Origin of the sequence: Burkholderia sp. Bp8991, from assembly GCF_003853795.1 — a bacterium.
Lineage (GTDB): Bacteria > Pseudomonadota > Gammaproteobacteria > Burkholderiales > Burkholderiaceae > Burkholderia.
The window spans coordinates 1-55429 of sequence record NZ_QTQJ01000041.1 but is presented as its reverse complement, the minus strand read 5'-3'; the positions used below and the strand labels follow the sequence as shown (position 1 = coordinate 55429).

Below are 55429 nucleotides of genomic sequence, written 5' to 3'. Positions count from 1 at the left end.
ACACTTCCGACATGTAGAACGCGCCGCCGCCGACGGTGAACTTCGGCGTCACGTCGTAGTTCGACCACATCGTCAGGCTGTGCTTCGGCGTATTCGGGAAGCGGTTGCCGTCGTTCGCTGCATCCTTGCCGTTGTCGCGCAGCTCGCTCTTCATGTACGTATAGCCGCCGAACACCTGCCACTGCTTCGTGATCTGCCCGGCGACGCCGAGTTCGAGACCCTGCACGCGCTTGTTGCCGACCATCGCGTACTGGTTGTTCGGCAGCGTCACGCGCGCATTCGTCGTGTCGATCTGGAACAGCGCGGCGGTCAGCGACAGCTTGTCGTTCAGCACGTTCCACTTGGTGCCGAGTTCGATGCTGCGGTTCTTCTCGGGGGCCATTTGATCGGCGTTCGGGCCGACGCCGCCGCGGCCCGGCGTGAGCGACTGCGTTTCGCTGCCTTCGCCGAGCAGCATGCCGGCCGGCGTCGACGACGTCGCATACGACGCGTAGATGCTGCCGTTCCGCGCGGGCTTGAACACGAGGCCGGCCTGCCAGTTGAAGAGCGTGTCGTCGCGCGTGTAGGTCTTGCTGCCGTTGGCCTTGGTGTCGGTGAAGCGGGTCGAGTAATCGTCGACGCGCACGCCGGCGTTCACCTGCCAGCGCGGCGTGAGCTCGATCGTGTCGAAGCCGTAGATCGACTTGGTCGTGGTGCGTGCATGCGCATAGTCGTTGTTGCGCGTGACGGAGCCGGCCCACGGATCGTTCGGATCAGGCGACCACAGGCTCGTGCAGTTGTAGCCGGACGGCGCGCCGATGCCCTTCTGGCAGATGGTGCCCTTGTCGGTCGCGACCGTGTACGAATCGCGCTTGCCCCATTCGCGCGTCAGCTCGATGCCGGTCGTGAAGCTGTGCTTGAACGGGCCGGTGCGGAATTCGCCGAACAGTTCGGTCAGGTTCGCGAGGCTGTTGATCGAGCTGTCGCGATTGTTGTTGCGGCGCCAGACACGGCCGTTGACCACGTTGCCCTGGCTGTCGTCGGGCTGCGTCCAGATGTAGTCCTGCGTCGATTCCGTGTAGCGCGTGGTGTTGCGCACCGTCAGATTCGACGTGATGTCGTGCTCGATCTTGATCGTGCTGATGTCCGAGGTGGTCTTGCGGAAGTCGCGGTCGATCAGGCCGTAGAAGTTGTGGCGGTCGACCGGCGCCGGATAGATCGTGTCGACGTTCGCGGGCTTGTTCGACGTCGTGTAGAAGTACGGAATGCCGCCGTCGGGCATGTCGTCGGTCGACAGGTGGTAGTAGCTCGCGGTCACGCGCGTCGGCGTGCCGAGGCCGAACGCGATCGACGGCGCGACGCCCCAGCGCTCGTTGTTGACGGCGTCGCGGCCGGCGACGTCGTTGTTGTGGCTCATCAGGTTCAGGCGGAACGCGGCGTGATCGGCGAACTGCCAGTTGCCGTCGGCGGTGAAGCGGCGGTAGCGGTCGGTGCCGAGGCCCGCGCTCGCGGCGGCCGTCGTGCCGAGGTGCGGCGCCTTCGTGATCAGGTTGATGCTGCCGCCCGCGCCGCCGCGGCCGCCGTACGCGCCGTCGGAGCCCTTGGTGATCTCGACGCGTTCCGTGTTGAAGATCTCGCGCGTGGTCGCGCCCGTGTCGCGCATCCCGTCGACGAACATGCTGCCCTGCGTGTCGTAGCCGCGGATGAACGGGCGGTCGCCGAGCGGGTTGCCGCCTTCGCCGGCGCCGAACGTGATGCCGGGCACGGTGCGCAGCGCTTCGGTCAGCGTCGCCGCGCCGCTGTTCCGGATCAGTTCCTGCGGGATCACGGTCACCGACTTCGGCGTGTCGACGAGCGGCGCGGTGAATTTCGCGGATGCGGAAAAGTCGGCCTTGTAGCTGTGCTCGGCCTTGCCCTGGACCTCGATCGGCGCGAGATGGCCTTCGGTGCTGACCGGGGCGGATGGCGGCGTGCCGTCGGCGAACGCCGGGCTCGCGGCGAGTACGCTGCACAGGGTGGTGAATTTGCCGAGCTTCTGCTCGTCAGGACGGGACTTCATGGTGCGCTTCGACCTCGCAGTATGGCCCCGGGAACGACGCGCTACGGAAATGTACATGCCGCCCGGAATTATTACGATTTGTTTTCAGGCGGCATTCTATGTAATTTCTTTTTAAATGAGAAGCGTTCTTGTTCGCATTTGTGAGGAGAATGTTGACGAATGTGGCGGAGGGCTGCCGAGCGCGTGGGGGCCGCGGCGATGGCCGAATGGCCGAGTGGGAAAGGCGTGTCGGGCGATTTACAGTGATCGGGTCTTCACTCGTCCAAAATGACAGCAAGGTGATAATATGACTGCATTGAAAGCAAATGTAGTGAGGCGCATCATGCCTGTGATCACTGTTAGAAACCTGCCCGACGAGGTGCATCGCGCGCTTCGAATCCGTGCTGCACAACATGGCCGCAGTACCGAGGCCGAGGTGCGCGATATCCTCGAGCAGGCCGTTCGGCCCGGCGGACGTCCCAGGCTGGGAACGCTGCTGGCGGAGATCGGGAGAGAGGCCGGCGGCATCGATTTCGAGGTTCAGCGCGATCGATCGCCAACCGATCCGATGAGCTTCGAATGATTCTGGTCGATACCAACGTCATTTCGGAGCCGCTGCGACGCGAACCGAGCGCGGCCGTGATCGAATGGCTCGACGCGCAAAACGTCGAGACGCTGTTTCTTGCCGCGATCAGTCTGGCCGAGATGCGATTCGGCGTGGCCGCGTTGCCGGAGGGGCGCAGGCGAGACTGGCTGCACCAAAACATCGAGCAACGCGTCGTGCCGTTGTTTCGCGGGCGGATTCTGCCGTTCGACGATGCGGCCAGTGACGCATATGCGAGCCTACGCGCGAAGGCGCGCGCCCTGGGGCACACGATGGCGCCTGCCGATGGCTTCGTCGCTGCCACCGCCGCAGCCAACGGGTTGATCGTGGCTACGCGCGACGTCGCACCGTTCGAAGCAGCGGGCCTGCGCGTGATCGATCCGTGGGCTCGCTAACTTCCGGCCGGTCGCCTCGATATCACCCGCGCCGAAAATGAAAACGCGCTGTGCAAGGCGGCGCGTCGTGCGTTGCTTCGGCGCGCGGCGCTCGATCTTCAGCAATCTCGAGTCTGGCCGCGCGACACTGGATGCGGGTCAATCGATTCCGTGAAACACCGCATCCTCCGGCCCGAGGTACGCCGGCGGGCGCCATGTCGCATCGCGCATCGAATGCTGGACGAGATTCTCGACGCCGAGCAGCACCGCGAAGATCGCCATCCGCACCGGAATGCCGTTGTCGGTCTGCCGGAAGATCGCGAGTCGCGGATCGCGGTTCAAGTCGACCGACAGGTCGTTCGCGCCGGGCCGGCTGTCGCGCGGCAGCGGGTGCATGATCAGCGTGTCAGGCTTGCAGACGGAGTCGACGAGCGCCTGGTTGATCTGGAAATCCGGCGTATAGCCCTCGAACGACTCGTCGGTGAAGCGCTCCTTCTGGATCCGCGTCGCATAGACGACGTCCGCACCGCGCAGCCCGCCCGCGAGGTCGTTCGTCTGCTCGATCACGTGGCCGTTCGTCGCAATCTGGTCGATGATGTACGCGGGCATTTCGAGCGTCGGCGGCGACACGAGCGTGAACTTCAGCCCGCGGTACAGCGCGAGCAGCTTGACGAGCGAATGCACGGTACGGCCGTATTTCAGGTCGCCGACGAGCGCGATATGCGCGCCGTCGACGATTTTGCCGAGCCGCGAGAACTCGCGCTGGATCGTATAGAGATCGAGGAGTGCCTGGCTCGGGTGCTCGCCCGGGCCGTCGCCGCCGTTGATCACCGGCAGGTTGGTCGCGCGCGCGAATTCGGCTACCGAGCCTTTCTCCGGGTGGCGGATCACGAGTGCGTCGACGTAGCCGGCCATCACGCGGCTCGTGTCGTAGATCGATTCGCCCTTGGCCATCGACGAGAACGTGAAACCGGTCGTGTCGCACACCGAGCCGCCGAGCCGGCAGAAGGCCGCGCCGAACGACACGCGCGTGCGCGTGCTGGCTTCGAAGAACAGGTTGCCGAGCACCGCGCCCTCGAGCACGCGCGAGATCTTGTGGCGGCGCGCGATCGGCTGCATCACGTCGGCGACGCGGAACAGCGCCTCGACCGAGTCGCGCGAGAACTGGTCCACCGAGATCAACTGCGGCTTGCCTTCGAACAGGAATTGCTTTGCGAGCTCCTGTTTGTCTACGCTTTGCGTATAGTCTCCGCCGTCCGGTGCCGAGCGCTCGACGATTTCCGACACGAAGCGTTCGACGATCTCGGGCATCCCGCGCGATTCCTGCGAGTCGTCGGGCAACAGCCACGTGTCGAGCGCGCGGCGGCTCACGCCGATGCGGTTCGCGAACGCTTCGCGGGTCATGTTGAGGCGGCGCATCGCGTCGCGCAGGAAGGCTTGCTGGGGAACGGTCATCGGCGGCACCTGATGGGAATATACGCGGTGCGTATATTAGTTCGCGCGCCGACGAAGTCAAGGAAAATCTGTGCGACCGGCCGTGTCGTGCGCGGGCACTGGCGCGGTCGGCACTGGCGCACGGCGGCCGTCTCCGTATAATCAGGTCAGGCCCCGTGTCCTGCACGCCGCAGGGCACCACGCCGCATACGATTCGCCCGGTCGGGCATGTTGACTCGAAGGAGAATGAGCATGACGCGTACGATTGCTGCAGTGCTGCTGGTGGTGACCGCCGCGCTCGCCGGTTGCAATACCGTTGCAGGCATGGGGCAGGACATTTCGAAGGGTGGCCAGGCAATCAGCGATACGGCTGAGAAGGCCAAATAAGCTGCCGGGTTCCGGAATGCAGAAGGCGCCGGGCCGTCCCGCGATTGCGGGGCGGCCCGGCGCCTTTTTCACGGTGCGTGGTGCGCGGTGTGCGGTATCAGGCGGTTTCCACGAACGCGTAACGGCCCTCGACTTTGCGCGGCGTGAACCAGCCGAAGTCGGGGAACAGCCGGTTGCGGACGAACCAGACGTAGCCGACCAGGATGACCGTCACCCCGAGGGTCGGCAGCGCGGCCGACGGATCGCGGCCGAGATCGGCGATGGTCTTCGGTACCTGCAGCAGCGACAGAATGATGAACGCGTGATATGCGCCGACGCGATGGGTCGCGAAGCCCCAGATGAACAGCAGCGACAGCGGCACCGTCAGTGCGAGGAACAGCGCCGCGGCGCCGACGCTGAGTGTGTCCACCAGGATGAGATAGGCGAGTGCGACGCTGATCACCAACTGCGCGATGCCGAGCCCGATCAGGACCCGCGTATGCACCTTGTTCTTCCTGCACAGCTCGGGGTCGGGGCGCGACGCGATCAGGCGCGCGAGCACGCGATCCTTGAGGCCCTGTCCGGCCAGCTCGGCCAGCACGTCGGCTTTCCTCGCACCCGCGGACAGCAGCGCCGCGATTCTTGTCTTGGCTTCCTTCTTGTTCATGATGATGCGAATTATTGTTCGGTGGTTGTCAGATGGCCCGGCCACGCGAATATTGCATCTTGTGCGACGGTGCGCAACGATTTTGCCGCGGGCGGACACATTCCTACAGTCGCCGCGCACGCGGATCAATCGGTAGCAGTCGACGTGGATGCCGCTGGCCGCGCTGGCGACCTCGACCGTGCGCCCGTTGCGCGTGCCGGCGGCTCGCGCCGCCGCGTCGCGCCCACCAGCATTCCCGCGACGACGAGCGCGATGCCGAGGAGTCGCGTGCCGCCCAGGGTCTCGCCGAACAGCGCGACCGCGAACAGCACGGCCGAGACCGGCGCAACCGCCGTGAACAGCGCGGCTTCGGTGCCGCTCGTGCGCGCCGAACCCGCATACCAGCACAGATAGCCGAGCACGGTCGGCACCAGCGCGTAGTACACGATCGCCGACACCGCGCCGACGTTCCAGTTTGTCGCCAGCGCGTGCCATTCGAACGCGGCCGGCACCAGTGCGAGCACGAAGCCGAGGCCCGACATCGCCGTCGACAGCGTGAGCGGCGGCAACGGCGCCGACAGCCGCCGGTTGAGCAGGATGAACACGGCCTCGCATGCGACGGCGGCCAGCACCAGCGCGTCGCCGGCGAGCGTCCGGAGCGACGGCATGGCCTGGCCGGGCGCGAACGTGACCAACACCACGCCGGCGGTGGCGAGCGCGGCCGCGCTCCAGTCGCGCCGCGTCTGCCGCTCGCGCAGCACGACCGCCGCGATCAGCGTCGACATCGCCGGCAGCGTGCCGAGCATCACGCCCGCATCGACCGGCGACGACAGCTTCGTGCCGCTGATCAGCAGCACCGTATAGCCGACCCCGCCCGCCGCAGCCTGCACGACCAGCAGCACGGCGTCGCATGCGGAGAGCCGCGGCCATCGCAGCCGCTGCGCCCGCATCAGCGCGAACAGCAGCGGGGTTGCGATCAGGAAGCGCAGCGCGGTGGCGGCGAACGGCGGCAGGCCTCCGGCCGCGAGGCGGCTCGCGATGACGGTGCTGCCGACGCCCGCCATCGCGGCGGCGAGATAGAGATAGCCGATCAGTCGTGTTTTCATGTGCCGCATGGTCGCGTGCGGCGGCGCGGGCGTCTTGAACGAAATTGCAGCGGCGCCGGCGAGCGGAGCGGGTGAACGGAAGGGTATTGCGCTCGGTGTCACCGGATGACCGGTGGCGCCGCCATCAAGCGCCATCGTTGGTGCTGAACGGCGGCGATCGGCGACGTCGCGCCACGGCGGCGGCCGTGCCGGGACCGCGACGTCAGTCAGCCGGCCTGCGTGAATCGGCCCGGCGTGATCCCGAACTGGCGTGCGAACGCGCGCGTCAGATGGCTCTGGTCGGCAAAACCGGCTTCGGCCGCGGCATCCGCGATTGGCCGGCCGCTCGCGAGCAGTGCCCGCGCCAGCCGTGTGCGCGACTGCACCAGATACGCGTGCGGCGTGATGCCGAGTTCGCGCGCGAACCCGCGCAGCAACTGGAAGCGGCTCACGCCGCTCAGGCCGGCGAGCTCGGCCAGCGAGACGGGTGCGGCGGGCGCCGCATCGAGCCGCTCGCGGGCCACGCGGATCGCCGGCGCGACGCCGGCGGCCGGCAGCGCCCGGTTCGAATGCCGCGCAAGCAGCCCGGCGACCAGTGTCACGAGCGCCTCGTCGCGGGCGAGCGGCACGGTATCTCCTGCGACGATTCGAGCATGCAACCGGCCGAACGCGGCCGCGAGCCGCGCGTCGCGCACGGCCGGATGCGCGAGCTCGACGCCGCCGACGCCTTCTTCTGCCGCGACGCCCGCGACCAGCGCCGGCGCGAGGTACAGCATCCGCCAGCGCCGGGCCGTGCCCGTCCCGATCGGCATGCCGTCGTGCATCTCGCCCGGATTGACCATGATCGCGTCGCCGGCCAGCGCATCGACCTGCCCGCGGCCGCTCCAGGACCGGTGCGCGCCGCTGACGATCACGCCGACCCCGAATTCGTCGTGCGCGTGCCGCGGAAACGTGCGGTCGGACTCGAGGCTGATCGCCTCGATGCCTTCATCGGTCCGTCGGTAATGGGTGACACGGTGCATGGCGGCTCCTCGCGCCGGCCGCGGCGCGGATCACGTGCACTGTAGCGCGTTCCGGTGCCGCGCGCCCTTCATCCTTTTGGCCGATACCGTGCGGCGCGTGCAGCCCGCACCATGTGCACATGAGCAGCGTACACGGCCCGCCGGGCCTGAAGCTGCGCGGGAGACGGCAGATGGAACGACAGGATCCGGTATTCATTCAGGTTGGCGCGCTCGCGGACGGCTTTGCGCCGGACGCGAACATCCTCACGCCCGTGAACGCGCTCGTCGGGCGGTCCCTGGCCCTTGGCGACGCAACGGGCGCATGGCGCGTCTATACGTTCGAGGCGGGTGCGCTGCAATGGCGCGATGCGGCGACCGACACGGGCGGCCGTGCGCCGTGCCGCGTCACGCGGCTGCGCGACGACCTGTACTTCGTCGACTATATCGATCCGGTGGCGCGCGCGACGTCTGTCAGCCTCGTGATCGACGTCGGCCGCGGCGCGTGGACGTCGGTGATCGGCACGCTGCCGACCGAGGCCGACACGCATGTCGACGCGTTCACGCGCGTTTCGCGCGGGTTGCCGCTGACTGGCGTCGACGCGGCATTCCGGCACGGCACGCTCGGCGGCCATGCGCAGCCGGGCCCGCTGCATGGGCCCACGCGCGAACTGATCGGCAAGCGGACGATGTATCGCTACAGCCCGACCGAATGCTACGAGCACATCTACCTGAACGAGAACTTCTACGCATGGCAGTGCCTGCAGGGCGTAGAAGGCGGGCTGGCGGACGTGGATCGCTGCCATTACTTCAGGATTGCCGATGAACTGTATCTGTTCGTGTGGCGCGAAAAGGTGGTGCCGACGCTCGGCGTCGTGCTGATCGATCTCGCGCAACGCAAGACGGACGGCAAGATCTTCGGCTATCAGGGCGGCGACTTCGGCACGTTGTCGAACTTCCCGATCGGCGCGCATGCGCAGGTGCTGAACGAAACCGTACATCCGCTCGGCGGCGAGGCGCAATGATGAGCGCCGTGCCGGGCAGCGCCCGCCTGCGTGCGGATTTCAGCGGACGCGTCGTGCTGGTCACGGGCGCCGCGCAGGGGATCGGCGCGGCAATCGCGCGCCGTTTCGCGGAATCCGATGCGTTCGTCGCGCTCGCCGATCTCAACGGCGATGCCGCCGCCGCGCAGGTGGACGCCCTTGCCAGTGCGGGCGGCGACGCGCGCGCATATCGCGTCGACGCCGCGAGCCGCGACGAACTCGGCGCGCTCGTCGCGACGGTCGAGCGCGACGGCGGCCGGCTCGACGTCGTCGTTCACAACGCCGCGTACTTCCCGCTGACCCCGTTTGCGCAGATCGACGAGCCGATGCTCGAGCGCACGCTGTCGGTCAACCTGTCGGCGCTGTTCTGGCTCGCGCAGGCCGCGCTGCCGGCGTTCGAGCGTGCGGGAGCGGGGCGGCTGCTCGTCACGTCGTCGGTGACCGGGCCGCGCGTCGTCTATCCGGGGCTCGCGCACTACGCGGCGTCGAAGGCCGGCGTGAACGGCTTCATCCGCGCGGCGGCGCTCGAACTCGCGCGTCGCAACGTGACGGTCAACGGCGTCGAGCCGGGGATGATCCGCACGCCGGCCGCCGGCAATCTCGGCGACGCGTCGGTCGCCGCGCAGATCGCGCGCGACATTCCGCTCGCGCGGATGGGCGAGCCGGAGGACATCGCGAACGCGATGCTGTTTCTCGCGTCGGCCGATGCGGCGTACATCACCGGGCAGACGATCGTCGTCGACGGCGGCGCGACGCTGCCGGAGAGCGGGGCCGTGCTGGGCGACGGGTAAGCGGAGCGTGCGCGATCGTGCGATCGCGGCCGTCGAATGTGCCGGCCGCGGTGTCGTCGGCCAAGCCGCGCACCGTCGCGCCTACAGCCAGCCGTTGCGGATGAACTCCACGATCGAGTATCGGCGGGGTTCGAGTTCGTGCTGCCGGACGGTCTCGACGATCCGCGACACGCCGTCCGCGTAAGGCGACGCGCCGTACACGCGCGATTCGAACTGCAGGCTGCATGCGCCATCCTCGATGCGGATCCGGTGGAACGCATGGCGGCCGAGTTGATCGTCGGGAATCTGCAGGGCGTCGCGCTGTTCGTCGGGGTCGCGCACGGAGCGGATGTCCGGCGCCGGCACGCCGAGCGACTGACCGATGCCGACCGCGGTGCCCGGCACGGACGTCTTGCTGGCCTGGTGCGACTCCGTCACGCTGATGCGGCAGTCGCGAAACAGATGACCGCTGGTTTCCAGCATGCTCATGAACTTCAGCATCAGGATGTTCGTATTCGGACAAAGCACGACGGGAAAGTCGTGCGATCCGGTTTCGAGCTCGGAGCCGGTGGACAGCTCGACGAGCGGCGAGCCCGTTGCGCGGCAGAATTCGATCGCGGCAGGCAGCTCGCGGCCGGATCCGGCGTGCACGACGATCGAACGCGTCTCGGTGCGTGCGGGGTCCGACCAGGCCGTCACGCGACAGGTTGCGGGGTCGAGCCGGTGCGAGCCGAGCAGTTCGGTTGCCAGCTTGCCGGTGCCAACGACGAGTACTTGCATGGGATAGACGGGTTGAGGTTCGGGTTTCGTTACGGAAACGACGCGGGCCGTTCAAGGGCCCGGCGCGATCACGGGGCACCGCGCGGCGCACCGTGTTCGCGCATTATGCCCGGCCGTCCGCTGTCCGCCGTCCACCGTCCACCGCCCACCGTCCACCGTCCACCGTCCACCGCCTAACGCCTACCTCCTGCCGTCCACCGTCATGCGCGGTGCGCGCCTTCACGGCTGCGGATCAACCGAGCGGCTGCGTTGGCGGTGACGCATTTATCGCCGTGCGCACGCGGCATGAACGGCGCTACGCTGTCGAAACGGTGGCCACGCGCGTCCGTGTCGGTACCGGCATCGCCCCGAACCACGTATCATCCAACCCCCTCGACCCAGGAGAGCACATCGATGGAACACGACCTGAAAGGCAAGGCAGTCGCGATCACCGGCGGATTCGGCCATCTCGGCGTCGCCACGGCCGCCTGGCTCGGCCAGCGCGGCGCGCGCGTCGCGCTGATCGGCCGCGGCGCGGCGCCGGACGCGCAGGCGTTGCCCGGCGTGCCGGCCGATGCGCTGCGCATCGGCGGCATCGACCTCGTCGATCCGCAGGCGGCTGCGCGCGCCCTTGAAGCGGTGAATCGCGAATTCGGCCGGGTCGACGCGCTGCTGAACATCGCGGGCGCGTTCGTCTGGCAGACGATCGCCGACGGCGACGCGGCCACGTGGGACCGCATGTACGAACTGAACGTGAAGACGGCATTGAACGCGTCGAAGGCCGCGCTGCCGTATCTGGTGACGAGCCCGGCTGGCCGCATCGTCAACATCGGCGCGGGCGCGGCGTTCAAGGCGGGCGCCGGGATGGGCGCCTATGCAGCCGCGAAGGCGGGCGTCGCGCGGCTCACCGAGGCGCTGGCGGCGGAACTGCTCGATCGCGGCGTGACCGTGAACGCGCTGCTGCCGAGCATCATCGACACGCCGCCGAACCGTGCGGACATGCCGGATGCGGATTTCACGCGCTGGGTCCGGCCCGAACAGCTGGCGGCGACGATCGGGTTCCTGCTGTCGCCCGACGCGCAGGCGATCACCGGCGCATCGATTCCGGTGAGCGGTCGCGTGGCGTAGTCGCGAGCGGGTTATCGCATTCGAGTGCGGCGTCGGGGCATGCGAAATCGCGCACGCGAGATTTCCGCGATCGTCGCGATTTCGATCAGATCCGGCCGTCGCCCTGGACCCCGGCCATCGAGAGGGCGCCGAATGGCGCCCGGCGTTCCGGCGGATTCACGGCTTCGGCCGTGGCGCGACTCCTGTCCGTGAGGTGGATGCGCGGTTGCGCCCGGTGCGTGCCTGCATGCCGCCGACCATCACCGTATACTGGGCGTTCCACACCATATGACTGAAGCCGTGATCAAGCCTGCCTCCGCGGATACGCTCGCCGACGATCCGCGTCCGACCCCGCCCGAACAACCCGAACTGGAAGACTGCTGCAACAGCGGCTGCTCGCCGTGCGTGTTCGACCTGTACGACGAAGCGCTGGCGCGCTATCGCGTCGAGCTGGCCGAATGGGAAGCACGGCACGCGCAATTCAAGCATCACCAGTGAGCCCGCCGCCGGCAAGCGGGCGCGCATGCTGCGATTCGCTGCCGGGGCGGGCTTCCCTGGCCGGCGTCGTCACGCGATGGTGCGCCCCCGCCGATGCAGCGGCCCCAATGCGGCCGACAACGCGACGCACGCCAGCAGCACGGCCGCCAGCGCCCACATCGCCGTCCTGAACCCCTGCACGTAGTCGAGCGCACGCGGCTGCACGCCGAGCCGCGCGAAGAACAGCCCGCCCAGCGTCGCGGCGCCGACGGCCGCGCCGATCTGCAGCATCGCGGTGACCATGCCGGATGCGACCCCGGCGCGCGCCGCGTCGACTTCCGCGAGCACGATCCGCACGACCGACGGCAGCACGAGGCCTTGCCCGATGCCGATCGCCGCGATGCCTGCGTAAAAGCCCGGGCCGGGCGCATGATCGCCGGCCAGCGCGGCGGCGGTCGCGACACCGGCCGCGAGCATCGCGAAGCCGAGCGTGAGCACGCGATAGCCGCCGAACCGCGCGACGAGACGCGGCATCAGCAGCGGGCTCGCGAGGAAGCCGATGCCGAGCGGCAGGATCGCGAGCCCCGACGCGAGCGGCGACCAGTTCAGGCAGCCCTGCAGATAGATGCCGTAGCTCAGGAAGAACGCGCTCAGCATGTAGAACAGGAATGCGAGCGTGAGCCCGAGCGCGACGACCGGATTGCGCAGCAGGCGCACGTCGAGCAGCGGGTCGCGGCCGCCGGCGAGCCGGCGCGCTTCGACCGCCAGCAGCGCGCCGAGCATCGGCAGCGCACCGACGACGCACGCGATCATCCACAGCGGCCAGCCCGCCTCGCGTCCGTGCGTGAGCGGATAGACGAGCATCAGCAGGAACAGCGACAGCAGCACCGTGCCGGGCACGTCGATGCGCTGGCCGCGCGGCGGCCGGCTTTCCGGGATGAAGCGCCAGCTGCCGAGCAGCGCGAGGATGCCGATCGGCACGTTGACCAGGAAGATCGCGCGCCAGCCGAGCCCGAACGGATGCAGGTCGATCAGCGCGCCGCCGCCGAGCTGGCCGATCACGGCCGCGAGGCCGAACACGAAACCGTAGAAGCCCATCACGCGCACCTGCTCCTGCGGGCTGAACACGCTGCGGATCGTCGCGAGCACCTGCGGCGCGAGGATCGCGGCGAACAGGCCCTGCAGCACGCGGCCGCCGACCAGCACCGCGCCGCTGCCGGCGAGCCCGCACAGCGCCGACGCGACGACGAATCCGGCCATCCCGATCATGAACATCCGCTTGCGGCCGTACAGGTCGCCGAGACGCCCGCCGGTGATCTGCACGACCGCGTTCGCGCACGCGTAGGCCGACACGACGAGCTGCAGCTCGGCCGGCCGCGCGCCGATGCCGTCGCGGATGGCCGGCAGCGCGAGATTCACGATGAAGTAGTCGAGCGGCGGCAGAATGGCGCCGACCAGCAGGACCACGAGCGCCCAGCCGTGATGGCTGCGCGGCGGTGCCGCGGCAGCCGCGCCGGCCGGCGCGCAACGGGCGAGGGTGTTGTCGGTCATGAAAGGAAATCCGGAAGAATGGTGGCCGCAACGCATGCCGAATCCCGTGGAAACGGGTTCGGCGGGACGTTGAACCGATATTCTGCGGACCGCCGATGAATCGGAAAAGCGGGAATTGGTGGTAGCATCCATCGGGTTATTCGATGGATGGAGGGTGCGATGCGCGGTTTCGACCTGGATCAGTTACGCACGTTCGCGGCGGTGGCGGATGCGGGCAGCCTTACGGCGGCCGCGCCGCTGCTGCATCTGTCACAGTCGACGGTCAGCGAGCAGGTGCGCAAGCTCGAGTCGCGCGCCGGCGTGCCGCTGTTCGTGCGCAGCAAGCGCGGCGTCGAGCCGACGCCGGCCGGCGCGCGCCTGCTGCAGCATGCGCGGCGCATCGTCGCGCTGAACGAGGCCGCGTTCGACGAAGTGCGCGGACAGGCGATCAAGGGCGAATTGCGCGTCGCGATCACCGACTACTACCGGACGCATGAAGTCGCGGGCCTGCTCGCGCGGTTGCGGGAGTGCTACCCGCAACTGAGCCTGCACGTGAGCGCGATGAAGAGCGCGGAGATCGAAGCTGCCCATGCGCGCGGGCAGATCGATCTTGGCGTCGTGATGAACCTGTCGAGCGGCCCGTTCCGGCCCGCGTCGGCCGATACGCGCTGGATGCTGCGGCGCGAGCCGCTGTCGTGGGTCACGTCGCCCGCGCTCGCCGAGCAGTTGCCCGAGCCGTTGCCGCTCGTGCTGCTGCCGGACGACTGCATGATGCATCAGATCGCGGTGCGCTCGCTCGACGAGCAGCACGCGCCGTACGTGCTCGTGCACAGCGCGTCGGGCGTCGCGGGGCTGCAGTCGATGCTGGCGGCGGGGCTCGGCGTCGGCTGCCTGTGCGCGTCGGCGATCGGCGAGGGCCTCGTGCGGCTCGGCGCGAAATACCGGCTGCCGACGCTGCCCGACGCGGTGTTCTCGCTGACGCCGCCGATGCCGGGCGAGCGCGAGACGGTCACGCAGGCGCGCGAGGTGCTGTCGCGGCAGTTGCTGATGTAAAGCGTGAAGCACGCATGCGCGTCGGCGCAGCGGCACGTATTCGACGGGAGTCGGTACCGATGAAAATATCGAGAGATTTCGGGATCGTCGTTCGACGCGCGGCGCTGGTCGAGAAAGACGTCGACCTGTCCGCGCTCATGCGCGAATTCAATTTCGCCGACTGTTTCGACGAGTCGGACCGGCTGGTGTCGCTCGGCCCGTTCTTCGGCGGCGACGCCGCCGATGCGTGCATGAGGTCGCTCGAACGGCGCGGGCTGGTCTACTTCGACGATTTCTTCATCGTCGAGCAAACGTATCCCGGCTGGTGCGAGCTGGAAGCGTTCTGAACGTTGCGTAGCAGGGGGCGATACGCATGAACGACGAACTGAAAAGCGAGATGGCCGCGCGGTTGGCGCACGCGCTCGAGCGGGTGATCGACGAGCGCTCGCTGATCCGTTTCCTGCGCGTGCTCGGCCATGACTGGCACAAGGAGCGCCAGCTCGAGGCCGACTTGCCGCCGGCGCCGTATGCGGCCGCCGCGCTCGGCTGGGAAAACCGCTCGATCGGCGAGTACCTGGAGGCGATGGTCGACTGGGCCGAGGCGTCCGAGGAGGGGCTGCGCTGCTACGACCTGCCCGACAACCCGTGGCGGCGCATGGCCGACATCCTGTTCGCCGGCAAGATCCACGAATAGCGCGCGCCGCGGCGATTCGCGCGTGCGGCGGGCGGGAACGGCCTAGTCGGCCGTCCCTTCGGCATACGCACGCAGCCCGTTCGCCAGCGCATCGAACACGGCCCGGCAACGCGGGCTCGTCCGCAGATCCTCGTGCATGACCATCCAGGTTTCCAGTTTCGTCGCGGGCCCGTCCGGCAGCACGCGCACGAGCCGCGCATCGCGCTGCGCGAGCCGGTTCTGGCAGAAGCCGATCCCGTAGCCCGCGCGAATCATCGCGAGCTGCGCGAGATTGCTGTCGGTGCGCAGCGCGAACGCATCGCGGTTCCACAGCGGCATCCCGCGCCCCGCCGCGCGGATGAACGGCGTGACCGTATCGAAGCCGATCAGCGCGTGATGGGCGAGTTCGTCCGTCGATGACGGCGTACCGTTGCGCGCCAGGTAGTCGTCGCGCGCATGCAGCCCGACTTCCAGCGCGCCGATGCGCCGCGCGACGAGCGCCTCCTGCGCGGGCGGCGCCATCCGCACCGCGATGTCGGCCTCGCGATTCAGCACGTCCTGGATGCGGTCGGTCGGCACCAGTTCGATCACGAGCCCCGGATGGTCGCGCCGCAACTGCGCGAGCATCGGCGGCAGCACCTCCACCGCGATCACGTCGCTGGCCGAGATCCGCACGGTGCCGCGCACGCCCGCGCCGTGGCTCGCGGCCGCGCGCTCGAACGCGGCCGCCGCGCTGCGCAGCGCCTCGGCATGGCCGCGCAGCGCCAGGGCCGCCTCGGTCGGCAGCAGCCCCGACGGCGAGCGCGTGAATAGCGTCTGGCCGAACGCGGCTTCGAGCGCCGCGACGTGGCGGCCGGCCGTCGGCTGCGTGATGCCGAGCGCGCGCGCCGCGCCCGACAGCGAGCCTTCCGTCAGCACGGCGAGGAAGGTGCGGTAGCGTTCCCAGTTCAGATCGATGGCCATGCATAAATGTATAGACGATGCATCGGGTTAGGCAATTCCTTGTTAGGCTGCCTCGCGCCAGAATGGGTGCTGACAACGGTTCATTCACGGAGAACGGCAATGACGGCGAACGCAGGCGGGACGCAACGACAGGCACTCGTGCTCGGCGCGAGCGGAGGTATCGGCGGCGAGGTCGCGCGTCAGTTGCGCGATGCCGGCTGGCAGGTGCGCGCGCTCAAGCGCGGGCTCGACGCCGAGACGGTGGAGCGCGACGGGATCGCGTGGCTGCGCGGCGACGCGCTCGACCGCGAGGCGGTGGTTCGCGCGGCGCGCGGCTGCAGCGTGATCGTGCATGCGGTGAATCCGCCCGGCTACCGGAACTGGTCGACGCAGGTGCTGCCGATGCTCGACAACACGATCGCGGCGGCGACGCTGGCGCAGGCGACCGTCGTGCTGCCGGGGACGGTCTACAACTATGGCCCCGACGCGTTTCCGGTGCTGCGCGAAGAGGCGCCGCAGCATCCGGTGACGCGCAAGGGCGCGATCCGCGTCGAGATGGAGCGGCGGTTGCAGGCGGCGACCGCGCAGGGCGTCCGGACGATCATCGTGCGGGCCGGCGATTTCTTCGGGGCGCACGCGGGCAACAACTGGTTCGGGCAGGCGCTCGTCAAGGCCGGGCGGCCCGTCGCGGCCATCAGCGTGCCGGGCCGGCCGGGCGTCGGCCATCAATGGGCGTACCTGCCGGACGTCGCGCGCACGATGGTCGAGCTGCTCGAGCGGCGCGACACGCTGGCGCCGTTCGCGCGCTTCCACTTCGGCGGTCACTGGGACGCGGACGGCACGCAGATGGCGCAGGCCGTACGCCGCGTCGCGCAGCGGCACGGGATGCGCCCGACGGTGCGGCGTTTCCCGTGGTGGCTCGTGTGGGTCGCGGCGCCGTTCGTCACGACGATGCGCGAGATGCTCGAGATGCGCTATCTGTGGCGCGAGCCGCTCCGGATGGACAACGCGCGGGTGACGGCGGTGCTGGGCCGCGAGCCGGTGACGCCGCTCGATACGGCGGTGGAGGCGACGCTGGCCGGGCTGGGCTGCTTGCGATGACGGCGAGTGCTCAAGGCGGGTGACGGGGCCGCGTGCGGGTCATGTTCTTTATTGCCTGCGCACCCGCCACCGTCCTTTACGCGACAACCGGCAATACCTCGACCTCGTACCGGTGCCGCAGGCTGCGCCCGAGCACCGGATCGTGGAGTTCCATCTCGAACGCGTCACCGTCGCTCATCGCCGCGATCGCGCCGTGTACGGCGACCGTGCCGCCGAACATCGCGCAGCGCGCGGGCATCGTGCGCCGGTCGTCGAAGCGATGCCACAGCGCGGCGGGCGCAAGCAGCCCGCTGACCGCGCCGTGCTGATACGCGATGCGGCTGCCGCCGGGTTTGATCCACCACGAACGCATCTCGATCGCATCCCAATGATCGGCGACGTCCGCATGACGCCACGCCTCGCGGCCGAGTGGTTTCGCGCACACCTGTTTCGACACCGCGACGCCGTAGGCCTCGACTTCCCGATCCGTATGATCGGAGCCGACCGTCACCAGCGTGCCGACCGGGCTGTCGATCAGCACGCACTCGATCTCGCCGCCCGAGCGTGCGCCGAGCACGCCGATCGACGGCGCCTGCGTGAGCAGCGCGGACGACACGCGATAGAAACACGGCGTGGCCGACGGCGACGCGACACCGAGCGCCGCGAGTTCGTCGATGTGCACGCGGATCGCGTCCGGATCGCGGCCGGCCCAGCCGGCGATCACGACACGTTCGATCTCGACGTCGACCTGGGCGGGCGCGCCTTGCAGGGACATCACGTTGAACGACAGGGTTTGCATGCGGGTATCCGTTCGAAGTGCGAATGAGTGAAACGACGGGCGGGGATGCTCAATCCGCGAGCGGCCGATGCGCGGTCTCGCGCGCGGCCAGCAGCGCGATCGACGTGATGACGAGCGCCGCGGTGACGTACAGCGACACGGCCGTCGTCGTGCCCGTCTGGTGGAACAGCGTGGCGATCACGAGCGGTGCGAAGCCGCCGCCGGCGATGCCGGCGAGCGTGTAGGCCAGCGACGAGCCCGCATAACGCACGCGGGTCGGGAACTGTTCGGTGACGAACGCGCCTTGCGGGCCGTACATCACAGCATGGATCACGAGGCCGATCGCAACCGCCGCGACGATCGCGCCCGGCCGCGCCGAATCGAGCATCGCGAAGAATACGAACGCCCATACGATCCCGGCGATCGCGCCGGCGAGGTATACCGGACGGCGTCCGAAGCGGTCCGACAGCGCACCGAAGAACGGCACCGCGAGCGCGTTGCAGGCCGTGCCGATCATCACGGCCGTCAGCGCGACCGGGCGCGACAGGTGCAGCACGGTCGTCACGTAGGTCAGCGTGAACACGACGATCAGCGCGTACAGCACGTCGGAGCCGATCCGCGAGCCGCCGGCGATCAGCAGGCGCCGCCAGTGACACTTCAGCACTTCGGCGACAGGCACGTCGGCGGTCGCGTGCGATTCGGCGAGCTGCTCGAACTGCGGCGTTTCGTCGACGCCGCGCCGCAGCCAGAAACCGAATACGACGAGCAGCGCGCTGGCCGCGAACGGCACGCGCCAGCCCCACGACAGGAAGGCGTCGGACGTGGTGGAGAGCGTCACGAGCGCGATGCAGCCGGTGCCGAGCAGCGTGCCGAACGACGGGCCGATCTGCGTCCACGACGCGGACAGTCCGCGCCGTTTCTGGTCGCCGTGCTCGACCGACAGCAGCACCGCGCCGGCCCATTCTCCGCCGAGCGCGACACCCTGCACGAAGCGCAGCGCGACGAGCAGGATCGGGCTCAGGATGCCGGCCTGCGCATAGGTCGGCAGCGCACCCATCAGCGCGGTCGTGACACCCATCAGCACGAGCGTGAGCATCAGCACCGCGCGGCGGCCGATGCGGTCGCCGAGGTTGCCGAACACGAAGCCGCCGAGCGGACGCGACACGTAGCCGACCGCATAGGTCGAGAACGCGAGGATCGTGCCGGCCAGCGGATCGACCGACGGAAAGAACAGGTGGTTGAAGACGAGCGCGGCGAGCGTGTTGTAGATCGTGAAGTCGTACCACTCGAGCGACGTGCCGATCATGCTCGCGGTCGCGAGTCGGCTGTTGCGGACGCGGCGGGGCGCGTGGGCGGCGGGCTGGGCGAGAGTGCTCATGGTGTCGGGCATGTCGTGAAGAAGGACGGGGGTGACGCGCGGAGACCGATGCGCGGGCCGCGTGTGGATCACGGACGGCGCGGCCGGTGGCGGCGTCGGCGTTCAGGCCGGCAGCGCGGCGGCGGCTGGTTTTGCTTGGGCGTCGCGACCGGCGGCCGGCAGCGGCGCGGCGGCGCGCCACAGCAGGTCGAAGGTGCGCACGTCGTCGTGACCGGCGATCGCGGCGGCGACGCGGCGCGTGGCCGCGGCATCGCTGCCCTCGATCAGCACGAGCGCGTCGGCGGCCGGAGGCGCGGCCGCATCGGCGCCGACCGGCGCGGACAGGTCCGGCGCGGTGCGGAACAGCCGGGCCGCGTGGATGCCGGGTTCGTGCAGCGCCGCGTCGAAGCGCTCGCGCAGGTGCGGCACGTCGACGCGCTCCGGCGGTAGCACGAACAGCGCGAGATGCATGCCTTCGCCGTCGCCGGCCTCGATCGTCAGGTCGCCGACCCGCCGCTGCGTGCCCGTCATCCGTTCGAAGTTCGCGAGCGACCACGCGGTCTGCTGCGTGAACGCGCGCCGGTACGCGTCGCTATGGAATACGTCGAGCGTGTCCGTCACGTACAGCGCGAGGTACTTGCGCGGGCCGCCGTCGGTCGCGCGAAACCGCCGCGCATGCGTGAAGCCGGGAATCGCGACACGCTCCTGCATGTGCTCGCGGTCGTACCACGCGTTGAAATCGGCTTCATGCGCGGGATCGATGTCCGTCCAGACGCAGAGCTGGCCGTGCGGAAGGGAAAGGCGGGACATGGCGGGTTCCTTGTGACGGGGTGTGTCAGGAACCGCAGTGTCCCGAAGACGGGCCGCACCCGTCCAACAAGAAAACAAATTCGCGGTGAACAGGTTTTCTTATGAGCGGCGCGGGCGGCGTTTCGCCGGGGTGGCGGGCGACGCGGATTGGGGCGTGCGTCTTGCCGACGCGGGTCGGGCTTTTTTCGCCGAGCGGGCGGGGGACTTGTCGACGATGTCGGTCTCGGCCTTTGCCGATGCGGCGGGCTTCGCATGACTGGAAGCCGCCGGCATCGCGCGCGCGACTTCGCTCGCCAGTTCCGCGATGCGCGCGGCGACCGGCAGGCCCTGCGTGCGATACGACGCGACGAGCGGCAGCGCGGGGAATTCGGGTTCGACGTCGAGCAGTTCGAGCGCGCCTTCCTGCAGTTCGCGCCCGATGATCGCGGGCGGCAGCGCGGCCACGCCGAAACCGTCGGCGACGAGCCGGATCATCGCGGCGACCGACGTGATGCAGTTGATGCTGGCCGGCCGCTCGACGGCCGCGAACAGCCGCTCGATCGTCGCGTGCGGGCCCGAGTGGCGCGAGAAGCTGATGATCGGGTAAGCGGCAAGCCGCGCGACGTCGAGCCGTTCGCCACCGAGCCCGAGACGCGGGCTCGCCGCCCAGCGCACCGGGAATTCGCACAGCGGCAGGTTCGTGAAGTCGGGGCCCGGCACCGGGTCGGTCTGCAGGATCAGGTCGACGCCGTCGGTGCTCAGCAGGCGGATCAGGTGCAGGGTCGTGTCGCTGGTGATCTCGACGTCGAGGCGCGGATAGCGCTCGCGCAATTGCGCCATCAGTGCCGGAAACCAGCTGTGGACGATCGACTCGATCACGCCGATCCGGATCAGCCCCGCGTCGCTCGCCGCGTCGATGTCGCGCCGCATCTCGCTGTCGAGCCGCACGATGCGTTCCGCGTACGCGAGCATGCGCCGCCCCGCGGGCGTGAGCGTCGCCGAGCGCGTGTTGCGGTCGAACAGCCGCACGTCGAACGCTTCTTCCAGCGACGCGATGCGGCTCGACACGGCCGCCTGCGTCGTGTGCAGTTTCTCGGCCGTGAGCCGGAAGTTCTCCAGCTTCGCGAGCCAGACGAAGGTTTCTAGAAACCGGATGTTCATGGAATTCCGATCGGTGAGGCAGGGCCGCGCAGGGGCGGCGGGATCGGTCGATGTTAGCGGATTTCCGGGGCGGGAAGCGCGCGCGGCGTGGTGCATGCGCCGGGCGAAGGGACGGGCGGTCGCGTGCCGGCGGGCGAGCGCGGCCGCCCGTCACGATGCGCGCGCGGGCGATGCGTCCCCGTGCAGCGAAGATGCGTGGTGCGGGCGGCGTATCCCCATGCATCAAAGCGTGTCGAATGCGAGGGTCGGCACGTCGACGACCGTTGCGCCGCCGTCGGCGACGAGCGTCGCGCCCGTTACGAACGACGCATCCGGTGATGCCAGGAATGCGCACACGGCCGCGATCTCGTCCGGATCGGCCGCGCGCCGCAGCGGCACGTCGGCGCTCACGCGGGAATACGCGCCGTCGAGCGTGTCGCCGTATGCGGACATCAGCGGTTCCATTTCCGCATCGGCCATCGGCGTGCGGACCCAGCCCGGGCACACAGCGTTCGCGCGCACGCCGTGCGGCCCGTAGTCGCGTGCCAGCGATCGCGCGAGCCCGAGCAGCGCATGCTTGCCGACCGTATAGCCGCATACGCCGGGCCCGGCCGCGAGCGCGGCGATCGACGCGACCAGCACGATGCTGCCGCGCTGCGCGATCAGGTCGGGCAGGCACGCGCGTGCGCTGACGAACGCGGTGTCGAGGTTCGCATGCAGCGCGTCGCGCCATTGCGCGTCGTCGGTTTCGTCCGCGCGGCCGAGACCGTGGCCGCCCGCGCACGCGACGAGCGCATCGACGGGGCCGAACCGCTCGGCGATCTCCGGCACGAAGCGGGCCCAGTCGGCCGTGCTCGCGGCGTCGCCGGCGAGCGCGAGGCCGCCCGTCTCGGCGGCGAGCGCGTCGAGCGGCGCGCGGCGCCGCCCGATCAGCACGACGTGATCGCCGCGGGCGGCGAAGCGGCGCGCGCACGCGGCGCCGATGCCGGTGCCGGCGCCGGTGATCACAATCGTGCGGGGTTGCGGGTGCGTCATGTCGTTCTCCGGAAGGGGGGGCGTTCCGGTCACTTTAGGCAGCACGGATGAACGCCGGTATCAGCCGAAAGGATGAACGTGAATGAGTAGCGATGGCCGGCGATGACGTAACGCCGCACGGCGAGGCGCCCGCGTTTCTGCCGTTCCGGATCCGGGGCGAGCGTGCATCCGCCCGCCGGGGGGGCGACTGATATTCGGACGCCTGACCAGTTCGGAATCCGGACGTCCCAAGGCGAATCGCCTACCCGAAGCAACCCGCTTCATCCGATGGGCGCCCCGCCTGGCTTGACCGGGGCGCGCCGACCGGCCGGATCCACCGAATGGCACGGTTGTTGCCTCCTTGCAGATGAGCCGACGCCCGGGATCGAACGATGACCCCGTTCGAACCGGAGCGCGGCTCATCACGACTTCAATCATTGGAGACATCACCATGGAAGGACTTTCGCAAGTCCAGGTCTTGGGCATCGACGCAGGCGGCACGATGACCGACACCTTCTTCGTGCGCGAGGACGGACGGTTTGTCGTCGGCAAGGCGCAAAGCAATCCGGAGGATGAATCACTCGCGATCTTCAACTCGTCGCAGGACGCGCTCGCGCATTGGCAACGCGACGTCGACGACGTCTATCCGGAACTGGTCACCTGCGTGTATTCCGGCACTGCGATGCTCAACCGCGTCGTGCAGCGCAAGGGGCTCGACGTCGGGTTGCTCGTCAACAAGGGCTTCGAGCACGTGCACCTGATGGGGCGGGCGATCCAGAGCTACCTCGGGTACGCGCTCGAAGAGCGCATCCACCTGAATACGCACCGCTACGACGAGCCGCTCGTGCCGTTGTCGCGAACGCGCGGCGTCACCGAGCGTACGGACGTCCAGGGCGAGATCGTGATTCCGCTGCGGGAAAACGAAGTGCGGCAGGCTACGCGGGAGCTCGTCGCCGCCGGTGCGAAAGCGATCGTCATCTGTTTTCTTCAGTCGCACAAGAACGCCGCGAGCGAGCGCCAGGCGCGGGACATCGTGCGCGACGAGCTGGCTGCGCGCGGCGTCGATCTCCCGGTGTTCGCATCGGTCGACTACTACCCGCAGCGCAAGGAAAGCCACCGGATGAACACGACGGTGCTCGAAGCGTATGCGGCCGAGCCGTCGCGGCAGACGCTCAGGAAAGTCAGCGACCGCTTCCGCAAGCACGGCGCGAAATTCGACCTGCGCGTGATGGCGACGCACGGCGGCACGATCAGCTGGAAAGCGAAGGAACTGGCGCGCACCATCGTGTCGGGGCCGATCGGCGGCGTGATCGGCTCGAAGCTCCTCGGCGAGGCGCTCGGCTACGACAACATCGCATGCTCGGACATCGGCGGCACGTCGTTCGACATGGCGCTCATCACGAAGGGCAAATTCGCGATCGCGTCCGACCCGGACATGGCGCGCCTGGTGCTGTCGCTGCCGCTCGTCACGATGGATTCGGTCGGCGCGGGCGCCGGCAGCTTCGTGCGGCTCGATCCGTACAGCGGGGCCATCAAGCTCGGGCCGGACAGCGCCGGCTATCGCGTCGGCACGTGCTGGCCCGACAGCGGCCTGACGACGGTGTCCGTATCCGATTGCCACGTCGTGCTCGGCTACCTGAACCCGGACAACTTCCTCGGCGGCCAGATCAAGCTCGACGTGAATCGCGCCCGCGAGCACATTCGCGTGCAGATCGCCGAGCCGCTCGGACTCTCCGTGGAGGATGCGGCGGCCGGCGTGATCGAGCTGCTCGACCTGCAACTGCGCGAATACCTGCGCTCGAACGTCAGCGCGAAAGGTTACAACCCGACCGAATTCGTGTGCTTCTCGTATGGCGGCGCGGGGCCGGTTCATACCTATGGCTACACCGAGGGCCTCGGCTTCAAGGATGTCGTCGTGCCGGCGTGGGCGGCGGGCTTCTCGGCATTCGGCTGCGCGTGCGCGGATTTCGAGTATCGCTACGACAAGAGCGTCGATCTCGCGCTGCCGCAGCTCGCGTCGGACGCCGAGAAGGCGCAGGCCGCGCAGACGATCCAGAAAGCCTGGGCCGAACTGACCGCCAAGGTGATCGACGAGTTTCGCATCAACGGTTTCGGCGAGCGGGACGTGATATTGCGGCCGGGCTTCCGGATGCAGTACATGGGCCAGCTCAACGACCTCGAAATCGAATCGCCGATCGCGGGCGCGTCCGGTGCGGACGACTGGGACAAGATCGTGACGGCCTTCGAAGAGACCTACGGCCGCGTGTACGCGAGCTCCGCGCGCTCGCCGGAGCTGGGTTTCTCGGTCACGGGCGCGATCATGCGCGGCATGGTCGTCACGCAGAAGCCGGTATTGCCGGAAGACGCCATTGCCGGCCCCACGCCGCCGGCGGACGCGCGTATCGGCACGCGGCGTCTGTATCGGCACAAGCAGTGGCATGACGCGGTGATCTGGCGAATGGAGTCGCTCAAGCCGGGCAACGAGATCGCGGGGCCCGCGATCATCGAATCCGACGCGACGACGTTCGTCGTCCCGAAGGGCTTCGCCACCACGCTCGACAAGCACCGCCTCTTCCATCTCAGCGAAGTCAAGTAAGGAGACATGCGATGAACATGATGTCCAGCCAGGAAGTCGGCTTCGCCGATCTGCTGAAGAACGGCCAGACGCTCAAGCAGTTTCGCGACGGCATTCTCGAGCGCACCGCGCAAACCGGCCATTACAACGGGCTCGAACGGCTCGAGCTGCGCGAGCGCGATCCGATCCGCTACGAGAAGATCTTCTCGAAGCTGCGCGGCGGCCTCGTGCATGCGCGCGAAACGGCCAAGAAGATTGCCGCGAGCCCGATCGTCGAGCAGGAAGGGGAGCTGTGCTTCACGCTCTACAACGCGGCGGGCGATTGCGTGCTCACGTCGACCGGAATCATCATCCACGTCGGCACGATGGGCGCGGCGATCAAGTACATGATCGAAAACAACTGGGAAGCCAATCCGGGCATTCAGCCCGGCGACATGTTCACCAACAACGACTGCTCGATCGGCAACGTCCACCCGTGCGACATCGCAACGATCGTGCCGATTTTCGCGCACGGCAAGCTGGTCGGGTGGGTTGGCGGCGTCACGCACGTGATCGATACCGGCGCGGTGACGCCGGGCTCGATGTCGACGGGCCAGGTGCAGCGTTTCGGCGACGGCTACATGATTACGTGCCGTAAGACAGGGGTGAACGACACGCCGCTGCGCGATTGGCTGCACGAGAGCCAGCGCTCGGTTCGCACGCCGAAGTACTGGATTCTCGACGAGCGCACGCGCATCGCCGGCTGCCACATGATCCGTGATCTGATCGAGGAAGTGATCGACGAGGAGGGCCTCGACGCCTACGAGAAATTCGGCTTCGAGGTGATCGAGGAAGGACGGCGCGGGTTGCAGACGCGCCTCAAGGCGATGACGCTGCCGGGCAAGTATCGCAAGGTCGCGTTCGTCGACGTGCCGTACGACCATCCGGACGTGCAGACGTCGTCGGCGTTTGCGAAGCTCGACTCGATCATGCATTCGCCGGTCGAGATGGAGATCCGCAAGGACGGCTCGTGGCGTCTCGATTTCGAAGGCGCGAGCCGCTGGGGCTGGCACTCGTACAACGCGCACCAGGTCGCGTTCACGAGCGGCATCTGGGTGATGATGACGCAGACGCTGGTGCCGACGCAGCGCATCAACGACGGCGCGTATTTCGGCACCGAATTCCACCTGCCCAAGGGCGCGTGGATGAACCCGGACGACCGCCGCACCGGACACGCTTACGCGTGGCACTTCCTGGTGTCGGGCTGGAGCGCGATGTGGCGCGCCCTGTCGCAGGCGTACTTCAGCCGCGGCTATCTCGAGGAGGTCAACGCGGGGAACGCCAACACGTCGAACTGGCTGCAGGGCGGCGGGATCAACCAGGACGGCGACATCCATGCGGTGAACAGCTTCGAGGCGTCGTCGTGCGGCACCGGCGCGTGCGCGATCAAGGACGGTCTGAATCACGCGGCCGCGATCTGGAACCCCGAAGGCGACATGGGCGACATCGAGATCTGGGAGATGGCCGAGCCGCTGCTGTACCTCGGCCGCAACGTGAAGTCGAATTCGGGCGGCTACGGCAAGTACCGCGGCGGTTGCGGATTCGAGACGCTGCGCATGGTCTGGAAGGCGCAGGACTGGACGATGTTCTTCATGGGCAACGGCTACATGAACAGCGACTGGGGCCTGATGGGCGGCTACCCGCCCGCCACCGGCTATCGCTTCGAAGCGCATCGCACGGGCATCGAGGAGCGCATCGCGCTCGGCGAGAGCCTGCCGCTCGGCGGCGATACGAATCCGGACCTGCCGGATTACGAAAACCACCTGAACGCCGGCGCGATCGTCAAGCGCGACCAGCAATGCATGACCACGGAGGACTGCTACAGCAACTACGATCTCTACCTGAACTATCTGCGCGGCGGCCCCGGCTTCGGCGATCCGCTCGACCGCGAGATCGACGCGATCGAACGCGATCTCAACAACGCGGTGCTGCTGCCCGAATACGCGCAGAAGGTCTATGGGGCGGTCGCGACGCGGGATGCCAACGGCATCTGGACGGTCGATCCGCAAGCGACCGCGCTGCGGCGCATCGAGATCCGCAACGCGCGGCTCGCGCGCTCGCAACCGACCCGCGAATGGATGAAGGGCGAGCGCGAGCGGATCCTGCTCAAGCATGCATCGACGCAGGTGCGGCACATGTTCGCGACGAGCTTCGGCCTGTCGACGAAATTCGAGCAGCAGTTCCGCGCGTTCTGGGAGTTGCCGGACACGTGGACGCTCACCGAGGACGAGCTCGACGTGCCGACCTACGGCTCGAAATTCCGCATGGACCTGTCGAAGATGCCCGACGTCAATACGGTGGTGCTGGTCGAGGAGTGAGCCGGACCCTGCGCACTATCACCCACATGGAGGACTGGAGATGTCTACCTACACCAAGGAACAGATCAGGAACATGGTCGACGGCAAGCTCGACTGGGACACCACGTTGCGCATGCTGTCGATGCCGAAGGACGGCGAGCGCTTCCGGATGTACGTCGATGCGCTGCAGCAGAAGCTCGGCTGGAAGGACCGCATCGTGTTGCCGCTCGGCCCGCACCTGTACATCGTGCAGCAATGGGCGACGAAGCACTGGGTCACGCAATGCGACTGCGGCCATGTGTTCTGCGATTACCGCGACAACTGGAAACTGCACGCGAACATCTTCGTGCGCGAATCCGAAGAGGCGATGGACGAGGTCTACCCACGCTTGATGGCGCCCGACACGCAATGGCAGGTCTATCGCGAATACTACTGCCCGACCTGCGGCGCGATGCACGACGTCGAGGCGCCTACGCCGTGGTACCCGGTCATTCACGACTTCGAACCCGACATCGATGCGTTCTACGCGGAATGGGTGAAGCTGCCGGTTCCGGAGCGCGTGCAATGATCTGACGTTTGACGCTGTCCGCGTGGCTCGGCGTTCGCCGGCCTCGCTTCGGCTTCGTTCGCGGAAAGTGTTCGATTTCCGGCCGTTCGATTTTCGAACGGCCGGTTTCTTTTCGGCCACCGGCTCTCGACGGCGTGCCGAGCCGCGCGACGACGCGAGGGCGACCGCTTGCTGGCGCGCGCATTGCTTGCAGTGGTTGGTGTCCGGACGGACGTCGAGGCGCCGGGACGGAGTACGATAGTCGCTACGCTCGCCGCCGGCTGCGGTCGGGCGCCCCACAAAGTCGACAAAATGGCCGCTGAGACGGCCGTGCGGTTGGTGCCGTCACGACACCGCCAGGAGACAGACATGCAACAGAGAGGCACGCCGATGGACTGGTTTCCCAGTCCACGCCATGACGCGAGCATCATGGCCGCATGGGAGCATCTGGTGACAGGCAGCGAGTGGCGTTCGCCCGACGTACGCGGCGTGGTCGACGATTCGTGGCAGCGCTGTCTCGTCAGTCGCGTCGATCCCGGCGTCGACCGCGCGCCGCCGCCGCTCGATGAAGACGGGCTCGTGCAGTGGCGCACGTCGAACCGTCGCCTCGTCGATGCCAGTCTGCCGCTGATGCAGCACACCCGGGATTTTCTTTCGCAGACGGGTACGGTAATGCTGCTGGCCGATCCGAGCGGGATGATCCTCCAGCAGGAGGGCGACATGCGGATCGTCGAGCCTGCGCGCGAGGTCGGCCTCATTCCGGGCTGCGAGTGGACCGAGCTGAATTGCGGCACCAATGCGATCGGCACCGCGCTCGCGCTCAGGCAGCCGGTCCAGATCCATGGCGCGGAGCACTTCTGCGCGGGCATCAAGCGCTGGACCTGCTCGGCGACCGTCATCCAGGATCCGCGCGACGGGCACGTATTGGGCGTGATCGACATTTCGGGGCTCGCGCAGACCTACAACCCATACAGCCTTGCGCTCGCGGTATCGCTTGCGGGCCGCATCGAAAGCCGGCTCGCGAAGGAGGGCATGGCGCGCCGTCTGAGCCTGCTCGACCGCTGCGCGTCACGCTTCGGTGCGTCTTCCTCCGATGCGGTGATCGTCGTCGACGAACGCGGCCGACTCGTCAAGGCCAACGCGCAGGTCGTTCCGGTGTTGCGCCGGCTCGGATTCGATATCCGGTGCGACGCGGCGTTCGCGCTGCCCGAACTCGAGCACTACGCGGGCGACGGCCGCCTGTCGGCGAGTGCGCCGGCATGGCTGTCGCGCAGCCACATCGAAACCGTGCGTGACGGTGCGGACGTGCTCGGCTACATGATCGTGACGCCGGGCATCACGAATCCCCGCGGCGCCGTTCCGATCGCGCGCGGACGGGAACGGCACGGCGGTGAGCCGCGAGGGTTCGAGCGTATCGTCGGCGACAGCGCCGCATTGCGGGCGGCCGTGAATCGTGCGCGCCAGCTCGCGCCGTCCAGGGTGCCGGTGCTGCTGCTCGGCGAAACCGGCGTCGGCAAGGAACTGTTCGCGCAGGGTATCCACCAGGCGAGCGATCGCGCCGACGGTCCGTTCGTTGCGCTCAACTGCGGCGGGTTGTCGAGAGACCTCCTGGCCAGCGAGTTGTTCGGCTACGCGGAAGGCGCATTTACCGGCGCACGCAAGTCCGGTGCGGCGGGCAAGATCGAAGCGGCCGATGGCGGCACGCTGTTTCTCGACGAGATCGGGGAAATGCCGCTCGATATCCAGCCGCACCTGCTGCGCGTGCTGGAGGAGAGCGAAATCTATCGCCTGGGCGAGAACACGCCGCGCAGGGTGAATTTCCGGCTGGTCGCGGCGACGCACCGGGATCTGAAGGACGCAGTCGCGAAAGGCCGGTTCCGGATGGATCTGTACTACCGGATCGCGGTCACGACCGTGTCGATTCCGAACTTGCGCGAGCGCGGCGAGGACCTGCCGGCGCTGATTGCGCATTGGCTCGGGCATCTGTGCGAGTCGTATGGCCTCTCCCCGAGGTCGTTCGACGACGATGCGTATGCACGCCTGTTGCGCTATCCGTGGCCCGGCAATGTGCGCGAGCTGCGGAACGCGATCGAGGGGGCGCTGCTGTTGTCGGACAGCCCGGTGATAAAGGCCGACAAGCTGCCTGCCGAGATCGGCGCGGGGGCGCCGATCGATGCATGCGCCGCGCGGGCCGTCGACGCGCTCGCGCCGGATGCGGGCGACTCGTTGAAGATGGCCGAGGCGGAATCGATCCGTCGCGCGCTTGCGCGTCATGCCGGCAATCTGACGAAGGCAGCGAGTCAACTCGGCATCGCGAAGAGCACGCTCTATGAAAAGATCCGCAAGTACCGCTTGCTCGAAGCAGTGAGCGACGTTCGTCGAGGTCACGCGAAGTAAGTCGCGGCAGGCCTGGCCCGGCGGCAGACGGGCAAGCCTGGTTCTTCCGCCGGTCATCTCGTCCTCCCGGGCCGCACGCGCCGTCATTTTGCAAAGAATGACGATGTCGCCGGTCCGGTCGCTCTATGCTCCTTATTTTGCGATAAGACGCCAAGGTCGGCAAAATGGCGCGTGCGCCAGCCTGTCGTCCGGGTGCCGCGTGCGTCGTGTAACGGCGGGGCGGCGCGGTACTGCATGGTGCCGCGCCACTGACCGGGCGGTGCCGCCGTGCGATGGCGCGCCGGACGCTGCACGTCGCAACGGGAATCAATCGTCTGCCGGGGGCTGTCCGGTCAGCACAACGACAAGGAAGGGAGGGGCCGGCAATGAGGCTGGACGACGAAAGAGAAAGCGTGAACGTCGAGGATCGACGCGGTGGCGGCGGGTTCGGCGGCGGGCGTGCGACGATCGGCATCGGCACGATCGTGGTCGCGCTGGCCGCATCGTATTTCTTCGGGATCGACCCGCGCGTCGTGCTCGAAGGCGCATCGGCGCTGCAGGGCCGCCAGCAGCAGGCGCAGCCCGCGCCCACGCAGCACCAGGGCGCGCCGGCGAACGATCCCGGCGCGGTATTTACGCGCAAGGTGCTCGGCAATATCGAGCGCACGTGGACGGGCGTCTTCAACACCCAGTTGCATGCGCAGTACGAGGCGCCGAAGCTCGTGATGTTCACGAACTCGACGCCGACCGCGTGCGGCACCGGCCAGACCGCGATGGGGCCGTTCTACTGTCCGGGCGATCGCAACGTGTACATCGATCTCGGCTTCTACGACGAACTGCGCAAGCGCTTCGGCGCGGGCGGCGATTTCGCGCAGGCCTACGTGATCGCGCATGAAGTCGGCCATCACGTGCAGAACCTGCTCGGCATTTCCGACAAGGTCGATGCCGCGCGCCGCCGTTCGAGCGAAGCGCGCTCGAACGCGCTGTCGGTGCGGATGGAACTGCAGGCCGACTGCTTCGCCGGCGTGTGGGCGAACAACGCGCAGCGCGCGAACCAGCGGCTGATGGAGCCCGGCGATTTCGAACAGGGGCTGAAGGCGGCTGCTGCGATCGGCGATGATCGTTTGCAGCAGCAAGGCCAGGGCTATGTCGTACCGGAGAGCTTCACGCACGGCACCAGCGAGCAGCGCGTGTACTGGCTGCGGCGCGGGATGGAGTCGGGTGAAGTAAGCGCCTGCGACACGTTCGCCGCGAACGCGCACTGACGCGGACCCTGACTGACAGGATGCGGCGCACACGCTGCCGCGCCGCCGTTTCGCGGCTGCGCGTGCGGCCGCTCCGCAGGTTTCGCTGATCATTCCGATCGTGCCCGATCGGCGCGCGCGATGTCTCGCGCCACCCTCGACGTCCATTCTCGACTGCACGGCTTGCGGCGCATGCCTACGCGACGCGGATTCTGTCGTCGGGTCGCCGCCGGCGCGTGCGATGACTCGCGTCACCCTCGACAGCCATCATCGTCCGAACGGCTCGTGGCGCAAGACTTCCCGTCGCAGGCTCCGTTGTCGCGACATGGCCGGCAGCTTCGTCATCCGCCCCCTGCGGACGAATTGCCGATTTGTGCTCACCGGCCCATTTCGGCGCGGGTAGGCTGGCCCGACCTTCGACGCGTTCGGCCGCTGGCCGCTCCCATCATGCCGACCTCATCCGCTTCCGCCGACCACGAAGCCGCCGACTGGCAGCGCGCGCTGCGCGCGTGCGTCGATGCGTTCGACGCATTTGCGAGCCCGTCCGCGACCGTGTTCTACCGGCTCGACCTCAGCGGCGAGCCGGCCGATTTCGAGCTGTTCGGGATGCCGGAGGCGATGCATCGCACCTACATCGCGCGCTACCGGATGCTCGACCCGCTGCACCCGTCGCGCTGCGCGGCAGGTGAACGTGCGGTCGTGACGCTCGCGTCCCAATTGCCTGACGAAAGACGCGATGCGTCCGCGTACTGGACCCGTTTCCTGCGACGGCACGATGTGGCCGACGTCGTCGAGATCTGGCTGCGCGACGACGCGGGCCGCACGGTCGGCGCGTTTTCGCTGCTGCGCTTCGGGACGGGCGACGCGGACGGCAACCGCACGGCGGGCCGGTTCGCATCAGGCGAGATCGACGCGCTGGCACGGCTGCAGCCGGTCGCCGAAGCCGCGCTGGCCCCGCTGCTGCGCGCGCGGCGCGGGATTCACCGGATCGGCTGCGAGGAGCGGCTGACTTACCGCGAGGAGCAGATCGCGCGACTCGTACGCGACGGCCGCTCGAACAAGGAAATCGCACGCGATCTCGCGCTCGGCCAGCCGACCATCAAGACACATCTGATGCGCATGTACCGGAAGCTCGGCGTGTCGAACCGCACCGAGCTGGTCGGCGCGTTGTTCCTGTAGCTTTTCCGCATCCGCATCCGCATCCGCATCCGCATCCGCACCGGCACCCGCACCCGCACCCGCACCCGCACCCGCACCCGCACCCGCGTCCGCATCCACGTCCACGTCCACGTCGCACCGATCGCACCGCATCGCACCACGCCACACCGCGCCATCGATCCGACGATAACGCGACGCTCGCACCCCGCCATTCCACGTTCCCGAGTCACCCGCGTTCCGGTCCCGCACGCGCTTGCCAATTTGCGCTCACCGGGCGCGATCCCCCGTCGATAAAGTGGTTCGACACCCGCATGCCGAAGCGCATGCGGCCCAGTCATGACAATCATCGAGACGCCCATGAGCACCACGAACTTCGTCGCGGTCAGCGACACCGTGCGCACCTTCGTCGCACGCGACTTCGGCCTTTTCATCGACGGCGCCATGCAGCGCGCGCACTCGCCCGCGCGGCTCGACGTGTACGACCCGGCGATGGGCGAGCGGCTTGCGACGGTCGCCGATGCCGACGCGCACGACGTCGACCGCGCGGTCGCGAGCGCGAAGCGGGCATTCGACACCCGCGTGTGGAGCGGGCTGCGCCCGGCGGACCGCGAGCGCATCCTGCTGAAGCTCGCCGACCTGATCGAGGCCGACGCCGAAACGCTCGCGCAGCTCGAAACGCTGAACCAGGGCAAGTCGATCCATGTGTCGCGCGCGATCGAGGTCGGCGCGAGCGTCGAATACGTGCGCTACATGGCCGGCTGGGCGACCAAGATCACCGGTCAGACGCTCGACGTGTCGATCCCGTTCCCGCCCGGCGCCCGCTATACGGCCTATACGCGCAAGGAGCCGGTCGGCGTGGTCGCGGCGATCGTGCCGTGGAATTTCCCGCTGATGATCGCGGTGTGGAAGCTGATTCCGGCGCTCGCGGCCGGCTGCACGATCGTGCTGAAGCCGTCGCCGGAAACGCCGCTCACCGCGCTGCGTCTCGCCGAACTCGCCCTCGACGCCGGTGTGCCGCCCGGTGTGTTCAACGTCGTCACCGGCGGCCGCACGTGCGGCGCCGCGCTGTCGAGCCATCCGTCGATCGCGAAGATCTCGTTCACGGGTTCGACCGCGACCGGCAAGCTGGTCGGCGCGGCGGCCGTGCAGAACATGACGCGCTTCTCTCTCGAACTCGGCGGCAAGAACCCGATCGTGATGCTCGACGACGTCGACGTCGCGCAGGCGCTCGACGGCGTCGCCGCCGGCGCGTTCTTCAACCAGGGGCAGGTGTGCGCGGCCGCGTCGCGCATTTACGTCCATCGCAGCAAATTCGCGCAGCTCGCGGACGGCCTCGCGGGCGTCGCGCAGTCGATGAAGCTCGGCGCGGGGCTCGATACCACCGCGCAGATCAACCCGCTGGTGTCCGCGCACCATCGCGACAAGGTCGTCCAGCACATCGAAGGCGCGCGCCGCGCGGGCCTCACGTTCCTCGCGGGTGGCACGCCCGCCGACGACCTGCCCGGCTACTACGTGAAGCCGGCCGTGATCGCCGATCCGCATCCGGACAGCGCGATCGTACGCGACGAAGTGTTCGGCCCGGTGATCGTCGTCGTGCCGTTCGACGATGCGGCCGACGCGGTGCGACTCGCGAACGCGTCGCCGTACGGCCTCGCCGCGAGCATCTGGAGCAACGACCTGAAGCGCGTGATGAACCTCGTGCCGCAGATCGAGGCCGGCACCGTCTGGGTGAACTGTCACATTCCGCTCGACCCGTCGATGCCGTTCGGCGGCTACAAGCAATCGGGCATCGGCCGCGAGTTCGGCCAGTACGCGATCGAAGGCTTCACCGAAACCAAATCCGTCTGCATCGCGCACTGACGCGCGGCGCCTGCTCCGAACACCACGAACCCCGCGAACAACCCGAAAACCTCGAACCCCGACCCCGGACGGTCGAGGTTCAAACGATCCGAAAGTGGAGATTGCAATGAGCTACAACGAAGCGAAATTCTGGCACCCGATGCTGCACCCGAACGAAATGAAACAGCGCAAGCCGATCCGCATCGTGCGCGGCGACGGCTGCTACGTGTTCGACGAAACCGGCAAGCAGTTGGTCGACGGCGTCGCGGGCCTGTGGAACGTGAACGTCGGGCACAACCGCCAGGAAGTGAAGGATGCGATCGTGCGCCAGCTCGACGAACTCGAATACTTCCAGCTGTTCGACGGCATCTCGCATCCGCGCGCGGAAGAGTTGTCGAAGAAGCTGATCGACATGATGGAGCCGGAAGGGATGCGCCGCGTGCTGTACAGCTCGGGCGGCTCGGACTCGATCGAGACCGCGCTGAAGATCGCGCGCCAGTACTGGAAGGTGCGCGGCCAGGCCGACCGCACCAAGTTCATCTCGCTGAAGCAGGGCTATCACGGCACGCACTTCGGCGGCGCGTCGGTGAACGGCAACACGGTGTTCCGCCGCAATTACGAGCCGAACCTGCCCGGCTGTTTCCACGTCGAGACGCCGTGGCTGTACCGCAACCCGTTCACGCAGGATCCGGAGGAGCTCGGCCGGATCTGCGCGGAAATGCTGGAGCGCGAGATCCAGTTCCAGAGCCCCGACACGGTCGCCGCGTTCATTGCCGAGCCGGTGCAGGGTGCGGGCGGCGTGATCGTGCCGCCGGCCAACTACTGGCCGCTCGTGCGCGAGGTGTGCGACCGCTACGGCGTGCTGCTGATCGCCGACGAAGTCGTGACCGGCTTCGGCCGCAGCGGCAGCCTGTTCGGCAGCCGCGGCTGGGGCGTGCGCCCGGACATCATGTGCCTCGCGAAAGGGATCTCGTCCGGCTACGTGCCGCTCGGCGCGACGGCCGTGAACGCGCGGATCGAGGACGCGTTCGCCGCGAACGCGGACTTCGGCGGCGCGATCATGCACGGCTACACGTACGCAGGGCACCCGGTCGCCTGCGCGGCCGCGATCGCGAGCCTCGACATCGTCGTGAAGGAAGACCTGCCGGCGAACGCGGCGAAGCAGGGCGCGTATCTGCTCGAAGCGCTGCAGTCGTTCCCGGAACGCTTCGCGGCGGTCGGCGAGGTGCGCGGCAAGGGGCTGATGCTCGCGCTCGATCTCGTCGCGAACAAGCAGACCCGCGAGCCGATCGACCCGCTGTCCGGCTATGCGAACGCGGTCGCGGAAGTGGCGCGCGAGCACGGCGTGCTGGTGCGGCCGGTCGGCACGAAGATCATCCTGTCGCCGCCGCTCGTGATCCAGCGCGAGCAGCTCGACCGGATCGTCGACGCGCTCGCGGCGGGCTTCGAGGCCGTGCCGTTCGCATGAGGCGGTGACACGGGAAGCGCATGACGCCGAACCGGCGGTGGAGGGCGGGATAACCCGTTCGCCACCGCCGGTTTGCCGATTTGCGCTATGACCGGATTATTTTGCCTGCGTATTTTTTCGACATCGGATCAGGTTTGGATCGACAGGGGCCCGGGTGCCGGCGCTTGAGCGCCGCCCCGGGCCGATCGCGAAGCATGGCTCGGAGCGGGCGCCGCAGCGCCGGTTCCGGCCCGAAAAGGGAAGGAGACGAAGATGTCGGGATGGTCTGGAATGACCGGCGCAGCGGGCGACACGCCCGCCGGTGCGTCGGCTGAAGCGGGCGGCGGCACGGTGCTGAAGGCCGGTGCGGTCGGGTTTCCGACCGCGCTGGCGAGCGCCGTCGGCCTCATCATGGCGAGCCCGGTGATTCTCACCGCGACCTCGGGCTTCGGGATGGGCGGCTGGGCGTTCGCGGTCGCGATGATCATCGCGTTCGTGATGATGCAGGCGCAGGCCACGACGTTCTCCGAAGCCGCCGCGATGCTGCCGACGGCCGGCTCGGTTTACGATTACCTGTCATGCGGGCTCGGCCGCTTCTGGGCGATCACCGGCACGATTTCCGCGTATTTCCTCGTGCACGTGTTCGCCGGCACGGCGGAGACGATCCTGAGCGGCATCATGGCGCTCGTGAACTTCGAATCGCTGAACGCCGCGCTCGAGAAGCACAACAGCTCGTGGCTCGTCGGCGTCGGCCTCGTGGTCACGTTCGCGATCACCAACATCATCGGCATCAAGGTGTTCAGCAAGCTCGAGATCGTGCTGACGGCCGGCATGTGGCTGTCGCTGATGATCTTCGGCATCCTCGGCCTCGCGGCCGCGCCGGCCGTGCATCTCGACGGCTGGTTCGGCGGCTCGGAAGTCGGCACGTCGGTGCCGGCCGTGCTGTCGCTGGTCGGGATGGCGATGTTCATGTTCGTCGGCTGCGAGTTCGTCACGCCGCTCGCGCCGGAAATGAAGGCGCCGGGCCGCACGATTCCGCGCGCGATGGCGCTCGGCCTCGTCGGCGTCGCGATCTGCATGTTCCTGTACGGCGCGGCGATCCGGCGCCAGGTCGCGAACGTGCCGGTGAGCCCGGACGGCCTCACGCACCTGCTCGACACGCCGGGCGCGATTCCCGCGTTCGCGCTGCAGGTGCTCGGGCCCTTCGGCCGCATCTGGTTCGGCATCGCGTTCCTGTGCGCGGGCGCCGCGACGATCAACACGCTGATGGCCGGGCTGCCGCGCATCCTGTACGGGATGGCGATCGACGGCGCGCTGCCGCGCTGTTTCGCGTATCTGCATCCGCGCTTCAAGACGCCGGTGGTCGGCATCGTCGCGTCGGCGATCGTGCCGATCTTCCATGCGTGGCTGATCAACGGCAACCTCGACAGCATCCTGCACCTCGTGCTCGCCGCGACCTGCGCATGGGGCACGGCGTACCTGCTCGTCACCGCGTCGGTCGTGATGCTGCGCATCCGCCGCCCGGACCTGCCGCGCCCGTACCGTTCGCCGCTGTTCCCGCTGCCGCAGATCGTGTCGAGCGTCGGCATCGTGCTCGCGATCTGGTACATCACGCCGCCCGGCATGAATGCGCGCGACATCTACGTGCCGTTCGGCGCGATGCTCGGGCTCACCGCGCTGTACGCGCTGTTCTGGACGCTCGTCGTGCAGCGCCGGCATCCGTTCAGGCCGGTGCCGGTCGAGGAAGTGCTGCGCAACGAGCACGTCGCCTCGTGAGGGCCGCGCTCGCCCGCTGGCGCGCGGCGCCCGACGCACCGCCGCCCGGCCACCGGCCCGGCGCGATCGCCGCGCGCGTGCTCGCCGACCTCGGTGCGGTGCGCGACGCGAACGGCGGCGCTGCCGAAACGCTGGCCCGGCTGCCGAACGGCGTGCGCGTGAGCATCGAAGAGCGCGTCGACCGGCAGTTCCTGATGCATACGGTCAGCGTGCAGGTGTCGATCAGCGCGGACGGCCCGGCCGCGCAGGGCCTTGCACGCGTGCTGCAGACCGGCTGGCTGCGGCGCACCGGCATCGCGGCCGCGCCCGAGCCGGGAGGCGACCCCGGATTCGCGCGGACGGTGGCCGCACTCGCCGCGCAGCCGTCGCTCGCCGACGCGTTGCGCCCGTTGCACCTGACCGACTGCACGATCGCCGCGCGCGACGGCCGCTGGACGCTCGCCGTCGTGCCGTTCGGCGGCAGCGAGGTCGTGAACCGGATGCCGTCGTTTCGCCGCTACGTGCGCGTGACCAGCGAGCAGGCCGCCGCGCTGTCGGCGGCCTGTCTTGCATTCGAAACTGCACTACGCGGAATTTTGCGGGGGTAAGCTGTGGCGCTGCGTGCCGTGCGGCCGCAGCGTGGAATCAGGGTTTTACCGGAGATGCCGATGCTGTTCCAGTCACGCTCACACGAAGACGTGCATGACCACGGGCTCGCGATCGCGGGTTGGCATCAGGTCTACCGCCAGATGACGCCGGGCCGCTTCAGGGGCACCGTCACGCAGGTGCTGTACGACGACTTCCATTTCTTCCGCGAGACGACCAACCGGCGTGTCGCGCAAACCGGCCTCGCACCGGCCGGGCGCACGTCGCTCGCGGTGCCGCTGTCGGTGCCGCTCGCCGGCACGTTCCAGAGCCAGCCGGTCGACGGCTATGCGCTGCTCGCGCTGCGCGCCGGCGAGGATTTCGAATTCCATACGCCGGAAGGGATGGGACTGGTCGGGATCAGTGCGGCGTCGGACATGGTCGACGAGCTCTGTGAGGCCGAATTCGGTGCGGCCGGCGCGCGCAAGCTGCGGCACGTCACGCGGCTGTCGGACGCGCAAGGCGTCGCGCTCGGCGCGCGGCTGTCGTCGCTGATCGATGACGCGCAGCGCAACCCCGGCTGCCTCGAATACGCGGCCACCCGCAAGATGTTCCGCGACACGATGCTCGGCATGTTCCTCGATGCGCTCGAGCAGGGCATCGGCGTCGAGCGCCGCGACATCACGCACGCCACCTACAGCGATATCGTCAGCCGCTGCGAGAAACACCTGCGCGACCGGCCCGAGGAACCCGTCACCGTGCTCGAGCTGTGCCGCGCGCTGCGCTGCAGCCGCCGCACGCTGCAGACGAGCTTCCAGCGCGTCGCCGACGTCACGCCCGTCGGCTATCTGCGCACGATCCGGTTGAACGCGGTGCGGCGCCTGCTGCGCACGACGTCCGCGCATCAGCTCGGCGTCGGCGAGGCCGCAGCAAGCTGGGGCTTCACGCATCTCGGCTATTTCGCGCGCGAGTATCGCGACCTGTTCGGCGAGCTGCCGTCGCAAACCTTGCGCCCCGAATGACGTCTTCGCATCGCGACGGCGCCGCCGGGCGCCGCCGCGTGTCGCCCGTTCCGTTCGCTTCACCATTTGCTGATTTGGGATAGGGGTCCCGAATTTTCGCTGGATAGAGTCCTGTCACCGAAATCGACAACACCATCGGTTCGCACTGCGAATCGATGACAACAGAGGGACGGGACATGAAGATCGGACGAAGACTGGCCGCGGCCGCGGCCACGCTGGGTTGCATGCACGCGCACGCGCAGACCTCCGGCAGCGTGACGCTGTACGGCACCGTGGACACCGGCGTCATCTATTCGACGAACCAGCAGTTCACGCGCGCCGACGGCAGCACGGGCGGCGGCCATGCATGGCAGATGGGCGGCGGCAACCTCGTGCCGTCCCGCTTCGGATTCCAGGGTGCCGAGCCGCTCGGCGGCGGGCTCGACGCGGTGTTTTCGCTCGAACAGCAGTTCCTGTCCGCGAACGGGCAGGCGCTGCAGGGCGGCACCGCGTTCAGCCGGCAGGCGTGGGTCGGGCTGCGCCAGGATGCGATCGGCACGCTCGGCCTCGGCCGGCAATACGACTCGTACACGGACATGCTCGGCGCCTATGTATCGAGCAACAACTGGGCGACGCCGTACGGCTCGCACCTCGGCGACGTCGACAACCTGAACGCCGCGTTCAACTTCAACAACGCGGTGAAGTTCACCAGCGCGGATTTCAACGGCCTGACGTTCGGCGGCACGTTCAGCTTCGGCGGCCAGGCCGGCGACTTTTCCGCGAAGCGCGGCTATGCGGTCGCCGCAACCTACACGCGTGCGCCGGTCGCGTTCTCGGTCGGCTATCTCGACCTGCACCAGCCGCTCGACGCGGCGCTCGGCGGCGCGAGCGGCTATATCGGCGACTTCGCGTGCAGCAACCCGGGCGCGATGTACTGCCTGCTGCAGGACGCCGGCTCGATGCGCGCGTTCGGCGCGGGCGGCTCGGTGACGCTCGGCGCGGCGACGCTCGCGCTGACCTACACGCACACGCGCCTCGGCGACAGCCGCTATTTCTCGACCGGCGCGCAGCCGCGCACGCAGGCGTTCACGTTCGACATCGGCGAATTGAACGTCACGTACATGTTCACGCCCGCGCTGCAAGGCGGCGTCGCGTACATCTTCAACGCCGCGCACACGGACGGCCGCGGCACGACGCGCTTTCACCAGGTCAACGTCGGCACGAACTACAGCCTGTCGAAGCGCACCGCGCTGTATGCGGTCGCGATCGGCCAGATCGCGAGCGGCACGGGGCTCGGCACCGACGCGAACGGCAATGCGGTGAACTACGCGCAGATTCCGGTGCTCGCGAACAGCAATTCGAGCCGGCAACTCGCGGTGATGGCCGGGATTCGCGTGAACTTCTGACGGCACGCACACGGTGGCACGGGCGGTGGGCGGGGCGGGCGGCCGCACCGTCGGCCGCTTTCGCCGCGTGCCACAAATTCTTAACGATCGACGTGAACAATGGCGTTCGCTTCAGGCCGCCCGAAGCGTCGCCCGCGTTGCACACGTGTGCAACGCCCGGCGGCTCGCCACCACGCCGATCGAGAGAGACCACATGACCCTGCTGAGCCGCCTGCGCGCGCTGTCCGCCGCCGTTGCGCTGTCCCTTGCCGCCTCGCACGCCTTCGCGGCGGACCTCGTCATCGCGGGCCGCGACGACATCTACGGCAAGGGGCTGGCCGACGCCGTCGCCGGCTTCACCAAGCTGCATCCGGGCACCGACATCGAGTTGCTCAAGCTGCCGAACGCGAACCTGTACCAGAAGCTGAAGCTGTCGATGCGCGAAGGCACCGGCACGTACGACCTCGTGATGATGGACGATACGTGGGCACCCGAATTCATCGGCAACGGCTGGCTGAAGCCGCTGCCGGCAGCGCTCGCCGACGCCGATCTCGTGCCGTCCGCGGTCGCGCTCGGCCGCAACGCGGCGGGCGCGCTGTACGCGCTGCCGATCGTCGGCAACGTCGAGATGTTCGCGTACCGGAAGGATCTGCTCGCGAAGTACCAGCTGCAGCCGCCGCGCAACTGGGACGACGTGCTGAAGATCGCGCAGACCATCGGCGGCGCGGACAAGAGCGTGTCGGGCGTCGTGTTCCGCGGCACCAAGGGCAACCCGGTCGTGACGGGCTTCCTGCCGATCCTGTGGGCCTACGGCGGCGACGTGTTCGACCGTGCCGGCAACGTGACGATCGATTCGCGTGAGTCGCAGGCCGCGCTCAAGACTTTCCTTGCGCTGAAGACCGCCGCGCCGAAGGACGTCGACGTGTACGGCGCCGCCGAGGTGCGCGACGCACTGCAGCGCGGCACGGCCGCGCAGTCGATCGAGGTGTGGCCGGCGTGGATCCCGGCGCTCGACGATCCGAAGCAGTCGCGCGTGGTCGGGCAGATCGCGCTGCAGCCGCCGCCCGGGCAGACGGCCGGCCCGGCGCCGATGCTCGGCATCTGGCAGATGGGCATTCCGAAGGATGCGCCGCACGCGAAGCTCGCGCAGGATTTTCTGGCCTACCTGAGCTCGCGCGACACGCAAACGCGTCTCGCCGGGATCGGCATTCCGCCGACGCGCCGCAGCGTGTTCGCCGATCCGGCGCTGGTGCGCCAGTACCGCTGGTACCCCGATCAGCTGAAGGCGCTCGAGGCTGGCCGTGCGCGGCCGCGCGTGAAGGACTGGCAGCAGGTCGAGAGCATTCTCGGCGACCAGCTGCAGCTCGCGCTGACCGGGCAGGCCGCTCCCGACGCCGCGCTGCGCCAGGCGCAGCAGAAGATCGCGCAGGCGATGGCCGCGGCCGGCAAGTGACGGCACGCCGCCACGCATCGTCCGGAAACCGCGCATGAAAGCCCTCGGCCGCAGCCTGCCGTTCGTCGCGCTGCTCGGGCCCGCGCTGCTGGTGCTGGCCGCGCTCGCGCTGTACCCCGTCGCGCAGGTGCTGATCGACTCGTTCTGCCAGGTCGACTATGCGGCCGGCCGGCGCGCGTTCATCGGGCTCGCGAATTATCGCGCGGTGCTCGGCGACGACGCGTTCGCGGCCGGTTTCGGCAACACGCTGCGCTTCACGATCGCGGCGTCGCTCGTCGAGGTCGGGCTCGGCTTCGGTCTCGCGCTGCTGTTCGTGCGCGCGTTTCCGGGGCGGCGCATTGCGCTGCCGCTCGCGATCCTGCCGATGATGCTGTCGACGCTCGTGTGCTCGGCGATCTGGCGCAACTGGCTCAACTTCGACGGCTTCCTGAACGCGCTGCTCGCCGCGTTCGGCGTCGAAGGCGTGCGCTGGCTGTCCGATCCGCATCTTGCGTTGTGGTCGCTCGCGCTCGTCGACGTGTGGCAGTGGACGCCGATGGCGTTCCTGATCGTGCTGGCCGGGCTGCAATCGATCCCGCAGGAACTGTACGAAGCCGCGCGCACCGACGGCGCGAGCGAATGGCAGTGCCTGCGCGACATCACGCTGCCGCTTGCGGCGCCGCAGATTGGCCTCGCGCTGCTGCTGCGCTCGATCGACACGTTCAAGCTGTTCGACAAGGTCTACGCGCTGACGGGCGGCGGCCCCGGCAACGCGACGCAGACGCTGTCGACCTACATCTACGACACGGGCTTCCGCTTCTTCAACGTCGGGCCGGCGAGCGCCGCGTCGGTGCTGATGCTCGCGGCGTCCGCGCTGCTCGTTTCGGGGTACGTATGGCAGACGGTTCGCAAGCGGCGCGCATGACGGCGCGATCCGCGTACCTCGCGCACGCGCGAAAGGGTGCCGCGTTCGCGCATGCCGCGCCGTGGGCGCTGCGCATCATTGCGCTCGCGCTGTTGTTGCTGCCGTGCCTGTGGATGGCCGGCGCGGCGTTCATGCCGACGCTCGAACGCCTCGATCATCCGCTACGGATCTGGCCGGCTGCACCGACGTTCGAGCATTTCGCGTCGGTGTGGTCGAACGGTATCGGCGCGCCGCTCGCCAATTCGCTGCTGGTCGGGTTCGGCACGACGCTGCTCGCGCTGACGCTCGCGTTTCCGGCCGCATACGCGCTCGTGCGGCTGCGGTTTCCGGCGCGGCTGGATGTGCTGTTCCTGATGCTCGTGCTGGCCTTGAAGCTGATGCCGCCGATCACGATCGCGGTGCCGCTGTTCGCGCTCGCGAAGCGGTTGCATCTGCTCGATTCGACGCTCGGGCTGATGCTTGCTTACCAGATCTACGCGCTGCCGATGGCGATCTGGATGCTGCTCGCGTTCGTGCGCGACGTGCCCGTCGAATACGAGGAGGCCGCGTGCATCGACGGCGCGGGGCTCGCACGGCGGCTCGTGCAGATCGTGTTGCCGCTTTGCGCGCCGGGGCTGATCGCGACCGCGATCTTCGTGTTCATCGCCGCATGGAACGAGTTCCTGATCGCGCTGCTGTTCGTGTCGACGCCGAGCCGCTTCACGCTGCCGCTCGCGATTGCCGGCTACGTGACGGAGAACGGCATCGACTGGGGCGACCTGATGAGCGCGGGGCTGCTGGCGTCGCTACCGACCCTTGCGGTGGCCGGCTACGTGCAGCGCTACCTGCTGCGCGGCTTCGCCGGCGGGCTGAAGTGACGCGACGCGTTACGCGCAGCTATGCCGCACCACGTGCGTAACCGGCACGACCCGCGTGCGCGACGCGCCGTCGAACGTCTGGATCCGGTCGGCGAGCAGGTCGACGGCCGCGTGCGCGAGGCCTTGCGTGTCCTGGCGCAGCGTCGAGAGCCGGTAGGCGTCGTATGCGGCGGCGGGGATGTCGTCGAAGCCGATCACGCGCAGGTCGTCGGGCACGCGCAAGCCGAAGGCGTCGCGCGCGGCGTCGATCGTGCCGAGCGCGAGCAGGTCGGACGAGCAGAACACACCGTCCGGCCGCTCGCCCGTCGCGAACAGTTGCCGTGCGGCGTCGAGGCCGCATGCATGCGTGTCGGAGTCCGTATCGATCACGCGGACGAGCGCCGCATCGTACGCGTCGCCGCATTGCAGCGCCTGCTCGAACGCATCCGCGCGCGCGCGTGCGCTGTAGCTCGCGGTGCGCGGCCCGACGAACGCGAGCCGGCGCGCGCCGGCCTGCACGAGCCGTTGCGCCGCATGGACGGCGCCCGCCGCATTGTCGCTGACGACGACGTCCGCGCCCGGCAGGTTCGCTTCGCGGTTGATCATCACGACGGGAATCCGGTGGTCGAGATACTGCTGCGCGACCGACAGCGGCGGCGAAGCGGACGTCATCACCAGGCCCGCGATCCGGTAGCTGAGCAGCCGCTCCAGCGATTGCCGGACCTGATGCGGATCGTCCGCATTGGTCACGAGCGGCGTGAACGCACGCTGCCCGAGCGCGGCCATCAGGTCCGACAGCAGCCGCGCGCGGAACGGATTCTCGAACCCGGCCGTCACGACGCCGATCATGCTGCTGCGCTGCGTGATCATGTCGCGCGCGATCAGGTTGACCTGGTAGCCGAGCGCACGCGCGGCCGCCATCACGCGTTCGCGCGTCTCGGGCGCGATGCTCGCCGTCGGCGAGAACGCGCGCGACACCGCGGAACGCGACACGCCGGCCCGCACGGCGACATCCGACGCGGTCACCCACGTCTTTCTTTCCTTGTCAGTCATCGATTCATGATCCCTTCGCGACACGAAGCCTCCACGCCGCTGGCCGACTGGATGTCGGCGCTCGACGACGCGCGGCCGCTGCATACGCTGACCCTACCGGGCAGCCATGACACCTGTGCGTATACGGTCGACGATCCGCTCGTACGCACGCAGCGCGCGCCGCTCGATGCGCAGCTCGCGCATGGCGTGCGGCTGCTCGACATTCGCTGCCGGCACCGGGGCGATACGTTCGACATCCATCACGGCGGCATCGCGCTCGGCCTGTCGTTCGACGACGTGCTCGCGGACTGCACGCGCTTTCTCGATGCGCATCCGCGCGAATGCATCGTGATGTCGGTGAAGGACGAATGGCCCGCGCATGCGTGCACGCGCAGTTTCGACGCGACGTTCGATGCGCATTGCGCGCGGCATCCGCGGCTGCGCTGGCATGCGGGCCGCGCGCTGCCGGCGCTCGGCGATGTGCGCGGCGCGATGGTGCTGTTGCGGCGGTTCCGCAGCAGCCGGCCGCTGGGCATCGACCTGACCGCGTGGCCCGACAATGCGACGTTTACGGTCGATCATCCGGATGCGGCGTTCGTGATCCAGGATGAATACCGTGTGCCTGTCGCCGGGTCGATCCACTACAAGTGGCGTGTGATCGATGCGCTGCTGAGCCGCATGCCGTCGCCGGAGAGCGGGCGCTGGGCGATCAATTTCTGCAGCGGCACGGGGATGGGCGCGAATCCGTCGGTGGTCGCGCGCGGCGACGGCAGGGTAGTCGGGATTCAGGCGCGGCTCGCGGCGCGGTTGCGCGAAGCGCGCGGGCCGTGCGGTGCGATGCTGCTCGACTTCTGCGATGACGATGACTGGGCGTTGGTGCGGGCGCTGGTCGAGTGTAATGAGGATGGGCCCGTGGTGGGTGGCAGGCGCAGGCTAACGGGTTGTTAGCGCATTCGCATTGAAGACCGCGAACTCGCCGACAGTCAGGACCGAACCTTCCCAACCATAGATCGGAATGCGATGACGCTCGCAATAGTCAATGCATTCGAGCGCGGCGTCGAACGGAAACACGATCTCGCGACGAGAAATCGACAGTGCGGCAAGTGCCGCGGGAATTTTCTCGAGTTGCGGCATTGCAGGTCTGCGGAGAGCGGGATGGTGTGCGATCGACGGACTACCGCGTCGCGATCGCCACCGCCGCACCCGCCATCGCGGTCGCGCTCGTGCGGTTCGCGACCCGCTTCGCGCGTGCCGACGTCAGAAATGCCCGCGCACGCACCGCGAGCAGCGACCAGAAGCAGTCGGCGAGGATCAGGATCGCCAGCATCGTGCCGACCAGCTCGGCCCACGCGAGCACACCGACATGCGTCAGATCGACGATCGTCGGCAGCAGCGCGAGATAGAACAGCATGATCTTCGGGTTGCCGAGCGTGACCAGCATGCCCGCGACGAACATGCGCCACGGCGACTGGCCGCGCGGCAGGTCGCCGGCCTGCGTGTCGGTCGGTGCGGTCCACATCTTCCACGCGAGGAACAGCAGGTACGCGACGCCGAGCAGCTTCAGCACGAGCAGGCCCGTCTCGAACGTGCGCGCGAACGCCGACAGCCCGGCCACCGCCAGCGTGAGCCACAGCGCCTCGCCGATCCACATCGCGGCGAGGAACGGCAGCACGTCTCGCACGCCGTTCGTCAGCACGCGCGCGACGAGCGCGGCGACGCTCGGGCCGGGCGTGCCGGCGGTGACGAGCAGGGCGATGGCGAACACGGCGAGCGCGGACAGCGTCATGGCGAACCTCGTGGGCAAGGCGTTCGAAAGGTATGAAGTTTCGATTATAGTGACGGCCGTTCCCGCCTGCCTACCTCGTCGTGATGACAGTATCGATCCGGATTCGTCCCGCCACGCGGGAAGACGCGGCCGCGATGGCCGCCGTGGAAGTGGCCGCCGCCCAGCGCTTTCGCGACATCGGCATGCCCGACATCGCCGAAGGCGAGCCGACCGATGCGGCCGACGTGCTCGCACGCATCGACGACGGCCGCGCGTATGTGGCGACGGACGAAGCGGGGGCCTGCGCGGGTTTCGCGTTCTACCGGCTGCTCGATGCGCAGCGGCTTTATCTGGAGGAACTGGACGTCGCGCCGTCGCATGCGGGGCAGCGGATCGGCGCGCGCCTGATTGAACGGATCATGACACGCGCCGCGCAAGACGGCATCGCGCAGGTCGTGCTGTCGACGTTTCGCGACGCGCCGTGGAATGCGCCGTACTACGCGCGCCTGGGCTTCCACGTCATCGACGACGCATCGCTCGACGACACGCTGCATGCGGTCCGCGCGCATCACGTCGCGCGTGGGCTCGACGAGACGCAGCGCGTGTTCATGCGCGCGGACGTGCGCGCATGAACGTGCCGCCGGCCGTCATGCCGCGTCGCTGAGCGCCGGGTAGTCGGTGTAACCCGTTTCGCCTTCGGCGTAGAACGTCTCCGGCACCGGCTTGTTCAGCGGTGCGCCGAGTTCGAGTCGACGCGGCAGGTCCGGATTCGCGATGAACAGCTTGCCCCACGCGATCGCGTCGGCGTGGCCGCTCGCGAGCGTGTCCTGCGCCGATTCGAGCGTGAACTGCTCGTTCGCGATCAGCGGGCCGCCGAACGCCTCCTTCAGACGCGGGCTCAACTGGTCGCCCGAATACGATTCACGCGTGAAGATGAACGCGATCTTGCGGCGGCCGAGTTCGCGTGCGACGTAGCCGAACGTCGCGGCCGGATCGGAATCGCCCATCGTGTGCGCGTCGCCGCGCGGTGCGAGGTGCACGCCGACACGGCCCGCGCCCCACACGTCGATCGCCGCGTCGACCACTTCGAGCAGCAGGCGCGCGCGGTTCTCGATCGGGCCGCCGTACGCGTCGGTGCGCAGGTTGGTGCTGTCCTGCAGGAACTGATCGAGCAGGTAGCCGTTCGCGCCGTGGATCTCGACGCCGTCGAAGCCCGCCTTCTTCGCGTTTTCCGCGCCCCTGCGGTACGCGGCGACGATACCCGGAATTTCATCGATGTCGAGCGCGCGCGGCGTCACGTACGGACGCGGCGGCCGCACGAGGCTCACGTGACCGCCCGCGGCGATCGCGCTCGGCGCGACCGGCAGGTCGCCGTCCAGGAATACCGGATCGGAAATCCGGCCGACGTGCCAGAGCTGCAGCACGATGCGGCCGCCCGCCGCGTGCACGGCCTGCGTCACGCGCTTCCAGCCTTCCACCTGTTCGTCGGACCAGATGCCCGGCGTGTCCGCGTAGCCGACACCCTGCGGCGTGACCGAAGTCGCTTCGCTGATGATCAGGCCGGCCGATGCGCGCTCGGCGTAATAGCGGGCCATCAGGTCGTTGGGCACGCGCGCGCTGCCGGCGCGGGCACGGGTGAGCGGCGCCATCACGACGCGGTTCGGTAGAGTCAGGTCGCCGAGGGTAACGGGATCGAACAGGGTAGGCATGGAGGTAACCTCTTCACGAAAGGCGGGATGGCCGTCGCGTCGTGCGCGACGGGTGGCCCGCATGGCCTGGGTCAGAGTTCGCGACGCAGGGCGTCGAGAAATGCGTCGATGACGGCCTCGTTGCGCTGGAAGAACGCCCACTGGCCGATCCGCGTCGACGTCACGAGCCCCGCGCGCTGCAGCGTCGCGAGGTGCGCGGAAACCGTCGACTGCGACAGCCCGCAGCGCGCGTCGATCTGCCCGGCGCAGACGCCGTGGTCGTACGGCAGCGTCTGCTCCGGGAAATGCGCGCCCGGCGTTTTCAGCCAGACGAGGATTTCCCGGCGCACGGGGTTCGAGAGCGCTTTCAGGATCGCGTCGATGTCGAGTTCGGTCGGCATGGAAGGGCGTGGTGTTCTGGGCATACGGGTATCGTCGATGGACGAATCATATATCGTAAAATAACGATACGTGTGAAGGCACTGATGGAAGTGGGGTTGTTGGTCGGTCGGACTTCAGCGCGTCACCCGTTCCCGTACTGCGCGAACAGCCACCGCCGCATCGCATCGAGCGCTTCCGAGTGCGCACTGGCCTGCGGAAAGACGACGTAAAACCCGAGCGACATTGGAAACGAAAAATCGAACACGCGCCGCAGTCGGCCATCCGCGATATCGCGTTCGACCAGCGGCTCGCTGGTCAGCGCGATGCCCTGGCCGGCGACCGCGGCGTCGATTGCGAGCAGCGATTGGCTGAACCGCGGCCCTTTGGTCGGATCGGCCCGGCCTTTGCCGCCGAGCTTGTCGATGAACTCGGGCCACAGATCGTGCGCGTCGTGCAACAGCACGTGCTTTGCGAGGTCCGCGGGCGTCCGGATCGGCGAGCCGCTGTCGAGCAGTTTCGGGCTGGCGACGGCAAAGATGTCGAGCGGAAACAGCAACTCGGCGACCAGGCCGGCCGGGAACGGCGGCTTGCTCAGTCGAATCGCGATGTCGACGCCGTCGGCCCGGAACGACGCAAGCCTTTCGTCGGCGATCACGCGCACTTCGATGTCGGGATGCAGCCGGCCGAAGTCCGACAGGCGCGGAATCAGCCACTTCGACGCGAACGACGGCGTCGTGCTGACCGCCAGAACCGTCGGGCGCTGCCCGAGCGCGTCCGTGGCGTCGGAGATGATCTGCAGCGCACGCTGGACCGACGAAAAATACTCGAGCCCTTCGCGCGTCAGCGCCAGCCCCCTGGGCAGCCGCCGGAACAGCTGAACCTCCACGACGTCCTCCAGATGCCTGACCTGTTGCGCCACCGCGCCCTGGGTCACGCCGAGTTCGTCGGCGGCCAGCCGGAAATTGAGGTGTCGCGCGGCGGCCTCGAACGCGCGAAGCGCATTGAGCGGCGGGAACCGGCGGATACGCGATAGCGCCTTCATGCAGTAGAAATTCTACAGGGTGGGTGGAGAAATCATGGTTCGACAAGCCGATTATAGAGTCCTACAGTGCTGCCATGGACGATGATCGCGGCGCTGCGCCGACCCATTCAGGAGAACAGCATGACTGTAGAGAAAGTGGCTTTGGTGACGGCGGCGGGCAAGGGCATGGGCGCCGCGATCGCGCGGGATCTCGCGGGCAACGGTTATCGCGTCGCGCTGATGTCGCCGTCCGGCAGCGCGGTCGAACTGGCGAAGGAACTCGGCGGGTTCGGCGTGGCGGGGTCGGTCACCGAAGACGCCGACATCGCGCGCTTCGTGAATGACACGCTCGCGAAGTACGGCCGTATCGATGCGGTCGTCAACAATACCGGGCATCCGCCGAAGGGCGACCTGCTCTCGATCGACGACGACAAATGGCACGAAGGGCTCGACCTGATCGTGCTCAACGTCGCGCGCGTGCTGCGCCGCGTGACGCCGGTCTTCCTGAAGCAGGGCGGCGGCGCGGTGGTCAACATCTCGAGCTTCGCGGCCGACGCGCCCGAGCAGGCGATGCCGGTGTCGTCCGCGCTGCGCGCGGCGCTCAGTGCCTTCACGCGCCTGTACGCCGACCGGTACGCGAAGGACAACATCCGCATCAATTCGGTGCTGCCCGGCTTCATCGACAGCTGGCCGGAGACGCCCGAGATCGTGGCCCGCATTCCGGCCGGCCGTTTCGGCAAGACACAGGAGATCGCGCAGACCGTGGCGTTCCTGCTTTCGGAAGGCGCCGGCTACATTACCGGGCAGAACATTCGCGTCGACGGCGGCATCGTCCGCGCGCTTTAAGCCGCTGCCGGGCAGGGCGGTGCGCGCGCGGACGTTGCGCCGGCTGCCTCAGTTGTGCCGTTCGCCGATCCGGTTCTCTTCCGGGCTCCAGACGCTGAGCCCTTCCGTCGGGTCCATCGGCTGATCCCACGGTCTCGCGGCGATCGCCTGCATCGTCGCGTCGAACCCGGCCTGCCGGCGCGCCGCGATGCCGTCCGGCGTGAAATCGATGTCCTTCCACTGATCGTCGCCGTCGAGCCGCGGCGCCGCGAGCTTGATCACGTGCATCGTCGTCTGGCAGCCCCACGCGGCGAGCGCCTGCACGTCGGCCGACGTACGCTCCGCCTCCGGCAGCCGCATCACCAGTTCCTTGATCACGTGGCGCAGCCGGTGAATCTGCTGTTGCCGCGCGATGTTGCCGTCCGTTCGGCTCGCGTACTGGATGTCCTTCTGCCGCTCCGACACCTGCCAGATGCTTTGCGGCTCGGGCCCGACCGGATTCCACATCTGCACCGAGAAGATGATCGAGCTGCGGCGCGGCGCATCGTCGAGCACGACCTCGACCGGCGTATTCGAATAGATGCCGCCGTCCCAGTAGGGCGCGCCGTCGATCCGCACGGCCGGAAACGCGGGCGGCAGCGCGCCCGAGCCCATCACGTGGTCGAGGTCGAGCGGCCGGTCCCGCGAATCGAAATAGCGCATCGTGCCGGTGCACGCGTTGACCGCGCCGACGGTCAGTCGCGGCCGGCACGCATTCAGCAGGTCGAGGTCGATCAGCGACGCGAGCGTGTCGCGCAGCGGCTCGACCACGTAGTACGACGCGTGCTCGACGCCGACCCGCGCGAGCGGCCCGAGCCACGCGGCGGGATTCGGCCGGAAGAATCCCGTGAGGCCCGCGCCGATCACCGCGAGTTCCGAGCCGATCTTGTCCCAGGTCGTCGGGAAGCCCGGCACGGTCACGGCGGGCCGTTCGGTGACGTGGCGCCAGAATTCGGCCATTCGCTGCGCGCGGTGCGCGGGCGCGTTGCCGGCGATCAGCGCCGCGTTGATCGCGCCGATCGACGTGCCGATCACCCAGTCGGGCTGGATGCCCGCCGCGTCCATCGCCTCGAATACGCCGAGCTGGTATGCGCCCAGTGCGCCGCCGCCCTGGAGCACGAGCACGACCTGTCCGGGTAGCTTCGGGTGTGCGGGTTGACTTGCCGTCATCGCTTGCCTCGTGGTCGGTGACGGCCGGCGGGGGCCGGCCGGTTGGAACCAGTGTAGGCGATCGGCGGGCGTCGCTCCGCGGTGCCGGACCTTCGCGCGCGTGGCGCGCCGCGTCATTCCACGGTGATGGTCTCCTTCATGTACGGATGAATCCCGCAGAACACCTTGTAGACCCCCGGCTTGTCGAAGCGGAACGAGTAGGTCTCGTCCTGGTCGAGCGCATTCGAATGGAAGATGCCCGCGTCGTTGACGACGGTATGCGGTTCCGCGTCGAGGTTCTTCCACGTGACCGTCGTGCCGGCCTTGATCGTGGTCGACATCGGCGAAAACATGAAGTTGTGGATCGTCACGAGCGGGCCGGCCGGGGGTTGCGCGAATGCGGCGAGCGGCGTGCCGGCGGCGGCCGCGCACAGGGTCAGCGCCGCCAGCAGCGTCGAGGGCTTGAGGATGGTCATGTCGGTCTCCTTGCGTAGCGGAATCGGGCGAGGGATCAGGCCAGCGTCGTGTCGCGCAGCGACGCCGCCACGGGATGGCCGGCGAAGTCGACGGTCGTCACGCCGAGCATCGCGGGCAGCCGGTCGCGCGGCACGGTGAGCGGCACCGGGCCGGGGCCGTTGCCGGCGGTCGGCTGCGGGAACGCGGTGGAGCGCGCGGTGTGGAAAGTCACGTTGCCTTCGACCTTCGACACGATCTGGTGAATGTGCCCGTTCAGCACGGTGACCGAGCCGAAGCGGCGCAGCAGCGCCATCGTCTGCGGTGCGTCGCCGGTGCCCCAGCCCCACGGCTCGTAGATGGTCCACATCGGCATGTGCGAGAACACGACGATCGGCGTGCTCGACGATTGCCCCTTCAGATCCTGCGCGAGCCACGCGAGCTGCTCGTCGCCGAAGCTGCCGAGCCCGTTCGGCTTGAAGTGCATCACGTTGACGAGCGCGACGAAGTGCACGCCCGCGTGATCGAAGCTGTAGTAGCCGCGGTTGTCCGACGCCTTGCCGAAGCGGCTGAAATATTCGGCACCCGAGCCGTCGGTCACGTCGTGTTCGCCGGGCACCGTATGCAGCTCCGGCACGCGCAGCGCGGACAGCAGCTGCGACGCCTGGTCGAACTCCGCTGCCTTGGACAGGTGCGTGATGTCGCCGGTATGGATCGCGAGCGCGGGCGTGGCAGGCATCGCGTTGACGAGCTCGATGGTCTGCCGCAGCGTGGCCGCGACGTCGGGATTCGCGTCCTTGTTGAAGCCGATGTGCGTGTCGCTGATCTGCACGAACAGCGGCCGGCCCTTGTCCGCGGGGAGTGCGGCGCCGCTTTGCGCGAGCGCGAGGTCGAACGGCGTCAGGATGCCGCCCGACAGTGTAAACAGCGTGCCGAGGCCGCCGAACGCCATGCATTGCAGGGCCTTGCGACGCGACGGGCGGGTGGGATTCGATGAAGACATGTGAGCCTCGCATTCGTGTGACGGAACCGGACGGCCGGATCGTCCTGGAATAAGCCGGCGCCTTCGTATGCCATACCGCTGCGGCGGCGGATTTATTCCCGCGCGTTGCGAGGTTGCTCGCGGCTTGCGGCGCAATGACCGACCACCGGCGGATGACCTGTCAATGTCCTGTAAGTGACACGTCACGTTTGCGTCATGTCCGCCCGATAGCCTGCGACACCGAATCACTTCTCCGGAGCCCCTCATGCCGAATCTCGCGGCAACGGAAACCAGCGGTGCGGGCGGTCATCGCACGCGCACCATCGGCTTCGCGCCGTTCGTGCCGATCGTTGCCTGCGGCATCGTCTACGTCGGCGTTCACCTGAGCGTGGATCCCGGTCCGGTCAAGGAAGGTTCGGTCCTGCCGATCATGCTGCCCGCCGTCGCGCGGGTGCTGGTCTTGCCCGCGTCGATCGCGCGTTCGGCGGTCCTGTGCCGGGCCCGCCACAAGCCGTTCTGAGCCGCGCCGGCTAACGGCGCATCCGGCCGCGCGTCACGCGGCCGATCCCATCGATTTTCAATTCGACCAAGACGCTACCGATGGATATCAGTTTCTTCGATCCGAATCGCACCGCCAACGCGTCCGCGTGGCGCGTGCTCCCCAACCGCTGGGATGCGGTCGCGTTTCCGCTGATCATCGGCATACTCGCAATGGCGATCGTTGGCTTTCATCAGACGATGGCGCCGATCGCCGTGCTGCAGACGCAGAAGATCTCGCTCGATCCGTCGAACCTGCCCGAATACGCGTTGCGCACCACGCTGCGGATGCTCGCCGCGATGGTCGCGTCGCTCGCGTTCACGCTGGTGTACGGCACGCTCGCCGCGAAAAGCCGCCGTGCCGGCATGGTGCTGATCCCGATCCTCGACATCCTGCAGTCGGTGCCGGTGCTCGGCTATATCTCGTTTACGGTCACGTTCTTCCTCGCACTGTTCCCGGGCCGCGTGCTCGGCGCCGAGCTCGCGGCGATCTTCGCGATCTTCACGAGCCAGGCGTGGAACATGACGTTCAGCTTCTACCAGTCGCTGCGCACGGTGCCGCGCGACCTGAGCGAAGTGTCGCGCGGCTTCCACCTGACGCCGTGGCAGCGCTTCTGGAAGCTCGAGGTGCCGTTCTCGATGCCGGGGCTGATCTGGAACATGATGATGTCGATGTCGGGCGGCTGGTTCTTCGTCGTCGCGTCGGAGGCGATCACCGTCGGCAACCAGACGATCACGCTGCCGGGCATCGGCGCGTATCTCGCGCAGGCGATCGCCGACCAGAACCTCGGTGCGGTGGGCTGGGTGATCGTCGCAATGTCGGTCGTGATCCTCGCGTACGACCAGTTCCTGTTCCGCCCGCTCGTCGCGTGGGCCGACAAGTTCCGGATGGAAAACACCGCGTCGGGCGATGCGCCGCAGTCCTGGCTGCTCGACATGCTGCGCCGCACGCACCTGATCCACCAGCTGCTCGTGCCGGCCGGCTGGCTGCTGTCGCAGGCCGCGCGGATTCCGTTGCGCGTGCCGGCGCTCACGGGCAAGCGCTCGCGCGGCACGTCGGCGCGCGGTTCGTCGCGCGTCGGCGACGTCGTGTGGGGCGCGTTCGTGATCCTGCTGACGGTGTACGTCGGGTGGCGCGTCGTCAGCTTCGTGGCGACCGGCGTGACGATGGGCGAGGTCGGCCACGTGGTGGTGCTCGGGCTGATCACGTTGCTGCGCGTGCTGGTGCTGATCGCGATCGCGTCGGTGATCTGGGTGCCGCTCGGCGTGCTGATCGGGCTGCGCCCCGCGCTGGCCGAGAAGATCCAGCCGCTCGCGCAGTTCCTCGCCGCGTTCCCGGCGAACCTGCTGTTCCCGGTGTTCGTGATCGTGATCGTCCATTTCCATCTGAACGCGGACATCTGGCTGTCGCCGCTGATCGTGCTCGGCACGCAGTGGTACATCCTGTTCAACGTGATCGCCGGCGCGATGTCCTATCCGAACGACTACAAGGAAGCGACGAAGAACTTCCGCATTCGCGGCTGGCAGTGGTGGCGCCAGGCGATGCTGCCCGGCATTTTCCCGTACTACGTGACCGGTGCGATCACCGCATCGGGCGGCGCGTGGAACGCGAGCATCGTGTCCGAGTTCGTGCAGTGGGGCGACACCAGGGTCGTCGCGCATGGCCTCGGCTCGTACATCGCACAGATGACTGCCGTCGGCGATTTTCCGAAGATCATCCTGGGCATCGCCGTGATGTCCCTGTTCGTTACCCTGTTCAACCGTCTGCTGTGGCGTCCGATGTACGCCTATGCGGAATCCCGGCTCCGTCTCGATTGAGAGTAAGCGCGATGCAAAACCAGACCGTAATCAACGCCCCTGTCCAGACGTCCCAGCCGCTTCAGCCGCCGCGCCTCGGCGAGGAAATCCTGCGCGTCGAGCACGTGAATCGCGGGTTCAACAAGTCGCAGGGCGAGTTGCTCGTGCTCGACGACGCGAACCTGTCGCTGCGCGAAGGCGAGATCGTCGGGCTGCTCGGCCGTTCTGGCTCGGGCAAGTCCACGCTGCTGCGGATCATCGCCGGGCTGATCGAGCCGACCGGCGGTGACGTGACCTATCTCGG

At 68.2% G+C, this 55429-nt stretch carries 54 protein-coding genes (1 of these 54 cut by a window edge); 32 read left to right on the top strand and 22 right to left on the bottom strand.

The window, feature by feature from the left end:
• On the bottom strand, positions 1–2038 hold the 5' portion of the coding sequence (locus tag DIE02_RS31560; RefSeq protein WP_124489070.1) for a TonB-dependent siderophore receptor. The gene continues 206 nt to the left of window position 1, outside the view; the window shows 2038 of its 2244 coding nt (coding positions 1–2038); it begins with the start codon at positions 2036–2038; its stop codon lies beyond the left edge, outside the window.
• 322 nt (positions 2039–2360) lie between these two features.
• On the opposite strand from DIE02_RS31560, the gene DIE02_RS31555 reads away from it, so the two are divergent.
• Positions 2361–2600 (top strand): FitA-like ribbon-helix-helix domain-containing protein, encoded by a 240-nt coding sequence (locus DIE02_RS31555; protein WP_124489081.1) that lies wholly within the window; start codon positions 2361–2363, stop codon positions 2598–2600.
• Positions 2597–3016, top strand: a complete 420-nt coding sequence (locus DIE02_RS31550; protein ID WP_124489069.1) for a type II toxin-antitoxin system VapC family toxin — start codon at positions 2597–2599, stop codon at positions 3014–3016. The genes DIE02_RS31555 and DIE02_RS31550 overlap by 4 nt, the downstream gene beginning before the upstream one ends.
• Before the next feature lie 138 nt (positions 3017–3154).
• On the opposite strand, the gene DIE02_RS31545 is transcribed toward DIE02_RS31550, so the two are convergent.
• Positions 3155–4450, bottom strand: a complete 1296-nt coding sequence (locus DIE02_RS31545; protein ID WP_044846652.1) for an aspartate carbamoyltransferase — start codon at positions 4448–4450, stop codon at positions 3155–3157.
• Between the two features lie 231 nt (positions 4451–4681).
• On the opposite strand from DIE02_RS31545, the gene DIE02_RS31540 reads away from it, so the two are divergent.
• A complete protein-coding gene (locus DIE02_RS31540) occupies positions 4682–4816 on the top strand; it encodes an entericidin A/B family lipoprotein (protein WP_059449563.1) in 135 nt (44 codons plus the stop codon).
• Between the two features lie 97 nt (positions 4817–4913).
• Here DIE02_RS31540 and DIE02_RS31535 read toward each other — a convergent pair whose 3' ends face one another.
• From DIE02_RS31535 to DIE02_RS31525, 3 genes are all read right to left on the bottom strand, one after another.
• Positions 4914–5462 (bottom strand): permease, encoded by a 549-nt coding sequence (locus DIE02_RS31535; RefSeq protein ID WP_124489068.1) that lies wholly within the window; start codon positions 5460–5462, stop codon positions 4914–4916.
• A 125-nt stretch (positions 5463–5587) separates the two neighbouring features.
• A complete protein-coding gene (locus DIE02_RS31530; protein ID WP_124489067.1) occupies positions 5588–6547 on the bottom strand; it encodes a DMT family transporter in 960 nt (319 codons plus the stop codon).
• A 206-nt stretch (positions 6548–6753) separates the two neighbouring features.
• The gene (locus tag DIE02_RS31525) at positions 6754–7548 is read right to left on the bottom strand and encodes an AraC family transcriptional regulator (protein ID WP_124489066.1); all 795 of its coding nucleotides are present in this window, start codon (positions 7546–7548) and stop codon (positions 6754–6756) included.
• Positions 7549–7718: 170 nt separating this feature from the next.
• Here DIE02_RS31525 and DIE02_RS31520 point away from each other — a divergent pair, with 170 nt between their 5' ends.
• Positions 7719–8549 (top strand): molybdenum cofactor biosynthesis F family protein, encoded by an 831-nt coding sequence (locus DIE02_RS31520; protein WP_124489065.1) that lies wholly within the window; start codon positions 7719–7721, stop codon positions 8547–8549.
• On the top strand, positions 8549–9358 hold the full coding sequence (locus DIE02_RS31515) for an SDR family oxidoreductase (RefSeq protein WP_124489080.1): 810 nt from the start codon (positions 8549–8551) through the stop codon (positions 9356–9358). Before DIE02_RS31520 ends, DIE02_RS31515 begins: the two co-directional genes overlap by 1 nt.
• Before the next feature lie 81 nt (positions 9359–9439).
• Here the strand turns inward: DIE02_RS31515 and DIE02_RS31510 are convergent, their stop codons facing one another.
• Positions 9440–10117 (bottom strand): dihydrodipicolinate reductase C-terminal domain-containing protein, encoded by a 678-nt coding sequence (locus tag DIE02_RS31510; protein WP_124489064.1) that lies wholly within the window; start codon positions 10115–10117, stop codon positions 9440–9442.
• Positions 10118–10510: 393 nt separating this feature from the next.
• Here DIE02_RS31510 and DIE02_RS31505 point away from each other — a divergent pair, with 393 nt between their 5' ends.
• Both DIE02_RS31505 and DIE02_RS31500 read left to right on the top strand, forming a co-directional pair.
• Entirely contained in the window at positions 10511–11224 is a 714-nt protein-coding gene (locus tag DIE02_RS31505) for an SDR family NAD(P)-dependent oxidoreductase (protein WP_124489063.1), read from the top strand.
• Between the two features lie 267 nt (positions 11225–11491).
• Complete coding sequence (locus DIE02_RS31500) at positions 11492–11701, top strand: oxidoreductase-like domain-containing protein (RefSeq protein WP_124489062.1); 210 nt, start codon at positions 11492–11494, stop codon at positions 11699–11701.
• Positions 11702–11770: 69 nt separating this feature from the next.
• Here the strand turns inward: DIE02_RS31500 and DIE02_RS31495 are convergent, their stop codons facing one another.
• A complete protein-coding gene (locus tag DIE02_RS31495; RefSeq protein ID WP_124489061.1) occupies positions 11771–13231 on the bottom strand; it encodes an MFS transporter in 1461 nt (486 codons plus the stop codon).
• A gap of 159 nt (positions 13232–13390) precedes the next feature.
• On the opposite strand from DIE02_RS31495, the gene DIE02_RS31490 reads away from it, so the two are divergent.
• The 3 genes from DIE02_RS31490 to DIE02_RS31480 are packed head-to-tail and all read left to right on the top strand — an operon-like array spanning position 13391 to position 14936.
• Entirely contained in the window at positions 13391–14263 is an 873-nt protein-coding gene (locus DIE02_RS31490) for a LysR family transcriptional regulator (RefSeq protein ID WP_124489060.1), read from the top strand.
• 59 nt (positions 14264–14322) lie between these two features.
• On the top strand, positions 14323–14589 hold the full coding sequence (locus tag DIE02_RS31485) for a hypothetical protein (RefSeq protein ID WP_124489059.1): 267 nt from the start codon (positions 14323–14325) through the stop codon (positions 14587–14589).
• A gap of 26 nt (positions 14590–14615) precedes the next feature.
• Positions 14616–14936 carry a hypothetical protein gene (locus tag DIE02_RS31480; RefSeq protein WP_124489058.1) on the top strand — a complete coding sequence of 107 codons (321 nt, stop codon included), beginning with the start codon at positions 14616–14618 and terminating at the stop codon, positions 14934–14936.
• Positions 14937–14978: 42 nt separating this feature from the next.
• Here the strand turns inward: DIE02_RS31480 and DIE02_RS31475 are convergent, their stop codons facing one another.
• Positions 14979–15878: a LysR family transcriptional regulator gene (locus DIE02_RS31475; protein WP_124489057.1), complete on the bottom strand. Its 900-nt coding sequence runs from the start codon at positions 15876–15878 to the stop codon at positions 14979–14981.
• Positions 15879–15977: 99 nt separating this feature from the next.
• On the opposite strand from DIE02_RS31475, the gene DIE02_RS31470 reads away from it, so the two are divergent.
• A complete protein-coding gene (locus tag DIE02_RS31470) occupies positions 15978–16958 on the top strand; it encodes an NAD-dependent epimerase/dehydratase family protein (RefSeq protein WP_124489056.1) in 981 nt (326 codons plus the stop codon).
• A 76-nt stretch (positions 16959–17034) separates the two neighbouring features.
• On the opposite strand, the gene DIE02_RS31465 is transcribed toward DIE02_RS31470, so the two are convergent.
• The 5 genes from DIE02_RS31465 to DIE02_RS31445 form a co-directional block, all read right to left on the bottom strand.
• Positions 17035–17736, bottom strand: a complete 702-nt coding sequence (locus DIE02_RS31465) for a DUF2848 domain-containing protein (RefSeq protein WP_124489055.1) — start codon at positions 17734–17736, stop codon at positions 17035–17037.
• Positions 17737–17785: 49 nt separating this feature from the next.
• Positions 17786–19105, bottom strand: coding sequence for an MFS transporter (locus DIE02_RS31460; protein WP_124489054.1), 1320 nt, complete (start codon positions 19103–19105; stop codon positions 17786–17788).
• Between the two features lie 90 nt (positions 19106–19195).
• Positions 19196–19882 (bottom strand): DUF4286 family protein, encoded by a 687-nt coding sequence (locus DIE02_RS31455; protein WP_124489053.1) that lies wholly within the window; start codon positions 19880–19882, stop codon positions 19196–19198.
• A 99-nt stretch (positions 19883–19981) separates the two neighbouring features.
• Complete coding sequence (locus DIE02_RS31450; RefSeq protein WP_124489052.1) at positions 19982–21022, bottom strand: LysR family transcriptional regulator; 1041 nt, start codon at positions 21020–21022, stop codon at positions 19982–19984.
• A 222-nt stretch (positions 21023–21244) separates the two neighbouring features.
• Entirely contained in the window at positions 21245–22036 is a 792-nt protein-coding gene (locus DIE02_RS31445) for an SDR family NAD(P)-dependent oxidoreductase (protein ID WP_124489051.1), read from the bottom strand.
• Between the two features lie 430 nt (positions 22037–22466).
• On the opposite strand from DIE02_RS31445, the gene DIE02_RS31440 reads away from it, so the two are divergent.
• From DIE02_RS31440 to DIE02_RS31370, 15 genes are all read left to right on the top strand, one after another.
• Positions 22467–24611: a hydantoinase/oxoprolinase family protein gene (locus tag DIE02_RS31440; RefSeq protein WP_185500298.1), complete on the top strand. Its 2145-nt coding sequence runs from the start codon at positions 22467–22469 to the stop codon at positions 24609–24611.
• An 11-nt stretch (positions 24612–24622) separates the two neighbouring features.
• Positions 24623–26947, top strand: a complete 2325-nt coding sequence (locus tag DIE02_RS31435; protein WP_124489050.1) for a hydantoinase B/oxoprolinase family protein — start codon at positions 24623–24625, stop codon at positions 26945–26947.
• A 40-nt stretch (positions 26948–26987) separates the two neighbouring features.
• Positions 26988–27494 (top strand): acetone carboxylase subunit gamma, encoded by a 507-nt coding sequence (locus DIE02_RS31430; RefSeq protein WP_034180969.1) that lies wholly within the window; start codon positions 26988–26990, stop codon positions 27492–27494.
• A gap of 348 nt (positions 27495–27842) precedes the next feature.
• A complete protein-coding gene (locus DIE02_RS31425) occupies positions 27843–29870 on the top strand; it encodes a sigma-54-dependent Fis family transcriptional regulator (protein ID WP_260427349.1) in 2028 nt (675 codons plus the stop codon).
• Positions 29871–30235: 365 nt separating this feature from the next.
• Entirely contained in the window at positions 30236–31114 is an 879-nt protein-coding gene (locus DIE02_RS31420) for a neutral zinc metallopeptidase (protein ID WP_124489049.1), read from the top strand.
• Positions 31115–31540: 426 nt separating this feature from the next.
• The gene (locus DIE02_RS31415; protein ID WP_124489048.1) at positions 31541–32272 is read left to right on the top strand and encodes a LuxR C-terminal-related transcriptional regulator; all 732 of its coding nucleotides are present in this window, start codon (positions 31541–31543) and stop codon (positions 32270–32272) included.
• A 336-nt stretch (positions 32273–32608) separates the two neighbouring features.
• Positions 32609–34111, top strand: coding sequence for an aldehyde dehydrogenase family protein (locus tag DIE02_RS31410; protein WP_124489047.1), 1503 nt, complete (start codon positions 32609–32611; stop codon positions 34109–34111).
• A 106-nt stretch (positions 34112–34217) separates the two neighbouring features.
• The gene (locus DIE02_RS31405; RefSeq protein ID WP_044846672.1) at positions 34218–35558 is read left to right on the top strand and encodes an aspartate aminotransferase family protein; all 1341 of its coding nucleotides are present in this window, start codon (positions 34218–34220) and stop codon (positions 35556–35558) included.
• Between the two features lie 252 nt (positions 35559–35810).
• Positions 35811–37313 (top strand): APC family permease, encoded by a 1503-nt coding sequence (locus DIE02_RS31400; RefSeq protein ID WP_124489046.1) that lies wholly within the window; start codon positions 35811–35813, stop codon positions 37311–37313.
• A complete protein-coding gene (locus DIE02_RS31395; RefSeq protein ID WP_124489045.1) occupies positions 37310–37900 on the top strand; it encodes a DUF3156 family protein in 591 nt (196 codons plus the stop codon). The genes DIE02_RS31400 and DIE02_RS31395 overlap by 4 nt, the downstream gene beginning before the upstream one ends.
• Before the next feature lie 60 nt (positions 37901–37960).
• Positions 37961–38899, top strand: coding sequence for a helix-turn-helix domain-containing protein (locus DIE02_RS31390; RefSeq protein WP_044846726.1), 939 nt, complete (start codon positions 37961–37963; stop codon positions 38897–38899).
• A gap of 176 nt (positions 38900–39075) precedes the next feature.
• A complete protein-coding gene (locus tag DIE02_RS31385) occupies positions 39076–40284 on the top strand; it encodes a porin (protein ID WP_124489044.1) in 1209 nt (402 codons plus the stop codon).
• 193 nt (positions 40285–40477) lie between these two features.
• Entirely contained in the window at positions 40478–41716 is a 1239-nt protein-coding gene (locus tag DIE02_RS31380) for an ABC transporter substrate-binding protein (RefSeq protein WP_124489043.1), read from the top strand.
• Positions 41717–41750: 34 nt separating this feature from the next.
• Positions 41751–42620, top strand: coding sequence for a carbohydrate ABC transporter permease (locus DIE02_RS31375; protein WP_124489042.1), 870 nt, complete (start codon positions 41751–41753; stop codon positions 42618–42620).
• Positions 42617–43477 carry a carbohydrate ABC transporter permease gene (locus tag DIE02_RS31370; RefSeq protein ID WP_044846678.1) on the top strand — a complete coding sequence of 287 codons (861 nt, stop codon included), beginning with the start codon at positions 42617–42619 and terminating at the stop codon, positions 43475–43477. The genes DIE02_RS31375 and DIE02_RS31370 overlap by 4 nt, the downstream gene beginning before the upstream one ends.
• Before the next feature lie 9 nt (positions 43478–43486).
• Here the strand turns inward: DIE02_RS31370 and DIE02_RS31365 are convergent, their stop codons facing one another.
• Positions 43487–44509 (bottom strand): LacI family DNA-binding transcriptional regulator, encoded by a 1023-nt coding sequence (locus tag DIE02_RS31365; RefSeq protein WP_124489041.1) that lies wholly within the window; start codon positions 44507–44509, stop codon positions 43487–43489.
• Positions 44510–44515: 6 nt separating this feature from the next.
• On the opposite strand from DIE02_RS31365, the gene DIE02_RS31360 reads away from it, so the two are divergent.
• Positions 44516–45436 carry a phosphatidylinositol-specific phospholipase C gene (locus DIE02_RS31360; RefSeq protein ID WP_185702673.1) on the top strand — a complete coding sequence of 307 codons (921 nt, stop codon included), beginning with the start codon at positions 44516–44518 and terminating at the stop codon, positions 45434–45436.
• Here DIE02_RS31360 and DIE02_RS31355 read toward each other — a convergent pair.
• Both DIE02_RS31355 and DIE02_RS31350 read right to left on the bottom strand, forming a co-directional pair.
• On the bottom strand, positions 45422–45622 hold the full coding sequence (locus tag DIE02_RS31355) for a hypothetical protein (RefSeq protein WP_124489040.1): 201 nt from the start codon (positions 45620–45622) through the stop codon (positions 45422–45424). The two genes, DIE02_RS31360 and DIE02_RS31355, sit on opposite strands and share 15 nt — an antisense overlap.
• A gap of 40 nt (positions 45623–45662) precedes the next feature.
• Positions 45663–46274, bottom strand: a complete 612-nt coding sequence (locus tag DIE02_RS31350) for a LysE family translocator (protein WP_124489039.1) — start codon at positions 46272–46274, stop codon at positions 45663–45665.
• An 83-nt stretch (positions 46275–46357) separates the two neighbouring features.
• Between DIE02_RS31350 and DIE02_RS31345 the strand changes: the two genes are divergently transcribed.
• Positions 46358–46885, top strand: coding sequence for a GNAT family N-acetyltransferase (locus DIE02_RS31345; protein ID WP_124489038.1), 528 nt, complete (start codon positions 46358–46360; stop codon positions 46883–46885).
• Between the two features lie 15 nt (positions 46886–46900).
• Here DIE02_RS31345 and DIE02_RS31340 read toward each other — a convergent pair whose 3' ends face one another.
• From DIE02_RS31340 to gcvA, 3 genes are all read right to left on the bottom strand, one after another.
• Positions 46901–47962 carry an alkene reductase gene (locus DIE02_RS31340; protein WP_044846682.1) on the bottom strand — a complete coding sequence of 354 codons (1062 nt, stop codon included), beginning with the start codon at positions 47960–47962 and terminating at the stop codon, positions 46901–46903.
• Between the two features lie 71 nt (positions 47963–48033).
• On the bottom strand, positions 48034–48342 hold the full coding sequence (locus DIE02_RS31335) for a helix-turn-helix transcriptional regulator (RefSeq protein ID WP_044846683.1): 309 nt from the start codon (positions 48340–48342) through the stop codon (positions 48034–48036).
• Positions 48343–48464: 122 nt separating this feature from the next.
• A complete protein-coding gene (gene gcvA / locus DIE02_RS31330) occupies positions 48465–49364 on the bottom strand; it encodes a transcriptional regulator GcvA (RefSeq protein ID WP_124489037.1) in 900 nt (299 codons plus the stop codon).
• A gap of 120 nt (positions 49365–49484) precedes the next feature.
• Here gcvA and DIE02_RS31325 point away from each other — a divergent pair, with 120 nt between their 5' ends.
• Positions 49485–50189, top strand: coding sequence for an SDR family oxidoreductase (locus tag DIE02_RS31325; protein ID WP_124489036.1), 705 nt, complete (start codon positions 49485–49487; stop codon positions 50187–50189).
• Positions 50190–50237: 48 nt separating this feature from the next.
• Here the strand turns inward: DIE02_RS31325 and DIE02_RS31320 are convergent, their stop codons facing one another.
• From DIE02_RS31320 to DIE02_RS31310, 3 genes are all read right to left on the bottom strand, one after another.
• Entirely contained in the window at positions 50238–51377 is a 1140-nt protein-coding gene (locus tag DIE02_RS31320; protein ID WP_124489035.1) for a patatin-like phospholipase family protein, read from the bottom strand.
• A 113-nt stretch (positions 51378–51490) separates the two neighbouring features.
• Positions 51491–51832 (bottom strand): cupredoxin domain-containing protein, encoded by a 342-nt coding sequence (locus DIE02_RS31315; protein WP_124489034.1) that lies wholly within the window; start codon positions 51830–51832, stop codon positions 51491–51493.
• A 35-nt stretch (positions 51833–51867) separates the two neighbouring features.
• Positions 51868–52812, bottom strand: a complete 945-nt coding sequence (locus DIE02_RS31310) for a metallophosphoesterase (protein WP_044846687.1) — start codon at positions 52810–52812, stop codon at positions 51868–51870.
• A gap of 244 nt (positions 52813–53056) precedes the next feature.
• Here DIE02_RS31310 and DIE02_RS36225 point away from each other — a divergent pair, with 244 nt between their 5' ends.
• From DIE02_RS36225 to DIE02_RS31295, 3 genes are all read left to right on the top strand, one after another.
• Positions 53057–53311: a phosphate transporter gene (locus tag DIE02_RS36225; RefSeq protein ID WP_260426322.1), complete on the top strand. Its 255-nt coding sequence runs from the start codon at positions 53057–53059 to the stop codon at positions 53309–53311.
• Between the two features lie 80 nt (positions 53312–53391).
• The gene (locus tag DIE02_RS31300; protein ID WP_124489033.1) at positions 53392–55146 is read left to right on the top strand and encodes an ABC transporter permease subunit; all 1755 of its coding nucleotides are present in this window, start codon (positions 53392–53394) and stop codon (positions 55144–55146) included.
• Between the two features lie 11 nt (positions 55147–55157).
• The coding region (locus tag DIE02_RS31295) for an ATP-binding cassette domain-containing protein (RefSeq protein ID WP_124489032.1) at positions 55158–55429 on the top strand (272 nt) is incomplete at its 3' end.

Coding starts and splice junctions, on each gene's coding strand:
- DIE02_RS31370 (WP_044846678.1), top strand. CDS start 42,617: ATGACGGCGCGATCCGCGTACCTCGCGCACGCGCGAAAGGGTGCCGCG.
- DIE02_RS31470 (WP_124489056.1), top strand. CDS start 15,978: ATGACGGCGAACGCAGGCGGGACGCAACGACAGGCACTCGTGCTCGGC.
- DIE02_RS31425 (WP_260427349.1), top strand. CDS start 27,843: ATGCAACAGAGAGGCACGCCGATGGACTGGTTTCCCAGTCCACGCCAT.
- DIE02_RS31550 (WP_124489069.1), top strand. CDS start 2,597: ATGATTCTGGTCGATACCAACGTCATTTCGGAGCCGCTGCGACGCGAA.
- gcvA (WP_124489037.1), bottom strand. CDS start 49,364: ATGAAGGCGCTATCGCGTATCCGCCGGTTCCCGCCGCTCAATGCGCTT.
- DIE02_RS31465 (WP_124489055.1), bottom strand. CDS start 17,736: ATGCAAACCCTGTCGTTCAACGTGATGTCCCTGCAAGGCGCGCCCGCC.
- DIE02_RS31525 (WP_124489066.1), bottom strand. CDS start 7,548: ATGCACCGTGTCACCCATTACCGACGGACCGATGAAGGCATCGAGGCG.
- DIE02_RS31300 (WP_124489033.1), top strand. CDS start 53,392: ATGGATATCAGTTTCTTCGATCCGAATCGCACCGCCAACGCGTCCGCG.
- DIE02_RS31545 (WP_044846652.1), bottom strand. CDS start 4,450: ATGACCGTTCCCCAGCAAGCCTTCCTGCGCGACGCGATGCGCCGCCTC.
- DIE02_RS31400 (WP_124489046.1), top strand. CDS start 35,811: ATGTCGGGATGGTCTGGAATGACCGGCGCAGCGGGCGACACGCCCGCC.
- DIE02_RS31380 (WP_124489043.1), top strand. CDS start 40,478: ATGACCCTGCTGAGCCGCCTGCGCGCGCTGTCCGCCGCCGTTGCGCTG.
- DIE02_RS31430 (WP_034180969.1), top strand. CDS start 26,988: ATGTCTACCTACACCAAGGAACAGATCAGGAACATGGTCGACGGCAAG.
- DIE02_RS31505 (WP_124489063.1), top strand. CDS start 10,511: ATGGAACACGACCTGAAAGGCAAGGCAGTCGCGATCACCGGCGGATTC.
- DIE02_RS31485 (WP_124489059.1), top strand. CDS start 14,323: ATGAAAATATCGAGAGATTTCGGGATCGTCGTTCGACGCGCGGCGCTG.
- DIE02_RS31310 (WP_044846687.1), bottom strand. CDS start 52,812: ATGTCTTCATCGAATCCCACCCGCCCGTCGCGTCGCAAGGCCCTGCAA.
- DIE02_RS31410 (WP_124489047.1), top strand. CDS start 32,609: ATGAGCACCACGAACTTCGTCGCGGTCAGCGACACCGTGCGCACCTTC.
- DIE02_RS31420 (WP_124489049.1), top strand. CDS start 30,236: ATGAGGCTGGACGACGAAAGAGAAAGCGTGAACGTCGAGGATCGACGC.
- DIE02_RS31500 (WP_124489062.1), top strand. CDS start 11,492: ATGACTGAAGCCGTGATCAAGCCTGCCTCCGCGGATACGCTCGCCGAC.
- DIE02_RS31350 (WP_124489039.1), bottom strand. CDS start 46,274: ATGACGCTGTCCGCGCTCGCCGTGTTCGCCATCGCCCTGCTCGTCACC.
- DIE02_RS31440 (WP_185500298.1), top strand. CDS start 22,467: ATGGAAGGACTTTCGCAAGTCCAGGTCTTGGGCATCGACGCAGGCGGC.
- DIE02_RS31515 (WP_124489080.1), top strand. CDS start 8,549: ATGAGCGCCGTGCCGGGCAGCGCCCGCCTGCGTGCGGATTTCAGCGGA.
- DIE02_RS31460 (WP_124489054.1), bottom strand. CDS start 19,105: ATGCCCGACACCATGAGCACTCTCGCCCAGCCCGCCGCCCACGCGCCC.
- DIE02_RS31490 (WP_124489060.1), top strand. CDS start 13,391: ATGCGCGGTTTCGACCTGGATCAGTTACGCACGTTCGCGGCGGTGGCG.
- DIE02_RS31445 (WP_124489051.1), bottom strand. CDS start 22,036: ATGACGCACCCGCAACCCCGCACGATTGTGATCACCGGCGCCGGCACC.
- DIE02_RS31435 (WP_124489050.1), top strand. CDS start 24,623: ATGAACATGATGTCCAGCCAGGAAGTCGGCTTCGCCGATCTGCTGAAG.
- DIE02_RS31325 (WP_124489036.1), top strand. CDS start 49,485: ATGACTGTAGAGAAAGTGGCTTTGGTGACGGCGGCGGGCAAGGGCATG.
- DIE02_RS31405 (WP_044846672.1), top strand. CDS start 34,218: ATGAGCTACAACGAAGCGAAATTCTGGCACCCGATGCTGCACCCGAAC.
- DIE02_RS31335 (WP_044846683.1), bottom strand. CDS start 48,342: ATGCCGACCGAACTCGACATCGACGCGATCCTGAAAGCGCTCTCGAAC.
- DIE02_RS31540 (WP_059449563.1), top strand. CDS start 4,682: ATGACGCGTACGATTGCTGCAGTGCTGCTGGTGGTGACCGCCGCGCTC.
- DIE02_RS31365 (WP_124489041.1), bottom strand. CDS start 44,509: ATGACTGACAAGGAAAGAAAGACGTGGGTGACCGCGTCGGATGTCGCC.
- DIE02_RS31415 (WP_124489048.1), top strand. CDS start 31,541: ATGCCGACCTCATCCGCTTCCGCCGACCACGAAGCCGCCGACTGGCAG.
- DIE02_RS31340 (WP_044846682.1), bottom strand. CDS start 47,962: ATGCCTACCCTGTTCGATCCCGTTACCCTCGGCGACCTGACTCTACCG.
- DIE02_RS31535 (WP_124489068.1), bottom strand. CDS start 5,462: ATGAACAAGAAGGAAGCCAAGACAAGAATCGCGGCGCTGCTGTCCGCG.
- DIE02_RS31510 (WP_124489064.1), bottom strand. CDS start 10,117: ATGCAAGTACTCGTCGTTGGCACCGGCAAGCTGGCAACCGAACTGCTC.
- DIE02_RS31530 (WP_124489067.1), bottom strand. CDS start 6,547: ATGAAAACACGACTGATCGGCTATCTCTATCTCGCCGCCGCGATGGCG.
- DIE02_RS31315 (WP_124489034.1), bottom strand. CDS start 51,832: ATGACCATCCTCAAGCCCTCGACGCTGCTGGCGGCGCTGACCCTGTGC.
- DIE02_RS31345 (WP_124489038.1), top strand. CDS start 46,358: ATGACAGTATCGATCCGGATTCGTCCCGCCACGCGGGAAGACGCGGCC.
- DIE02_RS31390 (WP_044846726.1), top strand. CDS start 37,961: ATGCTGTTCCAGTCACGCTCACACGAAGACGTGCATGACCACGGGCTC.
- DIE02_RS31480 (WP_124489058.1), top strand. CDS start 14,616: ATGAACGACGAACTGAAAAGCGAGATGGCCGCGCGGTTGGCGCACGCG.
- DIE02_RS31385 (WP_124489044.1), top strand. CDS start 39,076: ATGAAGATCGGACGAAGACTGGCCGCGGCCGCGGCCACGCTGGGTTGC.
- DIE02_RS36225 (WP_260426322.1), top strand. CDS start 53,057: ATGCCGAATCTCGCGGCAACGGAAACCAGCGGTGCGGGCGGTCATCGC.
- DIE02_RS31375 (WP_124489042.1), top strand. CDS start 41,751: ATGAAAGCCCTCGGCCGCAGCCTGCCGTTCGTCGCGCTGCTCGGGCCC.
- DIE02_RS31475 (WP_124489057.1), bottom strand. CDS start 15,878: ATGGCCATCGATCTGAACTGGGAACGCTACCGCACCTTCCTCGCCGTG.
- DIE02_RS31320 (WP_124489035.1), bottom strand. CDS start 51,377: ATGACGGCAAGTCAACCCGCACACCCGAAGCTACCCGGACAGGTCGTG.
- DIE02_RS31355 (WP_124489040.1), bottom strand. CDS start 45,622: ATGCCGCAACTCGAGAAAATTCCCGCGGCACTTGCCGCACTGTCGATT.
- DIE02_RS31495 (WP_124489061.1), bottom strand. CDS start 13,231: ATGACCGACAACACCCTCGCCCGTTGCGCGCCGGCCGGCGCGGCTGCC.
- DIE02_RS31555 (WP_124489081.1), top strand. CDS start 2,361: ATGCCTGTGATCACTGTTAGAAACCTGCCCGACGAGGTGCATCGCGCG.
- DIE02_RS31520 (WP_124489065.1), top strand. CDS start 7,719: ATGGAACGACAGGATCCGGTATTCATTCAGGTTGGCGCGCTCGCGGAC.
- DIE02_RS31455 (WP_124489053.1), bottom strand. CDS start 19,882: ATGTCCCGCCTTTCCCTTCCGCACGGCCAGCTCTGCGTCTGGACGGAC.
- DIE02_RS31450 (WP_124489052.1), bottom strand. CDS start 21,022: ATGAACATCCGGTTTCTAGAAACCTTCGTCTGGCTCGCGAAGCTGGAG.
- DIE02_RS31360 (WP_185702673.1), top strand. CDS start 44,516: ATGATCCCTTCGCGACACGAAGCCTCCACGCCGCTGGCCGACTGGATG.